The following is a 57,671-nucleotide window of genomic DNA, read 5'->3' as shown; positions in this document are numbered from 1 at the left end:
CCGGCGGCCTGCAACGCCCGAAAGCCGCGCCGCAGCGCCAGCTGCCAACTGCCCAGCCAGTCGTACAACAGGCACACCTTTACCCCTTCGCGCGCTTTTTGCGTCAGGATATCCAGCATGCGTTGGCCGAAGGCATCGTTGGACAAAATGTACATCTCGATGAAGATGCTGTCCGTCGCGCCCGCCAGCGCGGTTTCCCAGGCGGGGAAGTTTTCCGTGCTGTCAAACAGCAGACCCATGTGATTGCCGGCCACCAGCGGCGCGCCGGCGGAACGGGAGAAGGCCTGATCCGCCAGTTGGCGGACAAAATCCATCGGATTGCCGCTATTGCCGGAATGGTTTTTCGAATCGGTCTGCATTTTGTTTGACAATATTCAATAATGGGCCGTATTTATCGTTTTGGATGGGTCTTTTGTGCGCGAAAACGAGTCGTAAATTTGAATCTGCGCGTCACAAAAATAGAAAAAAATGCTGAAACCGCATCGGGTTTTCCCTGATTTTTTACTCGAAAAAATCACGTAATTATTTGATATAAAAGCATTAATGCGACGCACAATATGATGTTGCAAGGTCAAGCATATTGCCCTTAGAATCGAATCATTCGATCGACAATTATAAGCAGGACAGAGAAATGGACAGACAGCAATGGTTGCAGGGCACCCTGTACAACCCGGATTTCGAGCAGGATAGCTGCGGTTTCGGCCTCATCGCCCAGCTTGACGACAAACCTAGCCACTGGCTGGTGGAGACCGCCATCTCCTCGCTGGCCAAACTGACCCACCGCGGCGCGGTGGCCGCCGACGGCAAATCGGGCGACGGCTGTGGCCTGTTGTTCCGCAAGCCGGACGGTTTCCTGCGCGAGGTGGCCGCCGAGGCCAATATTTCGCTCAAGGCAGTGTACGCCGCCGGTCTGGTGTTTCACCACCCCTCGCAAGAGGCTGGTCAGCGCAGCCTGCGCCGCCTGAAGGAGTTCCTTGAGGCGCAAGAGCTGGAAGTGGCCGGTTTCCGCGTGGTGCCCACCAATAACGACGCCTGTGGCGAGGCCGCGCTGGCCAGCCTGCCCGCCATTGTGCAGGTGTTTGTGAATTGTCCGTTTGGCATGGACGAACTGGGCTTCCAGCGCCGTCTGTACATGGGTCGTCGCCAGGCTGAAAAAGCCAACAAGGCGGACGATCCTTACTTCTATATCCCGACGCTGTCGCCGCATACCCTGTCTTACAAGGGGCTGGTGACGCCGGACAATCTGCCGGCCTTTTTCCTCGATCTGCGCGATCCGCGTTTCGAGTCCAGCCTGGCGGTGTTCCACCAGCGCTTCTCCACCAATACCTGGCCGCAGTGGAAGCTGGCCCAGCCTTTCCGTTTCCTGGCGCACAACGGTGAAATCAATACCGTGCAGGGCAACCGCAACTGGGCGCGCGCCCGCGAGCGCATCATGGCCTCGCCGCACCTTGACATGGACGCGGTCCGCCCGATAGTCCAGACCGACGGTTCGGACTCCATGAGCCTGGACAACATGCTGGAAGGCCTGCTGATGGGCGGCATCCCGCTGTTCCGTGCGCTGCGTCTGCTGGTGCCGCCGGCTTGGCAAAACGTGGACTCCACCGACAAGGATCTGCGCGCCTTCTACGAATTCAACTCCATGCACATGGAGCCGTGGGACGGCCCGGCCGGCATCGTGCTGACCGATGGCCGCTACGCCGGCTGCATGCTGGACCGCAACGGCTTGCGTCCGGCGCGCTGGGTGTTGACCCGCGACAACATTCTCACCATCGCTTCGGAAGTGGGCGTGTGGGAATACAAGCCGGAAGACGTGGTGAGAAAAGGCCGCGTGAAGCCGGGCCAGCTGTTTGCCGCCGACCTTGCTACCGGCGAGCTCCTGATGCCGGAAGACATCGACGCCCAGCTCAAGAGCGCCAAGCCGTATCGCCAGTGGATCAAGGACAGCGCCAAGTACCTGGAACTGTCGATTGAAGACGACGCCGGCATCGAAGCCATGCCGCAAGACCAACTGACGCAGATGCAGAAGCTGTTCAACATCAGCTTTGAAGAGCGCGACCAGATCCTGCGGGTGTTGGCCGAAGACGGCCAGGAAGCCGTGGGCTCCATGGGCGACGACACGCCGATGGCCGTGCTGTCGCAAAAAGTGCGTTCGCCTTTCGATTACCTGCGTCAGCAGTTTGCCCAGGTGACCAACCCGCCGATCGACCCCATCCGCGAAGCGGTGGTGATGTCCCTCAACAGCGTGTTCGGCCCCGAGCGCAATATGTTCGAAGAGAGCGCCGAGCACGCCAAGCGGCTGGAAGTGCGCTCTCCGGTGTTGTCGCATGAGAAGTTCGTGCGCGTCACTACGCGCCCCGAGCCCTATCTGAAGGCCACCACGTTTGATCTGTGTTACGACCCGGCCGAATGCACGCTCAAGGACGCCATTGAGAAGCTCGCCCAGTACGTGGTGGAAGCCGTTCGCGAAGGCACCGTCATCGTGGTGCTGTCCGATCGCAACATCACACAGGGGCGCCTGCCGATTCATGCGCTGTTCGCCACCGGCGCGGTGCATCATGCGCTGATCGACTGCGGCTTGCGCTGCAAGACCAACATCCTGCTGGAAACCGGCACAGTGCGCGACGCGCACCAGATGGCCTGTGTGCTGGGTTACGGCGCCACTGCCGTGTACCCCTACCTCGCGTATCAGTCCATCATCGATCTGGTGAACAGCGGCGTGGTCGGCTGCAAGGTCAACGAAGCCTTGCAGCACTACCGCAAGGGCATCAACAAGGGCCTGCTGAAGGTGCTATCCAAGATGGGCATCTCCACCATTGCCTCTTATCGCGGCGCCCAGCTGTTTGAAGCGGTGGGTATCCACGAAGACGTGGTGGCCTTGTGTCTCAAGGGCACTGTCTCGCGCATTTCCGGCGCCGGATTCGAGGATTTCGAAGACGACCAGAAGCAGTTGTCCCGCTTCGCCTTCAATCCCATGCGTCCTATCTCGCAAGGGGGCCTGCTCAAGTACGTGCACGGCGAGGAATACCACGCCTACAACCCGGACGTAGTGCAACTGCTGCAAAAAGCGGTGCAAAACGACGACTACGCCACCTATCTGCAATACGCGGAAACCGTGAACACTCGCCCGGTAGCCATGCTGCGCGACCTGATGCAGCTGAAGTTGGCCGAAAGCCCGATTCCGGTTGATGAGGTTGAGCCGATCGAAGCCATCCTCAAGCGCTTCGACTCCGCCGGCATGTCCTTGGGCGCGCTGTCGCCGGAAGCGCACGAGGCGCTGGCTACCGCCATGAACCGTCTCGGCGGTCGTTCCAACTCGGGCGAAGGCGGCGAAGACGCTTCCCGCTACGGCACCGAGAAGATGTCCAAGATCAAGCAAGTGGCCTCCGGCCGTTTCGGCGTCACACCGCATTATCTGGTCAATGCCGAAGTGCTGCAGATCAAAGTGGCCCAAGGCGCCAAGCCGGGCGAGGGCGGCCAGTTGCCGGGCGACAAGGTGACCGGCCTGATTGCCCGTCTGCGTCACGCCAAGGAAGGCATCAGCCTGATTTCGCCGCCGCCGCATCATGACATCTACTCCATCGAAGACCTGGCCCAGCTGATTTTCGACCTGAAGCAGGTCAATCCGCAGGCGCTGGTGTCGGTGAAACTGGTCGCCGAGCCGGGAGTGGGCACCATCGCCGCGGGTGTGGCCAAGGCCTATGCCGACCTGATCACCATCTCCGGCTATGACGGCGGCACCGGCGCATCGCCGCTCACCTCGGTCAAATACGCCGGTTCGCCGTGGGAGCTGGGTCTGTCCGAAGCGCAGCAGGTGCTGCGCGCCAACGGCCTGCGCGGTCGCGTGCGCGTACAGACCGACGGTGGCCTGAAAACCGGCCTCGACGTGGTGAAAGCCGCTATCCTCGGTGCGGAAAGCTTCGGCTTCGGCACCGGCCCGATGGTGGCGCTGGGCTGCAAATACCTGCGCATCTGCCATCTCAACAATTGCGCCACCGGCGTGGCCACGCAGGAAGTCAAACTGCGCTCCAAGTATTTTGTCGGCCTGCCGGAAATGGTGATGAACTACTTCCTGTTCATCGCCCGCGAAACCCGCGAATGGATGGCGCGCCTGGGCGTGCGTTCCATGGAAGAGCTGATCGGCCGCATGGACCTGATGGACGTGCTGGAAGGGCAGAGCGACAAGCAGAAGAAGCTGGATCTCAGCCCGTTGCTGTCGCAAGGAACCGTGCCGGACGACGTGCCGCGCTATTGCATCAGCGACAGCAACCCGTCTTTCGACAAGGGCGAGTTGGCCGAACAGATTCTGCAGGACGCGCTGCCGGCCATCCACAACAAGCAAATGCTGGAGCTTTCCTACCCGATCGAAAACATTCACCGCTCCATCGGCGCGCGCCTGTCGGGTGAAATCGCCCGCGTGCACGGCGCAGCCGGCCTGCCGTTCCGCTGCCTCAACGTCAAGTTCACCGGCAGCGCGGGTCAGAGCTTCGGCGTGTGGAACGCTGCCGGCCTGCATCTGGAGCTGGAAGGCGATGCCAACGATTACGTTGGCAAGGGCATGAACGGCGGCCGCGTCACCATCTACCCGCCGAAGAACGCCAGTTACAAGCCGAACGAATCCATCATTATCGGCAACACCTGTCTGTACGGTGCTACCGGTGGCCAGTTGTTTGCGGCGGGCGTGGCTGGCGAGCGCTTCGGGGTGCGCAACTCAGGCGCGCTGGCGGTCATTGAGGGCGCAGGCGACCACTGCTGCGAATACATGACCGGTGGCACCGTGATCGTGCTGGGCGAAACCGGTTACAACTTCGGCGCAGGCATGACCGGCGGTTTCGCCTTCGTCTACGACCCGGGCGAGCGTTTTGCTTACCGTTACAACAACGAACTGATCGACATCCACCTGATCAACGGCGAGGCCATGGGCATGTACCGCGCCTTCCTGCTGGAGAAGATCGCCAAGCATGTCGAGCTGACAGGCTCCGCCACCGGCCGCGCCATGCTGGAAAACTTCGACGATTACGTGGATTACTTCTGGCTGGTGAAGCCGAAGGCCGCCACGCTGGACAGCCTGCTGAAGGATTAAGCGGCAATTCAGGGTGCATCAGAATCAGTGGCGGGAGGCAGATCCTCCCGCCGTAACGGAACACACGGCGCGGTTTGCATCCACTCAGACGAGCCGCCGCCTCACAGACAGGAAACGATCATGAGCGACGTATTCCAGTTCATGAAACTCTCGCGCAACCCTGGCGAAAAAGTAGAAGCCAGCGTGCGCAAGATCGAATTCAAGGAAATCTACCAACCCTTGCACAGCGTGGACGCCGCCGATCAGGCTGGCCGCTGCCTGTCATGCGGCAACCCCTATTGCGAATGGGAATGTCCGGTGCACAACTACATTCCCAACTGGCTGAAGCTAGTGAAGGAAGGCAAGTTGTTCGAAGCCGCCGAGATGTCGCACAAGACCAACAGCCTGCCGGAAATCTGTGGCCGCGTCTGTCCGCAAGACCGCCTGTGCGAAGGCTCCTGCACCCTGAATCAGGGTGGTTTTGGCGCAGTTACCATCGGCAGCATCGAAAAGTACATTACCGACGAAGCCTGGAAAGCCGGATGGCGTCCCGACATGTCCAAGGTAGTGTGGAGCAATAAGAAAGTCGCCGTCATCGGCGCCGGCCCAGCAGGTCTTGCCTGTGCCGACGTGCTGGCGCGCAATGGCGTCAAACCGGTGGTGTTCGACCGCTATGAAGAAATCGGTGGCTTGCTCACCTTCGGCATCCCCGAGTTCAAGCTGGAAAAGTCCGTGGTCAAGCGTCGTCGCGAGATCATGGAGGGCATGGGCATCGAATTTGTGCTGAATACCGAAATCGGCAAGGACATCGAAATCGAAGCCCTGCTTGAGCAGTACGACGCCGTGTTCATGGGCATGGGCGCCTACAAGTACATGAAGGGCGGTTTCCCAGGCGAAGACCTTCCCGGCGTACTGGAAGCGCTGCCCTACCTGATCAACAACGTGCGCCAGTGCATGGACACGCTGCCGGCTGACGATGCGCCGGTCAGCATGGCCGGCAAGCGCGTGGTGGTGCTGGGTGGCGGGGACACCGCCATGGACTGTAACCGCACCGCCATTCGTCAAGGCGCCAAGCGCGTTACCTGCGCCTATCGCCGGGATGAGGCCAATATGCCGGGCTCAAAGCGAGAAGTGGCCAACGCTAGGGAAGAAGGCGTGGAGTTCCGTTGGAACAGCCAGCCAGTGGCCATCGAACAACTGCCGAACGGCGCCCTTGCCGTGAAGTTGGCCGAAACCCGCTTGGGCGAACCCGACGGCAAAGGCCGTCGCAACGCCGAAATCGTGCCCGGCAGCGAAGAAAGCATCGAATGCGATCACGTCATCATCGCCTTCGGCTTCCAGGCGGAGGCGGCCAACTGGTTTGACCGCGCTGGCGTTACAACACAAGCAAACGGTCGTACCATTGCCACCGGCAACAGCAAATTCAAGTACCAGACCAGTCACGCCAAAATCTTTGCCGGTGGTGATCAGGTGCGCGGCGCAGACCTCGTTGTGCGGGCCGTTTTCGAAGGACGAGAGGCGGCGGAGGGGATGCTGTCCTATCTTGGGATCTGGTAGTAATTCATGGGTTTTGAAAAGCAAAAAACCTGCCATCTGGCAGGTTTTTTGCTTTTCAAGTCGGGTCGAAGCCAGATACTGTCAATCAGGTAAATTTATTGAATTTGTATTGTTATTGTAATTAACATTTACTATGCTTGAATGTTTGACTTGTCGAGCGGGGACTTCGAGTGGTGTGATACAGAATCAAGCCGAAGTTACTTAATTCTCGGATAGTTGCGTGGTGTAATATTTCAAGAATATGATCTTCACACAGCTCATTACGACTAGTAGGAACTGTCGCGATGTGAAGAGACGCATGGTGCAGGCGCATCTTGGTGGTCCTAAAACCTGAACTCGCGGTTTGTGTGATTGATTTGTCAAGAGAGCGCGGCGAGGCAATTGTCAGATATGATAGCGTCTGGACTAGGGTCTGCGTTTTGCCTTTTGCCTGTAGGTGTCCTTACTTGTATAAGTAATTCCAGTTTTGGAGTCAATAGATGAAAGCAGTGCTGCTGGCGGGTGGTCTGGGCACCCGCATTTCTGAAGAAACACATCTCAAACCGAAGCCGATGATTGAAATCGGCGGGCGCCCCATTCTGTGGCACATCATGAAGATGTATTCCGCGCATGGCATTAATGACTTCGTGGTTTGCTGCGGGTACAAAGGTTATGTCATCAAAGAATATTTCGCCAATTACTTCCTTCATATGTCGGACGTTACGTTTGACATGCGAAGCAACGAAATGCAAGTGCATCAGAATAACGCTGAGTCGTGGCGTGTGACTTTGGTAGATACAGGCGAAAATACGATGACGGGCGGACGACTGAGACGAGTTGCACGCTACCTCGGCGATGAGGATTTTTGTTTTACCTATGGCGATGGAGTGGGCACTGTTGATATTCGGGCTTCAATCGAGTTTCACAAAGCGCACGGAAAGCAAGCAACGGTTACAGCAGTACAACCCCCTGGCCGCTTTGGCGCGCTGGAGATCAATGGCAATACCGTGCATAGTTTCTTGGAAAAACCCAATGGCGATGGCGCTTACATCAATGGCGGTTTCTTCGTCCTCTCTCCTAAGGTCATCAGCCTCATCGAAGACGACAGCACCATCTGGGAACGTCAGCCACTGGAAGCGTTGGCCAGTAGCGGTCAACTGGAAGCCTTCAAGCATGATGGCTTCTGGCAGCCGATGGATACGCTGCGCGACAAGCAGCACTTGGAAGAGTTGTGGAACACCGGCAAGGCCCCTTGGAAGGTATGGGAATGAGGCCTGAGTTCTGGCAAGGCAAACGTGTTTTGCTGACGGGCCATACCGGTTTTAAAGGCAGCTGGATGTCGTTATGGCTGCAATCGTTTGGTGCAGAAGTTCAGGGACTGGCACTGGCCCCTCCGAGCACCCCCTCGTTGTTCGAGGCCGCAAATATTGCCCAAGGCATGCGCTCGGAAATTGGTGATATCCGCGATTTTGAGCATGTATTGCGAGTAGTTCAGGATTTCCAGCCCGAAATAGTCATCCACATGGCTGCCCAGCCTTTGGTGCGTTACTCCTACAAATACCCTGTAGAAACCTATGCAACCAATGTGATGGGTACGGTACATGTGCTTGAGGCGATAAAACAAGTCGGTAGCGCCCGGGTGGTTGTCAATATCACAACGGATAAGTGCTACGAGAATCGCGAGTGGGTATGGGGTTATCGCGAAGATGAAGCGATGGGCGGCCATGATCCGTACAGCAGCAGCAAGGGTTGCGCGGAGCTGGTTAGCTCTGCGTATCGCCGCTCTTTCATGCAGGAGGCCGGTATTGCCCTTGCCACAGTGCGCGCCGGCAATGTCATCGGTGGCGGAGACTGGGCCGAAGATCGGCTGATCCCTGACATGCTCAGGGCTTTCGAGCAAGGCTTGCCTGTGGTGATCCGCAATCCGCTGTCTACCCGCCCTTGGCAGCACGTGCTGGAACCCTTGTCCGGCTATTTGGCGCTGGCCGAGAAACTCTGGGAAGAACCCTCCGCGTATGCCGAGGGGTGGAATTTCGGGCCCAGAGACGAAGATGCAAAGCCGGTTGAATGGATTGTTTCCGAACTGCGTACAAAGTGGGGCGATGGCGCCAACTGGCAACTCGACGATGCTGCCCAGCCTCATGAAGCCGGTTTCCTGAAGCTGGATATTTCCAAGGCGCGTCATCGCCTTGGCTGGGGCCCTCGTTGGTCTCTGGAGCAGGCTCTCGAAAAAATCGTGTCTTGGCATAAGGCTTGGCTTGCCGGCGACGATGTACGCCAGTTGTGCCTGAGGCAAATCCAAGACTATCAAAACACCCCCATCAAGCATTAAGAGTGTGAATAAATGACTGACACCAAAATCCTACGTGAGAAAATCAGCCAATTGGTAGCGGAATACGCCGAGCAGGCCTTGGCAGCTAAGCCGTTTGTCCCGGGCCAGACGGTTGTGCCTCCATCTGGCAAGCTGCTTGGTGCTGAAGAGTTGCAACTGATGGTAGAGGCCTCGCTGGATGGCTGGCTGACAACCGGTCGCTTCAATGACGAATTCGAACGCAAGCTCGCTGAGTTTTATGGGGTGAAATATCTCATCACCGTCAACTCCGGGTCTTCGGCAAACCTGGTTGCATTCAGTACGCTCACGTCTCCCAAGCTTGGTGAAAGAGCAATTCGTCCTGGGGATGAAGTCATCGGCGTTGCCGCAGGCTTTCCCACAACTGTTAATCCGATCATTCAGTTTGGTGCGGTGCCCGTTTTCGTCGATGTGGAGCTCGGCACCTACAACATTGACGCCAGCAAGATCGAAGCCGCCATCAGTCCTAAAACCAAAGCCATCATGCTGGCACACACATTGGGCAATCCTTACAACCTCGAGGCCATTACCGCACTTTGCAAGAAGCATAATCTGTGGCTGATCGAAGACTGCTGCGATGCTTTGGGCTCTACCTATGATGGCAAGATGGTGGGCACCTTCGGCGATATCGGAACGGTAAGTTTCTATCCGGCCCACCACATCACCATGGGTGAGGGCGGCGCGGTATTCACCAATAATGAAGAGCTGAAGAAGATTGCTGAAAGCTTCCGCGATTGGGGGCGAGATTGCTATTGCGCGCCGGGACGCGATAACACCTGCGGCAAACGCTTCTGCCAGAAGCTGGGAAGCCTGCCGGAAGGCTATGACCACAAGTACACCTATAGCCATCTGGGTTACAACCTCAAGATCACGGACATGCAAGCTGCTTGCGGGTTGGCTCAGCTAGCGAAGGCTCCTGACTTCGTACAAAAGCGCAAAGACAACTTCGCCTATCTCAAGAATCGTCTTCGCAGCTGTGAAGAGTTTCTCATTTTGCCCGAGGCTACTGAAAAGTCCGACCCTTCCTGGTTTGGCTTTCCTATCACGCTTCGCGAAAATGCGCCGGTTTCTCGAGTGGAATTGCTTCAGTACCTTGATCAATACCGTATTGGTACCCGCTTGTTGTTTGCGGGCAATCTTACTCGCCAACCCTATATGATCGGTCGCACTTATCGCGTAGTGGGTGAACTCACCAATACTGATATCGTAATGAACAACACCTTCTGGATTGGAGTGCAGCCGGCATTGACAGAGGAAATGTTGGATTGGGCTGTTACCAAGATTGAAGCCTTTTTGGGTGTCAATTTTTGATCAGGGCACTAGCGGCCAGCCTTGACGGGCTGGCCAGAAAGAAAGGGATTTCAACAGCAGAAGTTCTTCGCTATGTGTTGGTAGGCGGAGGAAACACTGTCTTTGCATATGTATTTACAGTAGCAGTATATTATCTTTTTCAGGCAAAGTTTCATTTGGTTCTGATTACTGTTTTCACTAATGTTGTATGCATTACGGTTTCCTTTTTTTCCAATAAATTTCTTGTTTTTAAAAGCAAGTCACACTGGTTTCTTGAATATCTTCGCTGTTACGTTGTGTATGGCGGTAGTACGCTACTTGGGATTGCCGGGCTTTGGTTGTTAGTAAGCCAGTTTGGAGTACCCTTCTGGATTGCGCAAGCTGGCCTTATGGTCATTAGCGTCGTATTTTCTTATGTGGGTCACCGAAAATTTACATTTAAGAGCGCAAGATAATGAGTAAAACCAAGATGGTCAGCATTGTTGCAGGTTGTTATAACGAAGTTGATAATGTTGAAGAACTGACGCGACGTATTGGACTCGCAATGAGTCAGTTTCCTGATTTGGATTATGAAATAATTCTCATCGACAACGATAGTGTCGATGGGACAGATCAGAAAATCAAGCAGCTGTGTGATGCTGATAAAAGAATCAAAGCAATTATTAATGTGCGTAACTTTGGGCATATCCGTTCGCCCTATCATGCCTTGTTGCAAGCACAGGGAGATGCGGTCATCGGTATGGCTTCCGATCTGGAAGATCCCCCGGAGTTGATTGTTGATTTTGTAAAAAATTGGCTAGCGGGAAGCAAGATAGTCATTGGTGTGCGCCGCTCTCATGAAGAAAAGGGCATTACTCCTTATCTTAGAAAGATATATTATTCGCTGATAACTAGAATCTCTGAGGTTGATCAGGTAAGAAATTTCACCGGGTTTGGCCTTTATGACAAAAGGGTCATGGATATCTTGAGGGAAATTAAAGATCCATATCCATATTTCCGGGGGCTGATTTGTGAGATTGGTTATCCGCGGGTTGAGGTTCCATTTGATAAGCCATTACGTAAGTCTGGTCTGTCAAAAGGTAATTTCTTTGTTTACCTTGATAGTGCTCTTCTCGGTGTAGTAAACCATTCCAAGGCGCCTTTGCGCTTGGCTACCATTATTGGCGGGACCATGAGTGGCTTAAGCTTCATGCTGGGGGTTTACTATTTTGTACGAAAAATCATTGCTTGGGATGACTTCCAGGTCGGGTTTGCGCCATTGGCTATCGCCTTGTTTTTCTTTCTTGGCGTTTTGTTCTTCTTGGTTGGGATGTTGGGTGAATACATCGGCCTCCTTGTGACCCATACGGTCAAGCGGCCGATGGTTGTCGAGAGAGAACGCATTAATTTCGATTGAGTAGCCATGAATACAGCAATTCCTGCAGGATTTTCACTCTTTGAGCAAGATTTGCGAGCTATCTGTCAGCAGACTGAAGATGTTCAGCATGATTTTGTGAACGGCAATATTTTCGTTACTGGTGCGAGCGGTTTTTTTGGGATCTGGCTGGTTGAAAGCTTGTTATGGATGTCGCGTGAACAGAAGCTGAACCTTACTGTTACAGTGCTTCTTCGAGACGCAGCCAAATTTTTTGCACGGTATCCGCATTTGCAGGGGAATGATTCCTTGTACTGGGTGGAGGGAGACCTGAATGATTTCGAGTTTCCTAAACGAGCAATCAGCCATATCATCCATGCGGCGTCGGTTCCCAATTTGGGTGGGCGGGATGATTGGGCAAGCGAGCATGTTTGTGCCGGTGTGATTGGCATGAACCGCATACTTCAGCTGGCGATAGAGAAGAAAATTCGCTCCCTGCTTATTACGAGCTCTGGCGGGGTTTATACCTCCGTCCTGGAATGCCGTGGAGAGCGGGGCTTTGTCGAGGAAGTGGACAGCATGTCAGCCTTGATTAGCGAAAAGATTGTTTATGGGCAGACCAAGCGGATGATGGAAATAATGTCTGCCGCTGAGGCAAAAAAACACGGTTTCCGTGTGGCTATTGCCAGATGCTTTGCATTTATCGGACCCTATTTGCCCATGGATGCCAACTATGCCATCGGAAACTTTATCCGTGATGCAAGGGCAAAGAAAGATATCGTCATTGGTGGGGATGGAACGCCATTGCGTTCTTACTTGTATGCGGCTGATCTAGCTACTGCCTTAATAAAGATGCTGGTGAGGGCTCGCTCTGGAGTGCCCTATAACATTGCCGGAGCAGAAGTTTTATCCATAAAGGAGCTTGCCGCTCTTGTAGCCAAATGTCATGGCGTAAGCGCAGATTCAATTAAAATCATGACGCCTGCAGTTCCTGGTGCCGAGGTGAACAAGTACCTGGCAGACATTGAAAAAGCAAGCCAGGAGGGTCTGCTTTCTAACGCGACCAGCCTTGCTGATGCAATTGTTCGAACCAGCCAGTGGCTTGATATTAAGGTATAAGCCTGCGTTCCCATTCTGTATAAATACTGAGCGATTGTAATGAAAAATATCGAGCTCTCCAGAATTTCTGTTACTGCGGAATCCAGAATTTCCGATGTGGTCGCCTGCATTCAAAATAGCGGCTCTGTAGCATGCTGCTTGTATTACGACGATGAAGGTAAGTTTGTAAATATTTTTACTGATGGCGATGTGCGTCGTGCTTTTCTTGCTGGCCGTGGGTTGGCCGATTCTGCGCGTGAGGTGCTCAAGATCAAGCACTCCAGTGCGAGAGCTGAGCCGATCACGGCAAGTGCGGATTCAACTGATGATAAGCGCAGAGCCATTTTTGCCGAGCACAGCTTACGTCAGCTTGTGCTGGTAGATGGGGGTGGTCAGCCTGTAGATGTAATTGGTGCAGACCATCTTTGTCATGAGTATGATTTTCAGAAAAAGAATTTTTCGGCAATTGTCATGGCGGGTGGGTTTGGTACTCGGATGCGGCCATTTACCGATACAACCCCCAAACCGATGCTGAAAGTGAATGGGCGACCTATTCTGGAAATCAGCATCATGAAAATGATTGAGTTCGGTGTGCGTAAATTTTATATCACGACGCACTATCTGCCGGAAAAAATAATAGAGCACTTTGGGGACGGTAGCCGGTTTGGGGTGGAGATTCATTATATCAATGAAGAAATTCCGCTAGGCACTGGTGGGGCGCTGGCATTGGTGGATCAGCCTGATGAGCATATGCTGGTTTTCAATGGTGATATTCTGACCAATTTGAATGTGAGAATGTTTTTTGCTGATCACATGCGTACCAACGCTTGTATGACTATTGCCTCCACTCAGTACCATGTTGAAGTTCCATTCGGGGTTATTGCCGAAGAGGACGGGGTCGTGGCAAAAATAGATGAGAAGCCTGTCTATAAATTCATGGTCAATAGTGGAATGTATTTCGTCTCGCGTGAGGTTTTTGAGCATCTGCCATCAACAGGAAAATTTAATATGACTGATGTGGCTGAGCGGCTAATTGAAAAAGGGAAAAAGGTCTCCTGCTTCCCGATTTATGAGCATTGGCTGGATGTTGGCCGCCCTAGCGACTATGATATTGCGGCCACAATTTTCGAGTGAACCCATTAGGCTAGCTTTCATATCGAACCATCTTGCTGAGTAATTAAATTGCTAACCTTAAAAAGGCTGCCTTTAGTTTTTTTTCTGCTGTTCTTCTCTTGCTACTTTTCATTGAGCAATCCAGGCTATTTTTGGGATGACTGGGTCTGGATATTCAAAGGTAAAGAAGAGGCTGTTCGTATTGGGCGCGAACTCGGTATATGGTGGGGTGGATATGCTACTTATGCAATCAACAGCCTGCCTAATCCTGCGCTGGCAATTCGGTGGTTTGTTTTCATATTCTGGGGTGCCTCTTCCGTATTGGTGGCTAAATTTTTCCGGGAGGAGGGATGGGTCAACTCTCCGACTGCCTTTGTGTTGGCCACGCTGCATGCCATTACGCCAGTTGCCTTGGTTCGGTACCAAACAAGCGTGGCCTTTTATTGTTTGTATATTGCTTGCTTCTGGCTTGGCGCGCTGATCATTTCTAGGAATTTTGATAAACACAGAAGGCTGTTTGCGCTGCCTTTTTTCTTTTTCTCGTTTTACCTTAACTCATTGCTCGTTCTCTATGTCCTGTTGCTGGCGTATTTTTTCTTTCGCTACCGTTTGGGTCCTAGGCTGCAGATTTCTGGTTGCAAGGATCTTTGGGTCATGCTCAGGGGGAAAATTAGTGATGTACAAGCCTCGTTCTGGGTTGAGCTGTCTGTTTTCATAAAATTAAACGCAATTTTTGTTTTGCTGCCGGTTATTTTTTATGTGTTGAAGTGGGTAACGACGCAGCATTCTCAAATGTATGCTGATTATAATGCGATTCAGTTTTCCGATTTAATTTGGAATGCATTCCAAATTTTGCCGGCTTTTTTTAAGGCGGTGCATGATCTACTCGCAGTAGCTTTTTTTGGCAGCTCTACCAAGGGTCTGGTTATTGCTTTTGTCATCAGTTATTTTTTGCTAATTCTTGCTTTTCAGGGGCGGGAGTTGCTACTGCGTGGTATTGGGAAATCAATAGTATTGGCTTGTATGGGTATTGTATTTGGATGTTTTGCCATCCTGCCCTATGTGCTGGTGGGTAAGCCACCCATACTCACAAGTTATTATGAAGGTCGTCATATTTTACCTGGACTGCCAGCAGTTCTGATTTTTTTGCTTGGTTGTATTAGTGCTGGTTTGGCTTTGGTCAGACATGACCGAGTTCGTGTCCAAGCAGGTTATGTCCTTATTTCCTGTCTGTTTGCGTCTTTCTCAATGACATCAATGTTCATCGGCGCTGACGTTTGGCGGGACTGGATCCGTCAAGATGCTATATCGGGCTATGTGAAAAAACATGCCAAAGAGCTCTCTGATGTGGGGACATTCATTATGGTTGATCGTACTTCCGGCTACAGAGTTGGCGATCGTCAAATATGGAACTATGAGTACACGGGTAATCTCATTTACGCACGTGGTGGTCGGGGTACTCTTGGCGTAGATGTGAATGAATATCGCACTTGGGGGAATAACGAGCTGCTGTTTCATGATGGATATTATCGCGAGCGCTATAATATCAGCCAATATGATTTTTCAGCCAGACATGTTTTTCTTGAGATTTCAAATGGAGATTATCATCCAAGCCTTGGCATAGTTTTCGCCATCTCTGCTCATAGTTTATTGGGTAGGGGGTGGGAGCCTGATGCTGGTAAAATATTTGATATCGCTCTTCATCAAGAGTCGCGAATTTATCCGGAGATGATGGAGTCACTTCGTGTGTTGAGTGGCAAGTTGGAAGACTATAAGAAAAATCATGGTTACTATCCACTGTCGAATAGACTTGCACAGCCGGGTAGTGTTTCATTGAGGCCGGATGGATCTATAGCACCAATACCTCTCTCTTATACGGATACCGTCGGGGGTGGGGCAGATAAATTGATTGATATTCCGAACTTTAATCTTAAGCCTGGATTTGTTTATTATTCCAATGGTCAGGATTACAAGCTTATTTATAGGCAGGCTCCTGATTATGATTATGCAAAGATTGCCATATCAAAAAATTCAGACTTGAAAAATAGTGGGTATGGCTTTTGGACGGAGGGGGCGAAGAGGTGGTGACTAATAATGATGGTGGTAATTCAGCGGATTCTGCAATGATTCGCCCTGATGTCCCGTCATTGACTGGGTTGCGTTTTTTTGCCGCTTTTTTCATCCTTCTTAATCATCTTACTTTGGGTTTCGTCTCTCGAGAAACTGCATATTTTGGGCGTTTTTTGGCAAACGGTGCATTTCTCGGGATGGATGTTTTTTTTGTGTTGAGTGGATTTATTATTCATTATAACTACAGCGCAAAAATTAATGGGTCCTTGAAATCATTTCATGCTTTTTTTGTTGCGCGAGTATCTCGGCTGTATCCACTTTTTTTTGCGACTTTTGCGATAGATTTCCTTTTAATTGCGCACAGTGGTGGCATCCCGTGGTCTGATATGATACATGCGGTTCCTTTTTTTGTGACGATGTCGCAGTCATGGTTTTATCAACTGACAAGCGCGGGAACTGCGCTCTATTACATGTTTCCACGTGCTAGCATTGCATGGTCGGTTAGTTCTGAAATGTTGATGTATGCATTTTATCCACTATTTTGGTATTGGCTTCTGAAATCAAGAAATTTTTCTTGGAAGATGCCCGGTGTTGTTGCTGTATTTGCTGTGGCAACGCTGTCGCTTTTATTCAAAGGTTTGTATACAAGCCAGGTGGGTTGGGATAAATTAGGGGTTGCTCTTTTTGGTGAGATGGCTTCTGTATCTAGAAGCCCGGAGTTTTCATTTGCATTCTGGGTTTGGTATGTGTCTCCGTATTCTCGGTTGCTGCAATTTTTATGCGGTATTGTGGTTGCGGATTATTGCCTAAAACATGTTGATAGGCACTGTGATTACTCTGATTCAACATTTTTAAGGGCTGGGCAGGTTCTGACGCCTTTATATGTTGTTGCTAGCTGTCTCCCTTATCAAAATTCGATTCCTGTGGTTGGGGAAATTTATAAAATATTCGGTTATACCCCGGTTGTCTGCTTTTGCATTTATTGTTGCTATGCCAATCGCTCAGGATATTTTTCTAGGTTGCTGTCCACGAATTGGTGTGTAAGGCTGGGGGAGAGAAGTTACTCGGTCTATATCTGGCATATTTATTTTTATGCTGCGGCCTTATCTCTGCCGGGAACGCGATTCCTGCATGTGGTTATGGCTTGGGCTGGTATTTATATTTTTTCAGCGATTTCTTATAAGTGGCTGGAGAAGCCTCTTAGACAGCGCATGCGCAAGCTGTTGTCTTGGGCATGATCTCCTCCCCTTTAGACATGTCATTCGAGGTGGCTATGGCATTTGGCAGTCAAAACAATGTTTTTATTATCGCCGAGGCGGGCGTCAATCATAATGGCGACCGAGAAATGGCTTTTCGCCTTGTCGATGCGGCAGTCTCCGCTGGGGCGGATGCGGTCAAGTTTCAGACATTCAAGACTGAAAAACTAGTTTCTCGGGCGGCGCCGAAGGCGGCATATCAAGCGAAGCAGACCGGTGCAGAGAGCAGTCAGTATGAAATGCTAAAGCAACTGGAGCTCTCGCATGACCTGCATCATGAACTGAAGGCCTATTGTGTCGAACGCGGCATCCAGTTTCTTTCCACGGCTTTTGACGAAGGTAGTTTGGACTTCCTTTGCGAAATGAATATGCCGTTTTTCAAAGTGCCTTCCGGGGAGCTGACTAACCTTCCGTTGCTGTGGAAATTTGCCCATACTGGCAAACCGTTAGTGGTGTCTACTGGAATGGCTACGCTTTCCGAGGTGGAGGCTGCGCTTGCAACCATTTGCCATGCCATTACTCACGAAAGCGAACCCGCCTCTTTGGGTGAGGTTTGGCGCACGTGGTCTTCGCAAGCGGCGAGAGCAACGCTTGCAGAACAAGTTGTCTTGCTCCATTGCACTTCGCAGTATCCGACGCCGATGCATGAAGTTAACCTTCGCTCCATGCAGACGCTGGGCAAGGCTTTCGGACTGCGCATTGGTTATTCCGATCATACGGAAGGCACCCTGATCCCGACTGCCGCGGTAGCGCTTGGCGCTGTGGTGATTGAAAAGCACTTCACGCTGGATCGCAAATTACCAGGGCCTGATCACGCAGCATCCCTTGAACCTGCCGAATTGGCTCAGATGGTGGATGCTATCCGTCGGCTGGAAGTGGCAATGGGAAGTGCTGCGAAGGCCCCCAACGACAGTGAGTGGGATACGCGGGCGGCCGTCAGAAAGCAGGTGGTTGCCGCGCGCCCGATCAAGGCGGGACAGCGATTGGAGCGCGATGATCTGGCTACGGCGCGGACTGGCGAGGGCCTTGGTGCGGAGCAGTTGTGGGATCTTGTGGGCAGCACAGCCAAACTGGATTTGAATGTTGGCGACAATCTGTAGTGATGTTGGCGCAACGGGATTTTGACTGGATTAAATGATTATGCAGAAACAAGTTTGTATTCAGGGTCTTGGTTTTGTCGGCGCGGCCATGGCTGTTGCTTGCGCCCAGGCTGGCATGCGTCAGCAGGGAAAGCCTTTATATCGGGTTGTGGGGCTGGATTTGGACAGCCCGGTGGGCAGGGAGCGCATACGCAAGCTGAATGAAGGCGTCTTTCCCTTCGGCACCACGGATAATGATCTGATACGTCTGACCGCCGATTCGCATGCAACCGGCAACCTGAAAGCTACGTCCGATATCGCACCGTTGCGAACAGCAGACGTGGTTGTGGTGGATGTGCATTTCGATATTGGCGATCTGAGCGGGGACGGCCATCTGAAAACCGGGCCTTTCCTTGAGGCTATCAAGACGCTTGGCCGAAACATTCCGCAAGGATGCCTCGTGATTGTGGAAACGACTGTGCCGCCGGGTACCTGCCGCAACATCGTCAAGCCTGCGCTGGCGCAATGCGCGCTTGAGCGAGGTTTGCCGGAGGATGCGTTTTTACTGGCGCACGCTTATGAGCGGGTGATGCCTGGAGACCAATATCTTGCCTCCATCACGGATTACTGGCGTGTATTTGCCGGGGATACGCCGGCTGCCGCGGATGCCTGCGAAGCCTTCATGTCCACGGTGGTCAACGTGGCGGAGTATCCGCTTACCCGTCTTTCCAATACAACGGCTTCGGAAACTTCCAAAGTTTTGGAAAACAGCTATCGCGCACTGACCATCGCCTTCATGGACGAGTGGGGCAAGTTTGCCGAAAAAGCCGGCGTGGACATGTTCGAAGTCGTGGGCGCCATCCGCAAGCGGCCCACGCATAGCAATATCCGCCAACCGGGCTTCGGCGTGGGGGGCTACTGCCTGACCAAAGACCCCTTGTTCGCCGATCTGGCCGCGAAGGACATATTGGGTCTGGACGGCATCGAGTTCCCCTTGTCCCGGATGGCCGTGCGTATCAACCAGGCCATGCCGCTTCACCCCGTAGACAAGCTGCGGACGCATCTTGGCGGACTGAATGGCGCGAAAGTGCTGCTGGCGGGCGTGTCTTATCGTCAGGATGTAGCGGATACACGTTATTCTCCCTCCCAGACATTCTATGAGATTGCGGTTGGGGAGGGCGCGGTGGTCACGTGCGCCGATCCATTGTTGAACTATTGGGATGACCTGCAGATTCCGGTGGATGATGCCTTGCCATCATGCCCCGATGTGGATGCGGTGGTGTTTGCTGTGCCGCACAAGGAATACAAGAAATTGGATCCGGTTGCATGGCTGGACGGGCGCACGCCTTATATTCTGGACAGCAATGATTGCCTCAGCGCAGCTCAGCGCGAAGCCTTTGTGCAAGCGGGTTGCCGAGTCGAATCTGTCGGCCGCGGCGCTTGAGCCGGATTGCTTTATCAAATTTTGAAATTATTCAGGAGCTGACGTGAAAGTACTCATTACTGGCGGTGTAGGTTTTGTTGGCGGCCATCTGGCCCGTTCCCTGGCTTCCGAGGGGCATGATGTAACCTTGCTGGACAACTTCAAGCGGGGCGTGCAGGACCCGTTCATCGAGTCTTGCATCAATGAGTTGGGCGTCAAGGTGCTGAAAGCGGATTTGCTGGATGAATCCACCCTGCGGGATTTGCCGACCGACTTCACTCATGTGTACCATCTGGCGGCCATCATCGGTGTGACCCATGTACTGCAGCGGCCTTACGAAGTGCTGGCCGACAATACCAAGATGACCGACAACGTTATCCGTCTGTGTCGCCGTCAAGAGAAGCTGCAGCGTTTGCTGTTCAGCTCCACTTCTGAAGTCTACGCTGGCAGTCTGATCCACATGGATATGCCGATTCCGACGCCCGAGAGCACCCCGATTGCCCTGACCGGGCTGGATCAGCCCCGCACTAGCTACATGCTTTCCAAACTGTACGGCGAAGCCATGTGCAATATGAGCGGCCTGCCGGTTACCAATGTCCGCTTGCATAATGTCTATGGCCCGCGCATGGGAATGTCTCATGTGATCCCGGAGTTGTTGTTCAAGGCGTGGAAGGCGAAAGATGGCGATACGCTGGATGTATTCAGCGTGGACCATCGTCGTACCTTCTGCTACGTCAGCGATGCGGTGCGCATGATTCGTGCGCTGACCGAGTCCGAAAGCGCTCTGGGAAAAACTGTCAACATCGGTAATGAATCGCCGGAAATTTCCATCGGCGAGTTGGCCGAAGTGGTGGTGGCCACTGTGGATCGCAAGCTCAATCTTGTGCCGCAACCGGCGACACCGGGCTCCCCGTCGCGCCGTTGCCCCAAGACCGGTCTGTTGCAAGACCTGACCGGCGTCAGCGGGGAAGTATCCTTGCAAGAAGGCGTGCGCCAGACCTTTGACTGGTATCTTGCCAATGTCTTCCAGGGCGGGGTGAGCGCAAAATGATTCCCTTGGCCATTCCGAACCTGGCCGGCAACGAGCGGGCCTATCTTAACGAGTGCATCGACTCCACGTTTGTTTCGACAGTGGGGCCCTTCGTCAACCGGTTTGAACAGATGGTGGGAGAGGCTGCAGGCTACGCATATACCGTTGCCACTTCCGCCGGCACCACGGGACTTCATGCCGCGTTGATCGCGGTGGGTGTCGAACCGGGTGACCTGGTGATCATCCCAGGGCTCAGTTTTATCGCCACGGCAAACGCGGTTGCTCACGCGCACGCCCTGCCGTGGATGCTGGATATCGATAGCGAAAGCTGGACGCTGGATCCGCATCAGCTGGAAAAAGCTTTGCGCGAAGAAACCGCGCGCGATGAGCACGGCGTACTGCGTCACAAGGCAACGGGCAAGCGTGTCGCGGCGATTGTGCCGGTATACACGCTGGGCATGCCGGCCGACATGGACCCCATCGTTGCACTCGCGCGTGAGTTCCGCTTGCCGGTGGTTGCCGATGGGGCTGCTGCGCTGGGAGCGCGCTACAAGGGCCGCAGCCTTGGCGAGCTGGGTGCCGATCTCACCATGTTCTCATTCAATGGCAACAAGACCGTCACTGCTGGCGGCGGCGGCGCCGTTTCGGGCAATGACGAGGCCCTTGTCAAGCGAGTGCGTCATCTGACCACGACTGCCCGCGTCGGTGCTGATTACGATCACGACATGGTTGGCTTCAACTACCGGATGACGAACATCCAGGCTGCCGTCGGTTGCGCCCAAATGGAGTTGTTGTCTCGCTTTGTTGCACGCAAGCGCGAGATCAGCGCTTTTTACGACAAGCGTTTTGCCGCGCTGCCAGGCGTTTTACCCTTTCCCATGCCGGACTTCGCCGAAAGCGCCTGCTGGTTTGCCGGATTTGTGCTTAAGGAGGGCGATTCGGCAGCACTGCGAGCCCGCTTGCGCGAGAAGGGCATCGACGCGCGTCCGTTCTGGAAGCCGCTGCATTTTCAGGCCCCCTTTGCCGCTTGTCCGCGTGGCGACTTGTCAGTCAGCGAGAGCATCTGGCAGCGGATCGTTACCCTGCCGTGCTCCACTGGCATCAGTGATGCGGAACTGGAGCAAGTGGCCGCCATCGTGATGGCGGAGGTGGGGTTGTGAGCGATCAAGCCCCTCGCAGGATTTGCTTTGTCACGGCCACCCGCGCTGATTACGGTCATTTGTACTGGGTAATGAAGGCGGTACAGGCAGATGCCGCATTACAGTTGCAGGTGATTGTTACCGGCGCTCACCTGTGCGAGCAGTGGGGCCGGACAGAGCAGGTGGTAGTGCGGGATGGTTTCCCTGTCGATGCGCGCATCGAAATGCAGATGGCGGGTGATTCGGGCGTTGGCGTCAGCAAGTCCACCGCTTTGGCCACGATGGGGTTTGCCGAAGCCTATGAGCGCTTGTCTCCGGACCTGGTCGTGCTGTTGGGGGACCGTTATGAGGAGCTGGCAGCCGCGCAGGCCGCTTTGTTCATGCGTGTACCTGTAGCGCACATTCATGGCGGAGAAACCAGTGAGGGTGCGATGGACGAGTCCATTCGCCACGCGGTTACCAAAATGTCGCACGTGCACTTTGCCGCCGCAGAGGCCTACCGGCAGCGCATTCTGCAGATGGGTGAAAATCCGGCGATGGTATTCAATTACGGCGCGCCGGGACTGGACCACTTGCAGCGGACGCCGATGATGTCTCTTTCCGAGCTGGAACAGGATCTTGGCGTGGCCCTGGCGGAGAAGCCGGTATTTCTCGTCACTTACCATCCCGCCACGCTGGGCGATATGGAGCCGGGCGCTGCCGCTGACGAACTGATGTCGGCGCTCGAGGCGTACCCGGACGCTGCGGTGATTTTCACCGGAGTCAACGCCGATGCCGGCAATGCAGCCATCAGCTCCCGGATTCAGGCCTATGCGGCGCGTTACCCGGAGCGGGTGCGCTTTTTCAACTCGCTGGGGCAACGGCGCTATCTCAGTCTGATGCAGTGCGCCGACGTGGTGATCGGCAACTCCTCCAGCGGGCTGATTGAAGCGCCGGCCGTACGGGTGCCAACGGTCAATATCGGCGACCGTCAACGGGGCCGATTGAAAGCCTTGTCCGTTATCGATTGTCTCGAGAATGCCGGCGATATCCGACGCGCCATTGATCTTGCCCTGTCGGAGTCGTTTATGGCGGGACTGCCGCAGGATGTTTCGCTCTACGGCAAGGGCGACGCCGCCGTCAGGATTGCGCAAAAGCTGAAAACGGTTGGGCTTGATGGCGTTCTCGCCAAGAAATTCTATGACTACATGCCTTCAGGCAACTGAGGGCGAAGAGCTAATCATGAGTAAACCCATTTATGTGCTGGGCGCGGGCGGTCACGCAAAGGTAATCATCGATGCTTTGCAAAGTCAGGGCCTGACTCCGTCCGGCGTTGTTGATCCCGTCGCGCAACCCGGCGACAAAGTGCTGGGCATTGAGGTGATTGGCGGCGACGATGTATTGCAATCCTTTGCACCAGACTCCGTCTGGTTGGCAAACGGTGTTGGCGCCACGCCCAAGAGCCGAGTCAACGCCAAACTGTTCGCAATCTGGCGCGACAAGGGATACCGCTTTATCAATGTGCGGCATGCCAGCGCCATCGTTTCGGCTCATGCGCAGGCGGATGAAGGGTCGCAAATCATGGCGGGCGCCGTCGTGCAGGCCTCGGCGGTGATCGGCGCCGGCGTGGTCGTCAATACCGGGGCCAGAATCGATCATGATTGCGTTATCGGCCAACACTGCTTCATCGCGCCATCCGTCACGATGTGCGGCGGCGTGCAGGTGGGTGAGCGCACGTTTATCGGGGCCGGCGCAGTGTTGTTGCCGGGGGTCCGTGTCGGCAGCAATGCACTCATCGCCGCGAATGCGGTAGTGGACGCCGATGTCGCGGATGGCGGTTGCGTACTGCGCGCCTGACCGGCTTGTAAAGCCAAATCATTTGAAGAGTTCATCATGAATGTATCTGATGTAGTGATCCGCTTTTTGGAGAAAATCGGTACCCGACATGTATTCCTGTTGTCGGGAGGGGGCATCATGTATCTGCTGGATGCGCTGGGAAAAAGCGAAAAAGTGGATTACGTGTGCAACTATCACGAACAAGCTTGCGCCATTGCCGCCGATGGTTATGCCCGCATGTCCGGCTTCGGCGTTTGTTTCGCTACTTTCGGGCCCGGCGCAGTCAATGCCTTGTCCGGGGTCGTGGGCGCCTGGTATGACTCGGTACCGATGCTGGTGGTATCTGGCCAGGTACGTTCCAATCTGGTGGCGGACTACGACAAGGTAAGACAAGTGGGACCGCAAGAAGGCAACGTACTGGAAATGGTGAAGCCAGTGACGAAATATGCCGTCTCCCTCCGCGATCCGTCCATGATCCAGTACGAACTGGAAAAGGCCTACCACATCGCCAAGAATGGCCGCCCCGGTCCGGTGTGGATCGAGTTGCCGCTGGACATGCAGTCCGCCGAGGTTGATCTGGATGCGCTACCCCATTGGCAACCTGAGGCCCCGGGCGATGATGCTTGGCGGACGCAGCTGGATGAGGTGGCGAAGTCATTGGAGAGCGCGGCAAGGCCCGTGTTGATTCTGGGCAACGGCGTGCGCCTCTCTGGCATGTACGAGCCAGTGAGAGCGCTCGTGGAGCGTCTGCAGATCCCAGTGCTGACGCCCTACACCGGCAAGGACTTGCTGGAATCGGACAACGCCTGCGCCTTCGGCACCTTTGGCACGGCCGGGCAACGGCATGCCAACCTGATCATGCAGAACGCGGACCTGATTCTGGGGTTGGGGGTGGGTTTCTGCGTGGCGAAGACCGGTTTTGAGACTTCCAAGTTTGCGGTGGGCGCCAAGAAAATTTTCGTTGATATTGATCCGGGCCAGCTCCAAGCCCATCCCCTGAAAGCGGACATGCCGTTACTGGCGGATTTGCGCGCTTTCGTGCCAGCTTTGCAAGAAAAGCTGGCTGGCTACGAGGCCCATAACGCGAAGTGGCTGGAACTGTGTCGCTATTGGGAGACCAAGTACCCGCTGGTGACGGACGCACAGCGAGCAGATTGCGGCTTCGTCAACTCTTACGTCTTCATGGAAGCGCTCTCCCGTTTGTCGGCACAGAACGATATCATCGTCACTGGCAATGGTCTTGATTGCGTCAGCTTCTATCAGGGTTACAAGATCAAGGCCGGTCAGCGCGCGGCGCTGAACGGCAATTGGGGATCGATGGGTTGGGATCTACCCACAGCCGTTGGCGCGCATTATGGTACGGGGCAGCGGGTGTTGTGCATTGCAGGTGATGGCGGCGTGATGCTGAACAGTCAGGAGTTGCTCACTATCGGCGCCAACAAGCTGCCGATCAAGGTGTTTATCTTCAACAATGACGGTTATGGTTCCATCAAGGCGACGCAGGACAACTTGTTCAATTCTCGCTATGTGGGCGCCAATCCGCAGTCCAATGTTTTCAATCCGGATTTCGAGGCGCTGGCCGCAGCGTATCGTCTGGGCTACTCCAAGGTGTCCGAGCATTCTTCGCTAGACGAGGTGTTGGGGAAAGTTCTGGCTTCCGATCAGCCCGAGGTATGCGAGGTGATGCTGTCTTCGGAGCAATGGATTTCTCCCAAAGCATCCACCTTCCGCAATGCGGAAGGCAAGCTGGAATCCAAGCCGCTGGACGATATGTTCCCTTTCCTGCCTGATGAAGAAACCCGGCAGAATCGGGAGTTGGCTCGTGCCATTGTCTGATCGCCGTACAATAAAAAACACCCGCCTTGGCGGGTGTTTTTTATTCAGTGATATTTTCTGAATGCTAATATTGGATGGGGCTTTGTCATCATTGGAGATTCTATTTTTTCAATTCTGGAATCAAGAGTTGCTTGTAATTGAAAGCGGTTGGCAACTGGGGAAAGAGCAATGGTGCTTTCGAACAAGAACCTAAGTAAGTTATATTTTTCTCAATATTTTCTGATTTGCTGATGCGAAAGTGGTGCTGTGAAGAGCATTTTGTGTCGTAGTTGTTTAAGTTTGATACAGAGTGCCATTCTATTGTGATGTTCTCGCCCGCGATATTACATATCTTTCCTTGAAAGAGAAATATGGTTGTTTTTTTTCCGCAAATCATGGGGATTTCGTCTGGCGGTGAGTATGTAATAGAAACGGCATTGCCAATATTAAAATAAGGTAAAATATTCTCTAGTGAAAAGGTGCTTATTTCTTCTGCGCTAGCAGCTCCTAATATTTCTGATAGCTTATTGTATGATCTTCTTTTTTTTAGCTTCCGTGCGAGAGCGCTGACTTGTGCTACTTGCAGCATATCATCTCGAACTAATGTCATCGCAAGGCTCTCTGAGTCGTCTGCTATGACTGCTTCAATCGCAGCTGAATGATGTTTATTATTCTGCAGGCTGTAATCTGGTTGGTAGTGAGATAAAAGATCAGATATTTCTCTGTCGTGGGTGCGGATTGCTAAAATCAAAGGCGTGTCGCCGTTTATGTCTTGTGTGTTTTGATTAGCCCCCTTTGTAATCAATAGCCTGATTAGGGGGGGGTAGTGAGTGCTAACGGATTTCGTGAAATCATCATTGTAATCATATTGGGCGAAAGCTAAGGCGGGATAAAGGGCTAGTATTAAGTATAAAGAGGCGATTTTCATGCTGATGTCTCCTTGTAGGATTTAATTATCTTTGCGCCTGCTTTTCTGAAAGGTGTTTCGATCGTGCGAAATGTAATTTCGGCCAGCAAGAGTGCTGTTGAAAGGAAGATTAAAAATTGAATTGCATATCCGATTTGCGTGAGCTTTAAAAATGGTGTGATTTTTTCATAAAAACGAAAATAAATGTCATTGTATATTTCAATAAGTAGTACGTGCCCAAGGTAAAGTGAGTAAGATCGGGATCCAATATATTCGAGTGCTGTGGAGATTATTGGTATTTGTAATATCCACCCCTTTTCTAGGGATGCGAGTACTACGAGAGTGACTGAAATCATGGCATATCCGCAGAATGCGGCACTTGAGAAGAAAAACTGCCCTGATCCGCCTCCCAGAATGTCAGTGTTGATTACTCCGGGAAGAGTTGCTAGCAGCATGCAAAGTATTATGCCTGTGGTATTTTTGAGCAAGGCGCGAATTCTTGAGTTTGCTAGAATGGTAAGTAATTTTGAATTTTCAGCGTGTGATTTTAATTTGTGGTAGTGCCATATGTTGAGGTTTTTATATTTATTTACTAGTAAAGCAATAATTGCACCATAAAACAATTCATCAAAGCGTGTGTGGGAAAGATTGGCAATGCTTCCTGGTGTCAGTGGTCGTGCAATGAATAAAACAATCGCGGCTCCAATGCTAAGTGATAACAGACGCTTGGCTCGAGTGCCAGAAAGTACAAGTAGCATGGGGGCCAGTAAATAGAAATGTTCTTCGATTGAAAGGCTGTAGTAATGTGACATGTTGGTCGGTATTGCACCAGCAACCATGGCATAGTTATAAATTCCACCAGCAAATGCAATGCCCTCTCTGAAAATATCTGCAGGCTTGGCAAGGCCTGCGTTGCTGCCGGTGGCTTGCATGACCACTGCAACTATCCAGTAAAGGCCAATGTAGAAAAATGCTGAAGGTGCAATACGAAATAGGCGCCTAAGGTAGAAGGCAATAATGGCATCCTTGCTGTCAGTGAGTCGAGCAATCGGAGAGGGCGCGCTATTTTGGGGTAGCGTGGGGATGAATGAGAGTGTTACGACGAAGCCTGAAATAACAAAAAATAAATCAACACCTGTAAATGAGGAGTAAAGATATGGATGGAATAGCTGCTTGAACGGGGCGTGAACAATGATGGTCATCAATACGGCAACTGCCCGTAAACGTTCAATCTCAAGATTTTTCTGTTTCATGGTAAGCAAGATTTTTGGCAACAAGTTCCATATTATCAGGAAATGCTTTGCTCCATGCCACCGTGATTCTGTATTCCCTTACATGACCGGCCAGTGCTTCAGACGAAACATAACGTGAGTGGTGCCAGATTTGCGTTCTATGCTGTTTCAGAAACAGAAAAGCCGGATCAATGTCCGGCTCGTTGAACTTGCCAGGTTTGAGCATTGCTGACGCTCACCCTTTCAGCCGATTGATGGCGAAGTGAATGCCGCGTCGCAGATCGCCCGTAAGTACGCGACCAAGGAATACCGTCACCCAGGCCCACAAGATGGCCAGCGGTCTGGGCAGCTTGAGGATAGGCGCGACCCAGATATAGAAAAGCGGCGAGCTGCCAAACCGGTCATGGAAGCGGCGATAGGCGGCTGTGAGATCCCCAGCGCGGGAAAGTCGTTGGCGCAGCAGGTTGAACGGATAGTAAGAAATCAGCATTTTTTTGCCGAAGGCCTTGATGGCGTCTTCGGTCAAGCCTTTGGGCTGGAACGAGTCTAGGATGCGGAAAATACGTTCAACAAAGACTTCAGAGAAGTCGTACCCGCCAGAGTTGTTGCGTTTGCAGGCCAGCATGTAACGAGCAACAAAGGCATTGCGGGGCTTGGAGATAATGGCCTGAATCACCAGGTTCACTTGTACCAGGTTGGTGCCGCAAAACTGGTTGGCGTCAGTAGAAGCCTGTACCTCTTTGTTGATGATGCAAGCGGAGATAAAGCTGATCAGCGCACCGATTTTGTACAGAAAACTGCCGGCATCGCTGTAGTCGATCACTTCGCCGCCCCCACCCGGAAATTCCTGCACATAGTCTTTTTCGTAACCATAAGACTTCATGCATACCACGCCGTAGTCGTTGGCTTGCAGTATGTCGAGCAGGTCCGCCAGTTTCCCTTCCAGATATAGATCGTCATCCCCCATGATCTGAACATACTTGCCTTTTGCTTCATTGAAGCATTGCGCAATGTTGGCGTCCGAGCCGATGTCCTGAGGGTTGCGGATATAGCGTACCGGGAGCCCGTCCTGAATGGCGGCTTCGACTACCTGGGGAGTGTGGTCGTTGGAGCCATTGTCTGACACGATGATTTCCACGCGATCCGGAGCAATCCCGCGCATCTCTTTGACGAGATGATCAAGGTTGATTTTAAGAAAGTCTGCGCGGTTGTAAGTGGGAATGGCGATGCTCAGTAGATATTGGCTGGTATTGGACATGGCGGGCAATCTTTTCTGGATATGATTCAAGGTCGATCGCGTTGCAGGGTGCGGCGGTCAGACTCTCCAGTCGCGGTTGTATCTTCTCCACAGGAAGAGCGCGACCGGAATGTTGATGAAAATATAGATGCTGTCGAGCACGGCAATCATGCCGCTTACCGAGTAGCGCGGCACCACAATCAGGGTGCCTATCACTGCCACAACGGTAGTGGCAACGATGAGCAACAGAAACGGCTCCCGCTTGAAGCTTCTCAATTGCACAGTGAGGCCGCCAATGAACTGATTGGCCAGCGTGTAGGCGAGCAGGCCCGCGAAGTCCGGCAGGTCGAGCAGGCGCTGAACAAACCGTACTTGGGGAAACAGACTGACCAGCAACAGCGCGACAGAAGCCATGCCGATGAACATTGACAGCGAACGCATGAAGTTGCGCCGGAAGGTCGTATCCAGCAAGTGCCAGTCCTTGTTTGCGGCAGCCAAGGCCATGGCGGGCACCCGCCGTGTAAGCCAGGATTGTGAGAGCAGACTAATGGTGTTGACAATGGCGAGGGATAAGCCGAGCTTGCCGGCCACGACAGCCCCTTGCATATGAAACAGCAAGGGGATGTTGATCTGGGTGAGCAGGTAGCCGCATAGCCAGTTGAGAGCCAGCCGCCATTGCAGGGGCCAGATTTCTTGTCGCCAGGCGAATGGGGCTTTGCGATTGCGTACGGCGGTGAGCAGCAGATTTTTGCGTTTCAGCAGCAGCCAGCCGGCGGGAAGCAGCATGGCGATGGCTGGCGCCATGACGGTGGCCCATAGCCCTCCTTGCAGTAAGAAGGCGGCCCAGCACAACATCGAGCCGCACATGATTTGCAGGAGGCGGACAACATAGACGCGAGTGATTTGCCCGCTGCCTTCCAGGATGGCCAGGAAGGGGATGGACAGCAGGCTCAGCGCAGTGAAGCTGCAGATGGCGACCCAGGGTTGCAACCAGTTCACCGTCTGGCCGGCGTGCTGCGAGCTGAAGAACAGATAGCCCCCTGGCAGCATCAGCAGCCAGAAGGCCGCAGCCATCATGCCGTACCAATGAAAAGCCCGCCCCGTCAGTGCCGAGCAGTAGGCGGCGTTGCCGCCTTCTATGCGGTAGTCCGCGCTCCAGCCGGCCTTGCTGAAACTGTGTGCGGATACTTGGATAAGTACGCTGGAGAGACCCAGTTCGAATAGCGTGTAGAAAGCGGCCATGCTGGTGAAACTGTAGTACCAGCCTTGTTCTTCCGCCGTAAGAAAGTGGACGGCAAGCAGAGTGGTTACCAAGCCTGCACCGGCTTGCCACAGCCGGAACAGGAGAATGACGATCAGATCGAAGCTGGGTTTCATGATGGGCCGGGCTCAGCAACCGGCCTTGGGCGGCAGGCTTTTGGCGTGGCGAGCGCGCTGATTGATACGGCTACGCTCCTTGTCGAGCATCCAGCCCCATTTGTTGAAGTAACGTACGGCGGACTGGATGTGGATCCACATCAGTTTGCGATTGCGATACGAGGCCTTGCCGAACTCGTGCACGACGACGGCTTCGGGGATGAAGGCCACGCGGCCAAGACGAGCCAGCCTGCGGACAAGGTCGGTGTCTTCCATGTACATGAAGAAGCGCTCGTCAAAGCCGCCCAGCTGTTGCAGCGCGGCCGTGCGCACGGCCAGGAAGCAGCCGGACGCGTTGGGCAAGTCGATGCGACGGTCATAGCCGAACCATTGCATTTCGTAATCGTAGTCGAGCCGCTTGGCCAGAAAGGGCAGAAAGCGGCGGGCGAAAAGGTTGGCCGGCGTGGGCAGCAGTTTGTTCAGCCGCTGCAGGCTGCCGTCCGGGTAGCGCACCAAGGGCGAGCAGGCGACGATGTCAGCTTCGTCCTCCAGCGGGGCAATGAGTGTTGCCACCGTGTCGGCGCCGAATTCGATATCCGGATTCAGGATAAGGTGTACATCGCTGCGCAGGCCGGCAATGACCCGATTGTGCGCAGCGCCGAAGCCAAGGTTGGCGCCGCTGTGGCGATAATCATGTTGGCCGAAGAGCGCCGCCAGCGCCGTGGTGGGCGAGTTGTCCTGCACCACGAGGCGAATAGGAGTGCTGCTGGCGGCGATGCTGTCCAGCAGCCGCTGCAGCTGGGCGGGCGGGTTGTTGAACAGAACCAGTGAGGCGCTGACTTGCATGGCGGCCTTGTGGTTGGAGTCAGTCGGACAGCTCGGCCTGCGCGAAGCGCTCGCCGGCGGCATCCTTGCCGGACAAGACGGGCTCAATGCCATTCAGCGGCCAGGCGATGTCCAGTTGCGGATCGTTCCACAGGATGGAGCGTTCCGCGTTGACGTTCCAGTAGGCGCTGGCCTTGTATTGCACTTCGGCCTTCTCGCTGAGGGTAAGGAAGCCGTGGGCGAAGCCGGGTGGAATCCACAATTGGCGTTTGTTGTCAGCACTCAGCGCTACAGCCACATGTTGGCCGAAGGTGGGCGAGCCGCGGCGGATATCTACCGCCACATCGAATATTTCACCTGCGGAGCAGCGCACCAGCTTGCCTTGCGCATGAGGCGCCAGCTGATAGTGCAGGCCGCGCAGTACGCCGCGGACGGAGCTGCTGTGATTGTCTTGCAGGAAAGTGATGCTTTCACCCAGCGCGCTGTCAAAGCGGGCCTGGTTGAAGCTTTCGAAAAAGAAGCCGCGTTCGTCGCCGAATACAGCTGGTTCGATGATCTTGACGGCCGGAATGGCGGTGTCGATGACGTTCATGGGTACAGTGGCTTTCAGCGATTGATCAGGCGCAGCAGATACTGGCCGTAGCTGTTCTTTTTCAGCGGTTGAGCCAGTTGTTCCAGCTGTTGAGCGTTGATCCAGCCTTTCTGGAAGGCGATTTCTTCCAGGCAGGCCACTTTCAGGCCTTGGCGGTTTTCAACGGTGGCGATGAACTGACTGGCTTCCAGCATGGACTCGTGGGTGCCGGTATCCAGCCAGGCGTAACCGCGGCCCATGGTTTCCACATCCAGCTGTTCTTGTTGCAGGTAAACGTTGTTGACGTCGGTGATTTCGAGTTCGCCGCGGGCGGAGGGCTTGATGCTCTTGGCGATGTCCACCACTTGCGCATCGTAGAAGTACAGGCCGGTCACCGCGTAATTGGATTTGGGCTGGGTGGGCTTTTCCTCGATGGACAGCGCCTTGCCCTTGTCGTCGAAGGCCACCACGCCGTAGCGTTCCGGGTCGTTGACGTGGTAGGCGAACACACTGGCGCCTTCGGCCTTGTGGTTGGCCGAACGCAGCAGGCGTGGAAAGTCGTGGCCGTAGAAAATGTTGTCGCCCAGCACCAGCGCGCTGGGCGCGCCGTCCAGAAAACGCTCGCCGATGATGAAGGCCTGCGCCAGGCCATCCGGGCTGGGTTGCACCGCGTATTGCAGGCTGATGCCCCACTGGCTGCCATCGCCCAGCAATTGCTCGAAGCGCGGCGTGTCCTGCGGGGTGGAAATGACCAGGATGTCGCGGATGCCCGACAGCATCAGGGTGCTGAGCGGGTAATAGATCATCGGCTTGTCGTAAATGGGCAGCAGTTGTTTGCTGACGGCCAGGGTGGCCGGGTAGAGGCGGGTGCCGCTGCCGCCTGCCAGGATGATGCCTTTGCGATTCATGGACAAAGCCTCGCTTGTCAACGCTGGCATAGTTGGGCGAATACGTGGCGTACGCCGTCTTGCCAGTCCGGTAAGTGGATGTCGAAGGTTGCGCGGATTTTACTGCAATCCAGCCGTGAGTTGTGAGGACGCTTGGCCGGCGTGGGATAGGCGCTGGAGGGGATGGGCTGGATGTTGGCCGAAGACAGCTTCAGCGGCAGCCCCTGCTCTTCGGCCAACATTGCGACCGAGCGAGCGTACTCGAACCAACTGGTTTCGCCAGCGGCGCTCAGATGATAAACGCCGCTGGGAAACGCTTGCGGCGATTGGCGATAGCGCTGGATGACGTGGGCGGTGACATCGGCCAGCAGCGCGGCGGAAGTTGGCGCGCCGATCTGATCGGCAACGATATTGAGCGATTCGCGCTCGCCAGCCAGACGCAAGATGGTTTTCAGGAAGTTGGCGCCGTGCGCGCCGAATACCCAGCTGGTGCGGAAAATGACATGGCTTGCGCCGGCGGCGACGATGGCTTGTTCGCCCGCCAGCTTGCTGGCGCCGTAGACCGACTGAGGGTTGGCGGCATCCGTTTCCACGTAGGCGCCGTCTTTTTCGCCGTCGTACACATAATCCGTGGAGTAGTGAATCAGCAGTGCGCCATGTTCCGCAGCCCAGGCCGCCAGCTCGGCGGGCGCTTCGGCATTTACCTTGCAAGCCGTGTCGGCATCGCTCTCGGCCTTGTCTACCGCGGTGTAAGCCGCCGGGTTGACGATGATGTCTGGCTGATGGCGATCCAGCGTTTGGCGGATGGCGTCTGGCTGGGTTAGGTCAAGGCCAGCGCGATCAAGGCTGACAATGTCGCCCAGCACCGCCAGGGCGCGTTGCAATTCGAAGCCCACCTGGCCGTTGGCGCCGGTAATCAGGATGCGGCTCATGCGCCGGCTCCGTAATGCTTGTCCATCCATTGGCGGTAGGTGCCGCTGGTGACGGCGTCGGTCCAGTCGCGGTTCGCCAGGTACCAGGCTACGGTTTTGCGGATGCCGCTGTCGAAGGTTTCCGCCGGTTTCCAGCCGAGTTCTTTTTCCAGCTTGCGCGCGTCGATGGCATAGCGGCGGTCATGGCCGGGCCTGTCGGCGACATAGGTGATCTGCTCGGCGTAAGGCTTGCCGTCTGCGCGCGGTTGCAGTTCATCCAGGATGGCGCAGATGGTGCGCACCACGTCCAGATTGGCTTTTTCGTTCCAGCCGCCCACATTGTAGGTTTCACCGGTTTTGCCTGCCTCCAGCACGCGGCGGATGGCCGAGCAGTGGTCCTTCACGTACAGCCAGTCGCGGATTTGCTGACCGTCGCCATAGATGGGCAGCGGCTTGCCGGCCAGGGCATTGAGGATGACCAGAGGGATCAGCTTCTCCGGGAAATGGTACGGGCCGTAATTGTTGCTGCAGTTGGTAGTGAGCACCGGCAGGCCGTAGGTGTGGTGCCAGGCGCGAACCAGATGGTCGGAAGCGGCCTTGCTGGCGGAGTAGGGACTGTTGGGCTCGTAGCGATTGGTTTCGCAGAATGGCGCGTCCTCGGCGGTCAACGTGCCGTAGACTTCATCCGTTGATACGTGCAGAAAGCGGAAGTCTTGTTTTTCGCCTTCGGCCAACGTACTCCAGTAGTCGCGCACGGCTTCCAGTAGATTGAAGGTGCCGACCACATTGGTCTGGATGAAGTCGCCGGGGCCGTGAATCGAGCGATCAACATGCGATTCAGCGGCAAAGTTGATGACTGCGCGCGGGCGGTGCTCGGTCAGCAAGCGGCTGACCAGCTCGCGGTCGCCGATGTCGCCGCGCACGAAACGGTGGCGGGGGTCCTGTTCCAGCGAGCCAAGCGTCTGCAGATTGCCGGCGTAGGTGAGCTTGTCGAGGTTCACAACCGGTTCGCCGTTGCAGGCCAGCCAGTCAAGGACGAAATTGGCGCCGATGAAGCCGGCGCCGCCGGTGACGAGAATCATGGAATGAGGCCTCCGAGGCTTGCGGATCGAAGCGAAGGTATGGGCCAGGCGGCCCCGGAAAAGGCCGCCTGCGCGAAAGCCCCGAGTATATCGCAAATCTGTTATTCTCTTGACCCGGCCCGCTTTAAACTGAGTTCAACAGCGCCCTCGGCCACACTCGCCATTAACCCCGGACCCGCCTCTCGATGCTGCAAATCTTATTGACGGCCCTGTTGGTTTCCATTCTGACCGGTTTGGGTCTGCTGCGATATTCTCATCTGCATTCGCGTTTTACTGCGGATTCCGATACCTCCGGCGTTCAGAAATTTCATGCGGTGCCAGTGCCGCGTATTGGTGGCGTGCCTATCATGCTGGGGCTGGTAATGGGCTGTGCGCTGTCGGGCTACCTCAATACCTCGGTCTGGGTGCTGCTGCTCTTGCTCTCCACTTTGCCGGCTTTCGGCTTTGGGCTGCTGGAAGATGTCACCAAGAAAATCGGACCGCTGGCGCGCTTGCTGGCGACTTTTGTGTCTGCTTGTCTGGGCTTCTTCCTTATCGATGCCGGGCTGAATCGCCTGGGCATTCCTTATCTTGATGCCGCCCTCACAAACTACCTATGGCTCTCCTTGCTGATCACCATGGTGGCGGTGGGCGGCGTGGCCCACGCTTTCAATCTTATCGATGGTTACAACGGCTTGTCCGGCATGGTGTCGGTATTCATTTTCACCGCCATGGCTTATGTCTGCCTGAAGGTGCACGATATTCTGTTGATGAGCGTGTGCATGGCCATGATCGGCGCCATTCTGGGCTTTTTGTTCTGGAATTTTCCCCGCGGACTGATTTTTGCCGGTGATGGCGGCGCCTATCTGGTGGGCTTCATGATCGCCGAGGTGTCTGTGCTACTGGTGGCGCGCAATGCGGAAGTCTCCCCGTGGTTTCCCATGTTGTGCGTCATTTATCCGGTTTTCGAAACCCTGTTTACCATCTACCGCCGCAAGTTCCTGCAAGGCAGGGCAGTGGGACGTCCGGATGCCTTGCATCTGCATCAGATGATTTATCGGCGCGTGGTGCGCTGGATGGTGGGTTCGCGCGAAGCGCGCCACCTGACCCAGCGCAACAGTCTGACCTCGCCCTACCTGTGGGTTCTGTGCTCCTTGTCCGTGCTGCCGGCCATGTTGTTCTGGAACAAAACCTGGGTGCTGCTGCTGTTTGTGGCGCTGTTTGTCGCCGGCTACCTCTATCTGTACCGGCAGATTGTGCGCTTCCGCACCCCGCGCTGGCTCACTTTGCGTCGCGACTGACGATTCGGTAGCGGGATGCGGCCTTTTCTCGCATCCCCCCTCTTGAAAGCCCGCTTGCCCGTCCCTATTATTAGCACTCGTCAAGGCCGAGTGCTAAAGCCTCGGTCTCCACTGCTCAAATGGCAGTTCTTTTGTCTCAACGCCACTTGTACTTTTTAGGAGAGATCAATGGCAATCCGTCCCCTGCATGATCGTGTAGTCATCAAGCGCCTCGAGGCTGAAGAGAAGACCGCCTCCGGCATCGTTCTGCCTGGCGCCGCTGCTGAAAAGCCCGACATGGGCGAAGTGCTGGCCGTAGGCAATGGCAAGATCCTGGAAAACGGCGAACGCCGTCCGCTGGAACTGAAAGTGGGCGACAAGGTGATTTTCGGCAAGTACTCCGGCCAGACCGTCAAGGTTGATGGCGACGAAGTCCTCGTGATGCGCGAGGAAGACGTGATGGGCATCGTCGAGTAAATCCGACCCTCGCGGCATTGAGTACCTACCCGTTTAACTGAAGAATTCTGGAGATTTCGAGAATGGCTGCAAAAGACGTAAAGTTCGGTGATTCCGCTCGCGCCAAGATGGTGACCGGTGTCAATATTCTGGCTGATGCCGTTAAAGTGACCCTGGGCCCGAAAGGCCGCAATGTGGTGCTGGATCGCTCCTTCGGCGCGCCGACCATCACCAAGGATGGTGTATCCGTTGCCAAGGAAATCGAACTGAAAGACAAGTTCGAAAACATGGGCGCGCAAATGGTGAAGGAAGTGGCTTCCAAGACTTCCGACGTGGCCGGCGACGGCACCACCACCGCCACCGTGCTGGCTCAGGCTGTTGTGCAGGAAGGCATGAAGTACGTTGCCGCCGGCATGAACCCGATGGACCTGAAGCGCGGCATCGACAAGGCTGTCGTGGCGCTGGTGGCTGAAATCGCCAAGATCGCCAAGCCGTGCGCCACCACCAAGGAAATCGCTCAGGTTGGCTCCATCTCCGCCAACTCCGATTCCGATATCGGTGAAATCATCGCCAACGCCATGGAAAAAGTGGGCAAGGAAGGCGTGATCACCGTTGAAGACGGCAAGTCCTTGAACAACGAGCTGGACGTTGTCGAAGGTATGCAGTTCGACCGCGGCTACCTGTCCCCGTACTTCATCAACAATCAGGACAAGCAGATCGCTGCGCTGGACAACCCGTTCATCCTGCTGTTCGACAAGAAGATCTCCAACATCCGCGACCTGCTGCCGGTGCTGGAACAAGTGGCCAAGTCTGGTCGCCCGCTGCTGATCATCGCCGAAGACGTTGAAGGCGAAGCGCTGGCTACCCTGGTGGTGAACACCATCCGCGGCATCCTGAAGGTTGTCGCCGTCAAGGCTCCGGGCTTCGGCGACCGCCGCAAGGCCATGCTGCAAGACATCGCCATCCTGACTGGCGGCACCGTGATCGCCGAAGAACTGGGCCTGACCCTGGAAAAAGCCTCCCTGGACATGCTGGGTCAAGCCAAGCGCGTTGAAGTGGGCAAGGAAAACACCACCATCATCGATGGCGCCGGCCAGGCTGCAGACATCCAGGCTCGCGTGGGCGAAATCCGCAAGCAGATCGAAGAAGCCACTTCCGATTACGACCGTGAAAAACTGCAAGAGCGCGTGGCCAAGCTGGCCGGCGGCGTTGCCGTGATCAAGGTTGGCGCTGCCACCGAAGTGGAAATGAAAGAGAAGAAGGCCCGCGTTGAAGACGCCCTGCACGCTACCCGCGCCGCAGTGGAAGAAGGCGTTGTTGCCGGCGGCGGCGTAGCCCTGCTGCGCGCGCGCGCCACGCTGGACGCCGTCAAGACCGACAACGCCGATCAGGACGCAGGTGTGAAGATCGTGCTGAAGGCTGTTGAAGCTCCGCTGCGCCAGATCGTCAAGAACGCTGGCGAAGAGCCGTCCGTCGTGGTGAACAAGGTGCTGGAAGGCAAGGGCAACTTCGGTTACAACGCCGCTACCGGCGAATACGGCGACATGCTCGAAATGGGCGTGCTGGACCCGGCCAAGGTTACCCGCTCCGCGCTGCAACACGCGGCTTCCGTTGCCGGCCTGATGCTCACTACCGACTGCATGATCGCTGAGCTGCCGGAAGACAAGCCGGCTGCTGGCATGCCGGACATGGGCGGCATGGGCGGCATGGGCGGCATGATGTAAGCCGACATTGACGCTTGTCAGTCTCAAAGCCCGCCGCAAGGCGGGCTTTTTCATTGTGTCGCGCTTTGCATTCGGAATCCTTCGGCCAACCTTGTGGGCCGAAGGTCGGGGGCAACTCTGGCACAATGGGTTTTTTGATGGCGCGGGCTGCATTTCGGGGGCGCCAACCCTCCGTCGCCTGCGCATGCTTTTGACCTGGAGTCGCGCATGCAACTGAATGAACTTGTCGCCAGCCTGGATCAGCTGCTGGAGCCTTGGCGGTTCAAGGACTACGCCCCGAATGGCCTGCAAGTGGAGGGGCGATCAGAGGTACGCAAAGTGGTGACCGGCGTCACCGCCTCGATGGCGCTGATCGATGAAGCCATCGCTCGCGGCGCGGATGCGTTGCTGGTGCATCACGGTTATTTCTGGAAGGGCGAGGATGCCCGGCTCACCGGTATGAAGCGGCGACGTGTTGCCAAATTGTTGCAGCACGACATCAGCTTGCTTGCCTACCACTTGCCGCTGGACGCGCATCCCGACCTGGGCAACAACGCCACGCTGGCGGCGGAGCTGGGCTTGCAGCCGCAAGGACAGACTGGCGAACAGGGCCTGTTATGGCATGGGCTTTGGCCGCAGTCTGGCACTGCCCGCAGTTTTGCCGACCATGTCGGGGCGATGCTGGGTCGTCCCGCCCAACTGTTGGGCGATGAAAATCAAAGGGTAAGCCGGGTGGCCTGGTGCACCGGCGGCGCTCAGGGTTTCTTCGAGGAGGCGATCAGTCTGGGGGTGGATGCCTTCATTACAGGCGAAGTCTCCGAGCAAAATTTTCACCTTGCCCGAGAGTGCGGCGTAGCCTTCATCGCTGCCGGACATCACGCCACCGAGCGTTTCGGCGTGCGTGCTCTGGGCGAGAAAGTTTCTCATTTGCACGGCATAAGTGTTGATTTTGTCGACGTTTTCAACCCGGTTTAGCGTAAAGCGGCGGTTCCGGGTCAATTTATTTGCATAGGCGCTTCATGTCCCTACAGTTAATCGGGTAAAATCTGGAGGTTTTAAGTTTGAGCTCGGTTTCCACGATTGAGGATGACTGTAATGAGTGAACAACAAGTCGATAAGGGGCGCCGTCGTTTCCTGACGGTTGCAACCAGCGCTGTTGGGGGTGTGGCGGCAGCCGGGGTGGCGACGCCGTTTCTGATGAGCTTCTTCCCGTCTGAGCGGGCAAAAGCCGCTGGTGCGCCTGTCGAGGTGGACATCAGCAAGCTGGAGCCGGGTCAGAAGATCAACGTTGAGTGGCGCGGCAAGCCGGTGTGGGTGTTGTCCCGCACCAAGGAGCAGATTGCCAACCTGCCCAAGAACGACCCGAAGCTGGTAGACCCGAAGTCCGAGGTCGAGCAGCAACCCAAGTACTGCCAGAACGAAGGCCGCTCCATCAAGCCCGAGCTCCTGGTGGCCGTGGGTATCTGTACCCACCTGGGCTGTTCTCCGACTTTCCGTCCCGATCTGGCTCCCGCCGATCTGGGGCCGGAATGGCTGGGCGGTTTCTACTGCCCGTGCCACGGTTCCAAGTTCGATCTGGCCGCTCGCGTGTTCAAGGGCGTTCCGGCTCCGAAGAACCTGGAAATTCCGCCGCACAAGTATCTGTCCGATACCCGCCTGCTGATTGGCGACGACAAATAAGCTGAGGGGGAAAAATGAGCAAAGGACAAAAGCTGCTGAACTGGATCGACGACCGCTTCCCGCTGTCTTCGATGCTGAAAGAGCACGTTACCGAGTATTACGCGCCGAAGAACTTCAACTTCTGGTACTTCTTTGGTTCGCTGGCCATGCTGGTTCTGGTCATCCAGATTGTCACCGGCATCTTCCTCACCATGAACTACAAGCCGGACGGCACGCTGAACGCCGCCGGCATTCCGGTGGCCTTCGCCTCCGTCGAATACATCATGCGCGATGTGGCCGGCGGCTGGATCATTCGCTACATGCACTCCACCGGCGCTTCCATGTTCTTCGTGGTGGTGTATCTGCACATGTTCCGCGGCCTGATCTACGGTTCTTACAAACAACCGCGCGAACTGGTGTGGGTATTCGGTACCCTGATCTTCCTGTGCCTGATGGCGGAAGCCTTCATGGGCTATCTGCTGCCTTGGGGCCAGATGTCCTTCTGGGGCGCGCAGGTGATCGTTAACCTGTTCGGTTCGCTGCCGGTGATCGGCCCTGATCTGTCGGTGTGGATTCGCGGCGACTACGTGGTGTCCGACGCCACGCTGAACCGCTTCTTCGCCCTGCACGTGATCGCCGTGCCGCTGGTGCTGCTGGCGCTGGTGGTGGCTCACCTGATAGCACTGCACGAAGTGGGTTCCAACAACCCGGACGGCGTCGAGATCAAGAAGCTGAAGGACGACAAGGGCATCCCGCTGGACGGCATCCCGTTCCACCCGTACTACACCGTCAAGGATATCTTCGGCGTTGCCGTGTTCCTGATCGTGTTCTCGGTGATCGTGTTCTTCCTGCCGGAAATGGGCGGATACTTCCTTGAGCATCCGAACTTCGACCAGGCCGACCCGCTTAAGACCCCGCCGCACATCGCGCCGGTATGGTACTTCACCCCGTTCTACGCGATTCTGCGCGCGATTCCGTCCTTCCTGGGCACCCAGGTATGGGGCGTGATCGGCATGGGCGCGGCGGTGGTGCTGATTGCCTTCCTGCCTTGGCTTGACCGTTCGCCGATCAAGTCCATCCGCTATCGCGGTCCGAAGTTCAAGTTCATGCTGACCCTGTTCATCATGGCCTTCATCGGTCTGGGCATCCTGGGCGCCATGCCGTCCACCAATACCCGCACCCTGATCGCGCAGATCTTCTCGTTCATCTACTTCGCCTTCTTCCTGGGCATGCCGTTCTATACCAAGAACGACGTTGGCACCGTTCCGGTGCCGACCCGCGTGACCGACACCAACGGCAAGCGTCAGCTGCAGTTTGTGGTGCTGGTGGCGGTAACGGTGATCGCAGCCTATCTGTTCGCCACCAACGTGTAAGCAAGGGGAAAGGACTCATGAAAAGCAAAATCCGTCACCTGATCGCTGCGATGGCGCTGGCCCTGCCGGTGAGTTCCACCGTGCTGGCCAATGAAGGTCCGGCGCTGGAAAAGGCTCCGATCAACATTCAGGACACTGAAAGCCTGCAACGCGGCGCGCAGATCTTCAGCAACTACTGTCTATCCTGCCATTCCGCCAGCGCCATGCGCTACAACCGTCTGACCGATATCGGCCTGTCCGAAGACCAGATCAAGGACCAGCTGCTGCCCAAGGACGGCGGCCTGACCAAGATTGGCGATCAGATGAACGTCACCATGGACAAGAAAGACGCCAAGGTATGGCTGGGTGCTGCTCCGCCGGACTTGTCCGTGATTGCCCGCTCGCGCGGCGCCGATTATCTGTATGCCTATCTGCGCGGTTTCTACCGCGATCCTACCCGCCCGACCGGCTGGAACAATCTGGTGTTCGACAAGGTTGGCATGCCGCACGTGCTGTGGGAGATGCAGGGCGAGCAGATCATGAAGACCGAGAAGAACGCCGAAGGCCATGAAGAGCACAAGCTCGAACTGGTCAAGGCGGGCACGTTGACCAAGCTGGAAAACGGCAAGGCCAATACGGTTGAATTCGACAAGCGCATGGCAGACCTGACCAACTTCCTGGTGTATGTCGGCGAGCCGGCCCAGGTGAAGCGTCATCAGGTAGGCTACATCGTGCTGATGTTCCTGGGCCTGCTGCTGCTGCCGTTGACCTACTTCCTGAAGAAGGAATACTGGAAAGACGTTCACTAAGCGCAATTTTTTTTGCAGCTGATCAAAAAGGCGGGGAATCCCGCCTTTTTCTTTGTAATCAGGCACTTGGCCGCTAGTGCTGGAAATTGCCCTGTTGAAAGTGGTAAACTGCCGCATTCAATATGTCGCAAGACCGTCCAAGGATTGACTCAAGCCATGATGACCCTCTACTCCGGAATTACCTGCCCCTTCAGCCAACGTTGTCGCATCGTGCTGTATGAAAAGGGCATGGATTTCGAAATCATCGATGTGGACATCCACAACAAGCCGGAAGATCTGGCGGTAATGAATCCGTACAACGAAGTACCGGTTCTGGTGGAGCGCGATCTGATCCTGCACGAATCCAACATCATCAACGAATACATCGACGAACGCTTCCCGCACCCGCAACTGATGCCCGCCGACCCGGTGATGCGCGCCCGCGCACGCTTGTTCCTGCACCGTTTCGAGAGCGAGCTGTTCAACCACGTCAAGGCGATGGAAGCCGGCGCTAGCGGCAAGGAAGCCACCAAGGCGCGCGAGGCCATCCGCGACGGTCTGACTACCATTGCGCCGGTATTCGCCAAGCAAAAGTTCATGCTGGGCGACGAGTTCTCCATGATCGATGTGGCCATCGCGCCGCTGATGTGGCGTCTGGAGCACTACAATATTGATCTGGGCAAGGCTTCCGCGCCCATCCTGAAGTACGCAGAACGCATCTTCCAGCGCCAGTCTTTCATCGACTCGCTGACGCCGTCCGAAAAGGCAATGCGCAAGTAAGAGGCTGCCATGAGCACCAGCACCAAGCCTTACATGATCCGCGCCCTTTATGAGTGGTGCACGGACAATGGCCACACCCCCTTTCTGGTGGTGTGGGTGGATGAGCACACCGATGTGCCGCTCGAGTTCGTGAAGAACAATGAAATTGTGCTGAACATCGCCGCGGGCGCGACACACAATTTGCGCATCGACCACGAGTGGGTGTCGTTTTCCGCCCGCTTTGGCGGCGTATCGCGCGATTTGTGGATTCCGGTGGGCAATGTGCTGTCCATCTTCGCGCGTGAAACCGGTGAAGGCATGGGGTTTGAAGTGGAGCCCGCCGCAAGCCGGTCGCAAGGGCCTGTCCTGGCTGCCGTCGAGGATGCCTCTGGGGAGGAGGGCGATGCATCGTCCGGGCACTCTCCTGAGGAGCCTCCTCCGCAGCGGCCGGGTGGGCGTCCCAGCCTGCGCATCGTCAAGTAAGCGGGGAATGTGGATAAAAAGCCGGGATGTTATCCCGGCTTTTTTGCATCTATCCGTCTCCCATGGCCGACTGCAGCGGGCAGTCATTCCTTCGGCCAACGTTCCCGGGGGGGGCGCCATCCCCGTAGGAGGCGCGCAGCCTTGATGGCGCAGCAGGCTGCGCTGGCTATAAAACATGAATGCCGACAGGGTTTTGCCGCTAAGGCATAATCATGTCCGGATCATGATTCGTGATGCGCAAAGCTGGCGGTGATCGGCGAGCGCAAGAACAGCGCAGGCGGGAGAGGGCATAGTGAAGGCAATGCGCAAAGCACTGGGGGCGACGCTGGGCGCCATCGGCATCGTATACGGCGATATTGGCACCTCGCCGCTCTATGCGTTGGACCAGATATTTTTCGGACACGGCAATACGCCGCAGGGTGTTGAGCATGTACTGGGCGGCATCTCCCTGGTGATCTGGGCACTGGCCATCATTGTGGCGTTCAAGTACGCGGCGCTGGTGTTGAGGGCCGACAATGATGGCGAGGGCGGCCTGTTTGCCCTTTATGGCCTGCTGCACGACGGAGCGCTGCGGCATGGCGGACGCTGGTTGTTGTGGGGGCTGATCCTCGGGGCGGGCTTGCTGTTCGGCGATGGCATCATTACACCGGCCATCAGCGTGCTGTCGGCGGTGGAGGGGGTGTCTGTCGCCACGCCGGAGCTGTCTCATACTGTGATTCCCATTACCTTGCTGTTGCTGACCATCCTGTTTGCCATTCAGTCGCGCGGCACGCACGAGGTGGGCAAGGTGTTCAGCCCTGTTCTCATTCTCTGGTTCATGGTCATCGCCGCGCTGGGCGCGCGTCAGATCCTGCTCGCGCCGCAAATACTCGCAGCTTTCAACCCGGTGCATGGTTTGCGTTTTCTCCTGGAGAGCGATTTTCGCGACGCCCTGCTGGCGCTGGGTGCGGTGATGCTGTGCGTGACCGGCGGCGAAGCGATGTACGCCGACATGGGGCATTTCGGCGCTTTGCCCATCCGTTTGGGCTGGTTTCTGCTGGTGTTTCCATCATTGCTGCTCAATTACTTGGGGCAGGGTGCGTATTTGCTGGCGCATGCGGGCATCAAGGGCGGGGGTAGCCTGTTTTACAGCCTGGTGCCGCATGCGGCCTTGTTTCCCATGGTAATACTGGCCACGCTGGCTACCATCATCGCTTCGCAAGCTTTGATTTCCGGCGCTTTCTCGCTGGTATCACAGGCGGTGCGTCTTGGCCTGTTTCCCCGTATTCGCATCCATCACACCCATGAGGAGCATACAGGCCAGATCTACGTCGGCTTCATCAACTGGTTGCTCTATGCCGGCTGCGTGGGGTTGGTGTTGGCTTTCGGCTCTAGCGGCGCATTGGCCTCTGCCTATGGTTTGTCCGTGTCCGGCGTGATGGTGATTACCTCGATAGCCATGGTGCCGGTGTCGCGGCTGCTGTGGCGGTGGAGTATGGGCAAGGTGGCGCTGGTGTGGGGAGGCTTGACGGTAGTGAACGCTTTGTTCCTGCTGGCCAGCACGCTCAAGTTTCTTGAGGGCGGCTATGTGCCGTTCACCATTGGCGTGCTGGTTTTTCTGGTGATGATTACCTGGCAGTGGGGGCGCAAGGCCACGTTCGACGCCTACTCCCGCAAACACACCATGAACATGCAGGAATTGGCGGAGTTGCATCGCGCCAGTGGGCATTTTGTCGATCGCAACGCCATCCTGATGATCCCCAAGCATCTGCGCCATCTGACGGACCATGCGCCAGCGCTGATGCAGCTGATTTGGGATCGTTATGGCGTGTTGCCGCGCAATCTGTTGTTTGTCACCGTCAATCATCCCGAGGTGCCGTACATTCATGGCAGCCGTTACAGGGTGACTGTTTTCGAGCAAGACAAAGAGCGCGGCAGCATTCTCAGCGTGGAGCTGAGCTTCGGTTTCATGGAGGAGCCGAATGTGGAGGCTGTGCTGGAGGAAATGGCGCAGCAGCAAGAGATTGATCTGCCGACCGACCGTCGCAAGTGGATCGTGCATGTTTCACAGGAAAACCTGCTGGCCTCGCGCAAGCTGGGCTTGCTGAAACGCCAGGGTTTCCGCTTGTTCGTCTGGCTGCGTCAGCAGTCGCAGCCTGCCTACTATTATTACGGACTGGGGGTGGGGGTGCAGCTATCCGCGGAGATCATGCCGGTAACAGTGCGTTGAGTCGCCTGCGGCCATGGATTGCCGGCCGGGCAGTGTTCAGCGGCTGAGGGTATGCGCGGTGTGATCCATCGGGTAAAGCGCCACCTGGTTCTTGCCGTTGGCTTTGGCGTAATACAGCGCCTGATCCGCCAGCTGGTACAACTGGGCGAAGTTGGCGCCGTCCTTGGGAAAACTGGCGATGCCGCAAGAAAAAGTGGTCTGAAAGTTGCCGGTCTCGGTCATCTGCAAGGTATTGGCGAAATCCGCCCGCAGGCTTTCCAGCCGCACATAGCCCTGATGGCTGTTGGCCGAAGGCAGTACCACGATGAATTCTTCGCCGCCCAGTCGGCAGACGATGTCTCCCTGCCGGCACTGATGCCGCAGCAAGGTGGCCAGCGCGCACAGCACTTTGTCGCCCACGATGTGGCCATAGCGGTCGTTAATGTGCTTGAAGTTGTCCAGGTCGATCAGCGCGAAACTCAGCGCGGTGTTTTCGCGTTGGGCGCGGCTGATCTCCCGGCGCAGCGTTTCTTCCAGATAGCGGCGGTTGTAGAGCCCGGTCAGCGGGTCGCGCAGCGCCTGTTCGCGCAGCGACTCCTGCAGCGATTCGATTTCATCGATACGGTTTTTCAGTTGCTGGTAGGCCTGATGCAGCGCCTCTTCGGCCAACCTCTGTCTGGAGATGTCGCGCAGTACCAGCATGCGCCCGCCCAGCGTCACGCCGCATTCGCGCACCGGGAACGACCGTACCTCCAGAATGGCGCGGGAACCGCGGCCGTTCAGCTCCACTTGATGTTCGCCATCCTTGTCGGCCACTTCCACCAGCGCCGGAATCGGCAGCTTCTGCCCGGTCATCACCGAGGCCGGTTTGCCGAACAGGCTGGCCGCCGCCGGGTTGATGTCCAGAATCACCTTTTGCGTATCAATGACGACAATGCCGTCCCCCATGGCATTGAAGGCATTGGCGCGGGCTATTGGCACGACATAGAGAAGGCGCAGATACAGCAGGTCGAAGGCGAACACCATCCCGGTAAGGGCAAAGCAGTGCGGCGTGGGGTCCAGCCCTTGTAGCGGGCTGTAGCCAGTCAGATAGAGGACATTGCCCACCCAGGGGATAACCGCGCCGGCCATCAGCAGCAGCGACTGTCCCCGGTAGTGGGCCGGATACAGGTGCAAGGTGCGCACCAGCAGCATCGATCCCATCACCATCATCAGATAGGAGTAGCCGGCCACCAGCACCCAGAACAAGGCGCCGTGCTCATAGACCAGCAGGTTGTAGCCGGCGGGGCTGGAATGGAAGCCGGACCAGATCAGGCTGTGGTGTTCGTTGCTGAGCGCCAGCGAGAGCGCGATGAGGGGAATGGCGAACAGCAACAGCACTGCCCGTGGCTTGAGCACCGAGTCCAGCTGGTTGTAATCCGCCGCCAGCAGCATGAACAGCACAGGCGCGCTGAGCGTGCCAAAGTATTCCGCTTTGGACCAGAACAGTTTGTCCGCCAGCAGGGTGACCGATAGCTCCATCGTGGCCGCGCCGGCCCAGACCGCCACGGCCAGCATCAGCAGCGCCAGCCAGCGCGCACCTGTCATGCGCCGGCGTTCCCAGGCCAGCATGCCTATGACGGCGGCGCAGACGGCGGCGAATCCGGAGATGGCGGCCAGCGGTGTGAAAACAAAGGGCATCGGGGTCGGGCTTGTGCGGGAATGGCTGTGATGACTATAACTTTATAGTTTAACCGCACCGGCAAGATTCACCCATCTTTTTCAGTCGATAGGTATAATGCAGTTATTCCCGAGGAGCGCTGCGAGGCTTGTCCCCAGGCTCGGGTCTTTTACAACGGCGCTCACCTGACCATATCCCGGCCTGGCCGGGAGGGCGGGTGATCCCATCCTCCCTGGCCGGCCACGCGCAAAGGAAACGCACGATGGCTGACTTCAACGACTACCACGTAGCCGACATCACTCTGGCCGATTGGGGCCGCAAGGAACTGGCGATCGCCGAAACCGAAATGCCGGGCCTGATGGCCTTGCGTGAAGAGTACGGCCATCAGAAACCTTTGCGCGGCGCGCGCATCGCCGGCTCTTTGCACATGACCATCCAGACCGGCGTGCTGATTGAAACGCTGGTGGCGCTGGGCGCCGACGTGCGCTGGGCTTCCTGCAATATCTTCTCCACCCAGGATCACGCCGCGTCCGCCATCGCTGCCGCCAACATTCCGGTGTTTGCCTTCAAGGGCGAGTCGCTGGATGAGTATTGGGAATTCTCCCACCGTATCTTTGAATGGCCGGAAGACCAACCCGCCAACATGATTCTGGACGATGGCGGCGACGCCACTTTGCTGCTGATGCTGGGTAGCAAGGCGGAGTCCGACCGCAGCGTGATCGGCCACCCGGCCAATGACGAGGAAAGCTCGCTGTTCGCCTCCATCGCGCGTCATCTGGACATCGACCCGCACTGGTATTCCAAGCGCCTGCAGCACATCAAGGGCGTGACGGAAGAAACCACCACTGGCGTGCATCGCCTGTACCAGATGCAGAAGGAAGGCCGCCTGCCGTTCCCGGCGTTCAACGTGAACGATTCGGTAACCAAATCCAAGTTCGACAACCTTTACGGTTGCCGCGAATCGCTGGTGGACGGCATCAAGCGCGCCACCGACGTGATGATCGCCGGCAAAGTGGCCGTGGTGCTGGGTTACGGCGATGTGGGCAAGGGCTGCGCGCAAAGCTTGCGTGGTCTGGGCGCTACGGTGTGGGTGACTGAAGTGGACCCGATTTGCGCCTTGCAGGCGGCCATGGAAGGCTATCGCGTGGTGCGCATGGATGATGTGGCCGATCAGGGCGACATCTTCGTCACCACCACCGGCAACGTGTCCGTGATCACCCACGACCACATGAAGAAGATGCGCAACAACGCCATCGTCTGCAACATCGGCCACTTCGACAGCGAAATCGAAGTCGCCAGCTTGCGCCAGTACCAGTGGGACAATATCAAGCCGCAGGTGGATCACATCATCTTCCCGGACGGCAAGCGCATCATCCTGCTGGCCGAAGGCCGTCTGGTGAATCTGGGTTGCGCCACCGGCCATCCCAGCTTCGTGATGTCCAACTCCTTCACCAACCAGGTGCTGGCGCAAATGGAAATCTTCCAGCACGCCGATCGCTACGGCAAGGAAGTGTACGTGCTGCCGAAGCACTTGGACGAGAAGGTAGCCCGCCTGCATCTGAAGCGCATCGGCGCCAATCTCACCGAGCTCAGCGATGAGCAAGCCGCCTATATCGGTGTGGCCAAGGCGGGTCCTTATAAGCCGGAACACTATCGTTATTGATTTTGATAACGAAATGGAAGGGCGGCCGCCTGTAGAATGGGCTGTTCTTCCGCCGGGCCCGCCCGGGACAGGCGGGCCATCACGGCGACACCTAACAAGGCGCGACAGACCGCCGGGACAAAGACCAGATGAACGATCAGAAAAAAACCTTCAGTTTCGAGTTCTTTCCGACCAAGACGGCGGAAGGCGCCGCCAAGTTGCGCACCACGCGGCAGCAGCTGGCCCAATTCAAGCCGCAGTTCTTCTCGGTGACTTTCGGCGCAGGCGGCACCACCCGCGACGGCACACTGTCCACGGTGCTGGAAATCCGCGGCGAAGGCCTCGCCGCCGCGCCGCATCTGTCCTGTATCGGCTCTACTCAGGACAATATCCGCGCCATCCTCAATGAATACCGCAATCACGGCATCCGCCACATTGTCGCCTTGCGCGGCGACATGCCGTCCGGCATGGTGGCGGCTGGTGAATTCCGCTACGCCAACGAGCTGGTGGAGTTCATCCGCAGCGAGCACGGCGATCATTTCCATATCGAAGTGGCGGCCTACCCGGAGTTCCACCCGCAGTCAAAGTCGGCCGAAGACGACATGAACAATTTCGTGCGCAAGGTGCAGTCCGGCGCCGATTCGGCCATTACGCAGTATTTCTTCAACGCCGACGCCTACTTCCGTTTCGTGGACGAGGTACAGGCGCGCGGCGTTGCCATTCCGGTGGTGCCGGGCATCATGCCCATCGCCAACTTTGGTCAGCTGTGCCGCTTCTCCGACATGTGCGGCGCGGAAGTGCCGCGCTGGCTGCGTCAACGCATGCAGGCCTATTACGACGACACGGCGTCCATCCGCGCGCTGGGTCTGGATGTGGTGACCGAGTTGTGCGACCGCTTGCTGAGCAACGGCGCGCCTGGCCTGCACTTCTATACGCTGAATCAGGCCGGTTTGGTGTCTACCATCTGTCAGCGCCTGGGCATGTAAGCCCCGCAAGTCCTGTCCTTGGCTCGGCGAGCTTGGACGAACGCCAAAGGCCGCCCCAGAGGGCGGCCTTTGGTTTTGTATGGCGTTGCGCTTTTCCCGGCTTATTGCGCGGTGATCACCCGGTTGCGGCCGGCGCTCTTGGCTTCGTACAGCGCGCGGTCGGCGTCGCTCATCAGCTGGTGCGTGGTCTGTACCGCTTTGAGCATGGCCACGCCGATGCTGATGGTGACGTAGCGGGTGCCGGTGGCTTTCTCGTGAGGAATCGCCAGATGGCGGATGGCGGCCTGTAGCCGTTCCGCAACCTGGCCGGCATGTTCGGCATCCTGGCCGGGCAGCAGCACGGCAAATTCCTCTCCGCCCACTCGCGCGGCCAGATCGCGCTCGCCGGTCAGCGTCTGATCGATGGCTTGCGCTACTTTGCGCAGGCATTCGTCGCCCGCCAGATGACCATAGGTGTCGTTGTACAGCTTGAAGTGATCGATATCGATCTGCATGACACTGAGCGGCTGGCCGCTGTGCATGGCTTCCGCATGGGCGTCGCCCAACCGCTCATCGAACAGGCGGCGATTGGCGATGCCCGTGAGGCCGTCGCTGAAGGCCATGCGCGCCAGATCGTCATTGGCGGTTTTCAGCTTTTGCTGGGTGAGGTTGAGCTCTTGCAGCTGCTGGCGGCGGATGATGGCGTTGGCCAGCATTTCACCCAGCAGACGCGCTTGTTGTTGTTCCTTCGCTTGCCAGTGCCGCTCGCGGCTCACCATATCGCAGCCGAACAGGCCCACCGGCTTTCCCATGTAGTCGATGCGCAGCATGAACAGGCTCTGCACCCGGTGTTCCTGCAATTCCTGCTGTTCCAGCCAGGCTTCTTCGGGCAACTCGTCCAGCCGATCCAGCGACAGCAGGCCATAGCGCTTGAGTTGGCCGAAGGCCCACTGACGAGCCATGAAGTTTTCGCCCAGCATGGTGGCGGTGGTGGGGATGACGCCGTGGGTGCACCACTCATGCACGGCGTTGACGCGCCAGGACTGATCAAAGCCGATCAGATAACAGCGCTCCACCTGCATGAAGTGGCCCACTTCCTCCAGCGCCATGTCGGTGGCCTGATCAATGCCGGCCAGCGGGATATTGATGAAGCGGGTGGAGGTGGCCGCCACCAGTTGCTGGAAACGCAGCAGCTGGTTGAGTTCATCGGTGCGGTTGTCCACCAGTCGCGCCAGTTGATCGCGGTGGCTGGCCAGTTCCTTTTCCACCCGCTCCTTGTCCTGCAGGTAGCGGTTGATGCTGTCGCTCATGTCGACGAAGGCGGTTTGCAGCTGGGTCAGCTCATTGCCTTGCGCTTGCTCATCCAGCGTTGGCGCGGGCAGCGGCGTGGGGCTGCCCGGCTTGAAGCGTTGCAGTGCCTCGGCCAGGCGTTTTAGCGGCGTCACCACGTACCGGCTGAAGAGCAGCCAGATCAGCGCGGCCAGGCCCAGCAGGGCCAGCAGGTATTCACCCATCGACAGCAGTACTTCGCGGCGAATGGTCTGATAGGTTTCCAGATTGGAGACATCCAGCGTCAGCGTGCCGATGTCGCCACTGGCGCTGGGCGACTGCACGTGCAGCTGAAAGTGGCGATCCACGCCGTCCTCCCTGCGTTCCGGATTGTCGTAGCGCAAGGTCTGGCCCAGTTCGGTAGAGAGCGCCACGCTTTTGACGCCCGGCAGCTGGCCGATTTGCTTGAGCTGCAATTGCATGGCTGGAATCTCCACATCCCAGGCGCTTTGCGCCAGCAAGGGCAGGTAGAGCTGGGCCACCGTGTCAGGGATGGCTTCCATGCGGTCCTGGCCGTTCTGAAAGATGACCAGCGCCTTGAGGGCGGACACGGCCATGCCGAACAGCAGGGTATAAAGCAGCAGCTGTCGCAGCAACTGGCGCGTCAGCGAGCGGAAAGCCATGTGGATTCCTGGTTGAGTAGGGGGCCAAAAGCAAAAGAATAACGATTCAGCGCGGGATTGGCGGCCTTGCTGAAGTGTTTGAAGTCGATGCCGCTGAAGTCTCCGGCAGCGAAACGCTGCAGGTAGCGCTGCGCCATGTCCGGGCTGATCAGGCTGAAAGCGGGCGCATTTTGCCGCAGGCCCTCGCCGGCGAAATCCTTGCCGTGGCGGTAATCGTACAGCATCACCAGCGACCACGCTCCCACCATGAAGTGGCCGGCCGCCAGCGCGGCGAACTTGCCGTCGCGGCGTTGCTGCATGGCGCTGGGCGAATTGTTGATGCTGCTGATCAGCACCTGCTTGCCGGCATCCTTGCCGTTGCGTTTTAGCGCGTCTTCCAGGCCGAAGGCCATCTCATCGTTGGCGGTCCAGATCAGATTGATTTCCGGATAGCGGCGCAACAGCCATTGGCCCTGTTCGAAGGCGCGCTGTTTTTCCCATTCGCCGTATACCAGTTGGGTAAGCTCAACTTGATCCCCCGCTTTTGCCAGCGCCTTGCGCGCGCCGCGTATGCGGTCGGTGGAGGCGGGGGTGGAGCTGTCGCCGGCCATCATCAGCAAATGCTTGCTGGCGCCGGGGAAGCGCCGTTGCGCTTCGTTCAGCAGCGCTTGCATGGTGAGCTCGCCGGCGCGTTCGTTGTCCGCGGCCAGCGATCCCAGCCAGAGCTTGTAGCGGGTGCGGGGCGGACCGGTTTCCGCCAGTTGGTTGGCAGTGAGATCGTTGAAGCTGATAAAAACGGGAATGCCGGCCTTGTCGGCCAATTGCAGCATGGCAGGCGCGGCCTGTTTTTCATTCACTACCATCAGGAAGTCCGGCTTGCGGCCGCGCTGGCCGATGTCGCGGGCCAATTGCACCATGCGCAAGGGGTTGCGCTCGGCGTAGAGGACTTCAAGCTGGATATCGAGGCTGGTGGCGGCGGCTTGCATGGCGCGGGTCGCGCTGAGCCAGTACGCCTCGTCGTGGCGGCCGGGAGAAATGAAAGCGACGGAAAAGGCCCAGCTGCAGGTGTGCAGCATTACTGCAACACCCGCCAGCAGAAACTGGACTGCCTGTCTGGTTTTCATGCCCTGCCCCGAGAAAACGCCCGGCCGGAGCCGGGCGGCGCTGTCGTGTTGCGTACTGCCGACTCAGATGCCCCTGAGCTGGCTGAGCGGCAGCGAGGTGGTGCGCTTGATCTCTTTCAGCACGAAGCTGGATTTCACGTCTTCCACACCTTGCTGTTGTAGCAGTTCATCCATCACAAAGCGGGAAAAGTGTTCCAGATCCTCGAAATACACTTGCAGCAGGTAGTCCATTTCACCCGTCATGGCGAAGCAGTTGATTACCTCCGGCCAGCGCTGCACGGCGTCGATGAAACTCTGCACATGCGTATTGCCGCGTTTTTCCAGCACCACGCGCACGTAGGCCTGCAGTCCCAGGCCTATCTTGGCCGGATCGAGCAGGGCCACGTACTGGCGAATGACGCCGGATTCCTCCAGTTGTTTCAGACGACGAAGACAGGGCGAGGGGGATAGCGCCACGCGTTCGGCCAACTCCACATTGGTCAGCCTGCCGTTGAGCTGTAGCTCCGACAGGATGCGCAAGTCTGTCTTATCTAGTGTAAGACTTGGCATGTTTTCTCCTCTGGTTACAGGATTTTGGGGTTTTATTTCTAGTTATTCTATTTCCGGGGAAGGTTTGCAAGATAATTGCCGGGCGATTTCCCTAGAATAAATTGCCTAGCCCGGACATTTTACACGGTGACGCCAGATCGCTGGATAATGTCGGCAAAGAAGACAAGAGGAGATGCCTGATAGCCTGTCCGGCTACCGGGCCGCAATATCCTGTCGGCCGCCAGGTCGCCAGACAAACCGGACAACCCACCGGCATGCGGACGCCCGCTGACTTGCAACTTACGGTTAGCTTACAACTGTTGTTGCGGCAAGTGTAGAGCGTGAGGCAGCAGTGCGTCCGGCGAGCGTCCCGCCGCTTCCTCAAGATTTTCTTTTTGCCAGCATCATCCGCTTTCGCACACCGTTCCGGCCCTTGCCACGACAAGGCGGCCGATCACGAGCCGCCCGCGCATCCCAAGAGGAGAAACGGATGAAAATGGAAACCCCGCTGCACAACCCGCTGTCCACCGACGGCTTTGAATTTGTCGAATACACCGCGCCCACCCAGGAAGGCATCGACAATTTGCGTCAGCTGTTCGTATCGCTTGGTTTTGTCGAGGTGGCCCGTCACCGCAGCAAGAACGTCAGCCTTTACCGTCAGGGCGATATCAATTTCATCCTTAACGGCGAACCCACCCAACCCGCCAGCGAGTTCGGCAAGACGCACGGCCCGTCCGCCTGCGCCATGGCTTGGCGCGTGAAGGATGCCGCCAAGGCCTATCAGTATGCGCTGGCGCACGGGGCCAAACCCTATGTGCGACCGATCGGCATGATGGAGTTGAATATCCCGGCGGTGGAAGGCATTGGCGGCTCGGCGCTCTATTTTGTCGATCGCTACGGCAAGGATCACAACATCTACGACGTGGATTTCCTGCCGTTGCCCGGCGTGGAGCAGTTTCCGGTGGGTGTGGGCCTGTTTGAGATAGACCACCTCACCCATAACGTCTTCCGCGGCAATATGGGCAAGTGGGCGGATTTCTACACCGGCATCGGCAACTTCCGTGAAATCCGTTACTTCGATATCGAAGGCAAGCTCACCGGCCTGGTGTCCAAGGCCATGACCAGCCCCTGCGGCAAGATCCGCATTCCCATCAACGAGTCGTCCGACGACAAGAGTCAGATTGAAGAATTCCTGCGCGAATACCATGGCGAGGGCATCCAGCACATCGCCCTGACCACGCGTGACATCTACGCCACGGTAGAAACGCTGAAGGCCGCGGGCACCCGCTTCCTCGATACGCCCGACACCTATTACGACAAGGTGGACAGCCGCGTGCAAGGCCATGGCGAAGACCTGTCCCGCCTGCGCAAGAACAGTATCCTGATCGACGGCGCGCCGGTGGAAGGCGCGGGCATCCTGCTGCAGATTTTCACTGAAACCGTGATCGGGCCGATTTTCTTCGAAATCATCCAGCGCAAGGGAAACGAAGGCTTCGGCGAGGGTAATTTCCGCGCGCTGTTCGAATCCATCGAGGAAGACCAGATCCGTCGCGGCGTTTTGAAAGCCGACTGAGCCACCATCACTGCGCGGCCGGCCAAGGCCGGTCGCCACAAGGACAAGCCATGCGCAAATGGATCAGTTTCCCGCATCGCGAAGGCACCTTCTCCCGTCAGGCTCATGCAGATCTGCCGGCCGAGGGGATATATGAACGCGAGGTGGGCCGAAGCGGTTTCTTCGGCCCGGCCACCCACCTGCATCACAAGCATCCGCCCACCGGCTGGAGCCAGTGGGAAGGCCCGCTCAAGCCGCGCGCTTTTGATCTGAACGCGTTGCCCAACGCCGGCGAGGCGCCCTGGGCCGCGCCGGTGGTGCTGCACAACAGCCAGTGCCAGTTCCGTATCTGGACTTGCGCCAAGGCCATGAGCAGCCTGTTTCGCAATGCCGACGGCGACGATGTGCTGTTCATCCACGCCGGCAGCGGCGAGCTGTTTTGCGATTACGGCCACCTGAGTTATCGCGACGGCGACTACATTCTGGTGCCGCGTTCCACGAGCTGGCGCATCGAGCCGGCCGAACCCACCACCATGCTGTTGATCGAGGCCAGCAACGGCGCTTACCAATTGCCGGACAAGGGTATCGTCGGCCCGCACGCCATTTTTGACGAGGCCATGCTGGACGTGCCGGCCATCGACGACGCCTTCCGTGCCCAGCAAACCGAAGACGAGTGGCAAGTGGTGATCAAGCGCCACAACCAGCTCAGCACGGTGACGTATCCGTTCAATCCGCTGGACGCCATCGGCTGGCACGGCAATATCGCCGTGGCGCGCATCAACTGGCGCGACATCCGTCCGCTGATGAGCCATCGCTACCACCTGCCGCCCTCGGCGCACAGCACCTTCGTGGCGGACGGCTTCGTGATCTGCACCTTTGTGCCGCGCCCGATCGAGTCCGACCCCGGCGCGTTGAAAGTGCCGTTCTATCACAGCAACGACGACTACGATGAAGTGATCTTCTACCACGCCGGGGATTTCTTCAGCCGCGACAACATCAAGCCGGGCATGATCACCTTCCATCCGGCCGGATTCCCGCACGGGCCGCACCCCAAAGCTTTCGCCAAGGCCATGAGCGACCCGAAAACCTTCACTGAAGAAGTGGCGGTGATGATAGACACCCGCTCCGCGCTGGAGCAGGGCCCGGGGCTGGCCGCAGTGGAGTGGACCGGCTATGTGGATAGCTGGAAGCCGAAAGTCTGAACAAGCCGTGCGCAGGTTGGCCGAAGGGCGGCCTGCTCAGGTCCGCGCCCGCGCCTTGACGCGGGTTGTCGGGCAAACCGGCGATGACCGGTCAATAAGGAGAACACGCACATGAAACTTGCTACCTATCGCCAGGGCGGCCGCGACGGCCAATTGATGGTGGTCAGCCGCGATCTGAGCCGCGCGGTTGCCGTCCCGCAGATCGCTCCTACCTTGCAGGCCGCGCTGGATCAATGGCGTCTTGCCGCGCCCAAGCTGGCTGAAGTCTACGCCGCGCTCAATGCCGGCCCCATGCCGGACGAAGTGGCGTTTGACCAGGCCGCCTGCCATAGCCCGCTGCCGCGCGCCTACCAGTGGGCCGATGGCAGCGCCTATCTCAATCATGTGGAGCTGGTGCGCAAGGCGCGCGGCGCGGAAGTGCCCGCCAGCTTCTACCAGGACCCGCTGATGTACCAGGGCGGTTCGGATGCCTTTCTGCCGCCGCGCGCGCCGATTCCCTTGCGCGACGAAGCCTGGGGCCTGGATTTTGAAGGCGAAGTGGCCGTCATCACCGACGACGTGCCCTTGGGGGCGGACGCCGCCGCCTGCGCCCACCATATTCGCTTGCTGATGCTGGTGAACGACGTCACCTTGCGCAACCTGATTCCGCCGGAACTGGCCAAGGGCTTCGGTTTTTTCCAGAGCAAGCCCGCTACCGCGTTTTCCCCGGTGGCGGTAACACCGGATGAGCTGGGCGACGCCTGGCGCGACGGCAAACTGCACTTGCCGCTGCGGGTGGAGTACAACGGTGAACGCTACGGCGAGCCGGATTGCGGCGTGGAAATGCAGTTCAGCTTCCCGCAACTGGTGGCGCATGTGGCCAAGACCCGCGAGCTAGCGGCCGGCTCCATCGTCGGCTCGGGCACCATTTCCAATCACGACCGCGCTACCGGTTCCTGCTGCCTGGCCGAGCAGCGCATGATCGAGATCATCGAGCAGGGCCAACCGGCCACGCCGTTCATGAAGGTGGGCGACAGCGTGGCCATCGAGATGTTCGACGCGGCGGGCCGTTCCATCTTCGGCCGCATCGAGCAACAGGTGGCCGCGCATGGCTGAGGCAGACCGGGTACTGTACGGCTACTACCGTTCCAGCGCCGCCTGGCGCGTGCGCATCGCGCTGGCTCTCAAGGGGCTGGCGTATCGGCAGCTGCCGGTCAGCCTGATCAAGGGCGAGCAGCGCTCAGGCGGCTATCTGGCGCTCAACCCGCAAGGGCTGGTGCCGGCGCTGCAAGATAAAGGACGGGTGCTGACTCAGTCGCTGGCCATTTGCGAATATCTTGATGAGGCCTATCCGGGCGGCGCGCCGCTGTTGCCGCCCGATCCGGCCGATCGCGCGCGGGCAAGGGCCATGGCCATGCTGATCGCTGCCGACGTGCATCCGCTCAACAACTTGCGTGTGCTGCAATTTCTGACCGCGGAATTGGGCGTGGGGGAAGAGGGCAAGCAGGCTTGGTACGCGCACTGGCTGCGCGAAGGGTTTGCCGCGCTGGAGCGGATGTTGGCCGAAGGCGCGGGGCGTTGCTGCCTGGGCGACGAAGTAACGCTGGCGGACATCTGCCTGGTGCCGCAGGTGTACAACGCGCGCCGCTTCAAGGTGCCGCTGGAGGATTTTCCCCTGCTGACGCGCGTCAGCGCCTGGCTGGAAAGCCTGCCGGCTTTTGCCGATACCCACCCGGACCGGCAACCGGACGCGCCGCCCGCAGACTGAGTGCCGACAAACCGCCCGCCAGAAAACGGGCGGTTTTTTCTTGGCTGGGCGGGCGGTAATTTTGGCTCGGGAGCTGATTCGGAATAATCCGGCCGCTTTTGCCGGTTTCCGAAAAATATCTTGACTCAGAGAACCTGCTCTGATTTAATGCGTGGCTCTGATGACGCGAAAGCGCAGCAGTGAGGCCAGTTAGCTCAGTTGGTAGAGCAGCGGATTGAAAATCCGCGTGTCCGTGGTT

The 57,671-nt window shown here is 56.8% G+C and carries 49 protein-coding genes and 1 riboswitch (1 of these 50 running past the window's edge); of the genes, 34 read left to right on the top strand and 15 right to left on the bottom strand.

Annotated features, from left to right (window positions below; all coding sequences use genetic code 11):
* On the bottom strand, positions 1-359 hold the beginning of the coding sequence (locus tag Q0P52_RS15780) for a phosphatidylserine/phosphatidylglycerophosphate/cardiolipin synthase family protein (RefSeq protein WP_293764900.1). 1,159 nt of this gene lie to the left of the window's left edge; only the first 359 of its 1,518 coding nucleotides appear in the window; its start codon is at positions 357-359; the stop codon falls past the left edge of the window.
* A gap of 272 nt (positions 360-631) precedes the next feature.
* On the opposite strand from Q0P52_RS15780, the gene gltB reads away from it, so the two are divergent.
* The 18 genes from gltB to Q0P52_RS15695 all read left to right on the top strand — a co-directional run bounded on the left by gltB (position 632) and on the right by Q0P52_RS15695 (position 25,448).
* Positions 632-5,080, top strand: coding sequence for a glutamate synthase large subunit (gene gltB, locus Q0P52_RS15775; RefSeq protein ID WP_293764899.1), 4,449 nt, complete (start codon positions 632-634; stop codon positions 5,078-5,080).
* Positions 5,081-5,200: 120 nt separating this feature from the next.
* Positions 5,201-6,616, top strand: a complete 1,416-nt coding sequence (locus Q0P52_RS15770) for an FAD-dependent oxidoreductase (protein ID WP_293764898.1) — start codon at positions 5,201-5,203, stop codon at positions 6,614-6,616.
* Positions 6,617-7,095: 479 nt separating this feature from the next.
* Positions 7,096-7,866 carry a glucose-1-phosphate cytidylyltransferase gene (gene rfbF, locus Q0P52_RS15765; protein ID WP_293764897.1) on the top strand — a complete coding sequence of 257 codons (771 nt, stop codon included), beginning with the start codon at positions 7,096-7,098 and terminating at the stop codon, positions 7,864-7,866.
* Positions 7,863-8,927: a CDP-glucose 4,6-dehydratase gene (gene rfbG / locus Q0P52_RS15760; RefSeq protein WP_293764896.1), complete on the top strand. Its 1,065-nt coding sequence runs from the start codon at positions 7,863-7,865 to the stop codon at positions 8,925-8,927. The genes rfbF and rfbG overlap by 4 nt, the downstream gene beginning before the upstream one ends.
* A 12-nt stretch (positions 8,928-8,939) precedes the next feature.
* Complete coding sequence (rfbH, locus tag Q0P52_RS15755; protein WP_293764895.1) at positions 8,940-10,256, top strand: lipopolysaccharide biosynthesis protein RfbH; 1,317 nt, start codon at positions 8,940-8,942, stop codon at positions 10,254-10,256.
* Between the two features lie 74 nt (positions 10,257-10,330).
* Entirely contained in the window at positions 10,331-10,690 is a 360-nt protein-coding gene (locus tag Q0P52_RS19355) for a GtrA family protein (RefSeq protein WP_366062555.1), read from the top strand.
* Positions 10,690-11,631 carry a glycosyltransferase family 2 protein gene (locus Q0P52_RS15750; protein ID WP_293764894.1) on the top strand — a complete coding sequence of 314 codons (942 nt, stop codon included), beginning with the start codon at positions 10,690-10,692 and terminating at the stop codon, positions 11,629-11,631. Before Q0P52_RS19355 ends, Q0P52_RS15750 begins: the two co-directional genes overlap by 1 nt.
* Before the next feature lie 6 nt (positions 11,632-11,637).
* A complete protein-coding gene (locus Q0P52_RS15745; protein ID WP_293764893.1) occupies positions 11,638-12,708 on the top strand; it encodes an NAD(P)-dependent oxidoreductase in 1,071 nt (356 codons plus the stop codon).
* 39 nt (positions 12,709-12,747) lie between these two features.
* Entirely contained in the window at positions 12,748-13,821 is a 1,074-nt protein-coding gene (locus Q0P52_RS15740) for a nucleotidyltransferase family protein (protein ID WP_293764892.1), read from the top strand.
* Positions 13,822-13,869: 48 nt separating this feature from the next.
* Positions 13,870-15,888, top strand: a complete 2,019-nt coding sequence (locus Q0P52_RS15735; RefSeq protein ID WP_293813772.1) for a hypothetical protein — start codon at positions 13,870-13,872, stop codon at positions 15,886-15,888.
* Complete coding sequence (locus Q0P52_RS15730; RefSeq protein WP_293764890.1) at positions 15,885-17,108, top strand: acyltransferase; 1,224 nt, start codon at positions 15,885-15,887, stop codon at positions 17,106-17,108. Before Q0P52_RS15735 ends, Q0P52_RS15730 begins: the two co-directional genes overlap by 4 nt.
* Positions 17,105-18,226 carry an N-acetylneuraminate synthase gene (gene neuB / locus Q0P52_RS15725; protein ID WP_293764889.1) on the top strand — a complete coding sequence of 374 codons (1,122 nt, stop codon included), beginning with the start codon at positions 17,105-17,107 and terminating at the stop codon, positions 18,224-18,226. The genes Q0P52_RS15730 and neuB overlap by 4 nt, the downstream gene beginning before the upstream one ends.
* A 40-nt stretch (positions 18,227-18,266) precedes the next feature.
* Positions 18,267-19,649 (top strand): nucleotide sugar dehydrogenase, encoded by a 1,383-nt coding sequence (locus Q0P52_RS15720; RefSeq protein WP_293764888.1) that lies wholly within the window; start codon positions 18,267-18,269, stop codon positions 19,647-19,649.
* A gap of 43 nt (positions 19,650-19,692) precedes the next feature.
* Entirely contained in the window at positions 19,693-20,679 is a 987-nt protein-coding gene (locus tag Q0P52_RS15715; protein WP_293764887.1) for an NAD(P)-dependent oxidoreductase, read from the top strand.
* Positions 20,676-21,818 carry an aminotransferase class I/II-fold pyridoxal phosphate-dependent enzyme gene (locus tag Q0P52_RS15710; protein WP_293764886.1) on the top strand — a complete coding sequence of 381 codons (1,143 nt, stop codon included), beginning with the start codon at positions 20,676-20,678 and terminating at the stop codon, positions 21,816-21,818. Before Q0P52_RS15715 ends, Q0P52_RS15710 begins: the two co-directional genes overlap by 4 nt.
* Positions 21,815-23,002 carry a UDP-N-acetylglucosamine 2-epimerase gene (gene neuC, locus Q0P52_RS15705; protein WP_293764885.1) on the top strand — a complete coding sequence of 396 codons (1,188 nt, stop codon included), beginning with the start codon at positions 21,815-21,817 and terminating at the stop codon, positions 23,000-23,002. Before Q0P52_RS15710 ends, neuC begins: the two co-directional genes overlap by 4 nt.
* Before the next feature lie 16 nt (positions 23,003-23,018).
* A complete protein-coding gene (locus Q0P52_RS15700; RefSeq protein WP_293813771.1) occupies positions 23,019-23,633 on the top strand; it encodes an acetyltransferase in 615 nt (204 codons plus the stop codon).
* A gap of 36 nt (positions 23,634-23,669) precedes the next feature.
* Positions 23,670-25,448, top strand: a complete 1,779-nt coding sequence (locus tag Q0P52_RS15695; protein ID WP_293764883.1) for a thiamine pyrophosphate-binding protein — start codon at positions 23,670-23,672, stop codon at positions 25,446-25,448.
* Positions 25,449-25,548: 100 nt separating this feature from the next.
* Here Q0P52_RS15695 and Q0P52_RS15690 read toward each other — a convergent pair whose 3' ends face one another.
* Genes Q0P52_RS15690 through rfbB form a run of 10 tightly spaced genes read right to left on the bottom strand, consistent with a single transcriptional unit; the run spans position 25,549 to position 34,435 of the window.
* Entirely contained in the window at positions 25,549-26,355 is an 807-nt protein-coding gene (locus Q0P52_RS15690; RefSeq protein ID WP_293764882.1) for a hypothetical protein, read from the bottom strand.
* Positions 26,352-27,587, bottom strand: a complete 1,236-nt coding sequence (locus tag Q0P52_RS15685; protein WP_293764881.1) for an acyltransferase — start codon at positions 27,585-27,587, stop codon at positions 26,352-26,354. The genes Q0P52_RS15690 and Q0P52_RS15685 overlap by 4 nt, the downstream gene beginning before the upstream one ends.
* Positions 27,568-27,792: a hypothetical protein gene (locus Q0P52_RS15680; RefSeq protein WP_293764880.1), complete on the bottom strand. Its 225-nt coding sequence runs from the start codon at positions 27,790-27,792 to the stop codon at positions 27,568-27,570. The genes Q0P52_RS15685 and Q0P52_RS15680 overlap by 20 nt, the downstream gene beginning before the upstream one ends.
* Positions 27,793-27,801: 9 nt before the next feature.
* Complete coding sequence (locus tag Q0P52_RS15675) at positions 27,802-28,824, bottom strand: glycosyltransferase family 2 protein (protein WP_293764879.1); 1,023 nt, start codon at positions 28,822-28,824, stop codon at positions 27,802-27,804.
* Positions 28,825-28,881: 57 nt separating this feature from the next.
* Positions 28,882-30,180, bottom strand: a complete 1,299-nt coding sequence (locus Q0P52_RS15670) for a hypothetical protein (RefSeq protein WP_293764878.1) — start codon at positions 30,178-30,180, stop codon at positions 28,882-28,884.
* A 12-nt stretch (positions 30,181-30,192) separates the two neighbouring features.
* Positions 30,193-31,005: a glycosyltransferase family 2 protein gene (locus Q0P52_RS15665; RefSeq protein ID WP_293764877.1), complete on the bottom strand. Its 813-nt coding sequence runs from the start codon at positions 31,003-31,005 to the stop codon at positions 30,193-30,195.
* A gap of 19 nt (positions 31,006-31,024) precedes the next feature.
* The gene (rfbC, locus tag Q0P52_RS15660; protein WP_293764876.1) at positions 31,025-31,576 is read right to left on the bottom strand and encodes a dTDP-4-dehydrorhamnose 3,5-epimerase; all 552 of its coding nucleotides are present in this window, start codon (positions 31,574-31,576) and stop codon (positions 31,025-31,027) included.
* Positions 31,577-31,590: 14 nt separating this feature from the next.
* Complete coding sequence (gene rfbA, locus Q0P52_RS15655; protein ID WP_293764875.1) at positions 31,591-32,463, bottom strand: glucose-1-phosphate thymidylyltransferase RfbA; 873 nt, start codon at positions 32,461-32,463, stop codon at positions 31,591-31,593.
* Between the two features lie 17 nt (positions 32,464-32,480).
* Positions 32,481-33,374 (bottom strand): dTDP-4-dehydrorhamnose reductase, encoded by an 894-nt coding sequence (rfbD, locus tag Q0P52_RS15650; RefSeq protein WP_293764874.1) that lies wholly within the window; start codon positions 33,372-33,374, stop codon positions 32,481-32,483.
* Positions 33,371-34,435: a dTDP-glucose 4,6-dehydratase gene (rfbB, locus tag Q0P52_RS15645; RefSeq protein WP_293764873.1), complete on the bottom strand. Its 1,065-nt coding sequence runs from the start codon at positions 34,433-34,435 to the stop codon at positions 33,371-33,373. The genes rfbD and rfbB overlap by 4 nt, the downstream gene beginning before the upstream one ends.
* Before the next feature lie 185 nt (positions 34,436-34,620).
* On the opposite strand from rfbB, the gene Q0P52_RS15640 reads away from it, so the two are divergent.
* The 10 genes from Q0P52_RS15640 to Q0P52_RS15595 all read left to right on the top strand — a co-directional run bounded on the left by Q0P52_RS15640 (position 34,621) and on the right by Q0P52_RS15595 (position 45,103).
* Positions 34,621-35,715: a glycosyltransferase gene (locus tag Q0P52_RS15640; protein WP_293764872.1), complete on the top strand. Its 1,095-nt coding sequence runs from the start codon at positions 34,621-34,623 to the stop codon at positions 35,713-35,715.
* Positions 35,716-35,883: 168 nt separating this feature from the next.
* Positions 35,884-36,171 carry a co-chaperone GroES gene (groES, locus tag Q0P52_RS15635; RefSeq protein ID WP_088739744.1) on the top strand — a complete coding sequence of 96 codons (288 nt, stop codon included), beginning with the start codon at positions 35,884-35,886 and terminating at the stop codon, positions 36,169-36,171.
* A 62-nt stretch (positions 36,172-36,233) separates the two neighbouring features.
* Positions 36,234-37,874 carry a chaperonin GroEL gene (groL, locus tag Q0P52_RS15630; RefSeq protein WP_293764871.1) on the top strand — a complete coding sequence of 547 codons (1,641 nt, stop codon included), beginning with the start codon at positions 36,234-36,236 and terminating at the stop codon, positions 37,872-37,874.
* Between the two features lie 207 nt (positions 37,875-38,081).
* Positions 38,082-38,828 carry a Nif3-like dinuclear metal center hexameric protein gene (locus Q0P52_RS15625; RefSeq protein WP_293764870.1) on the top strand — a complete coding sequence of 249 codons (747 nt, stop codon included), beginning with the start codon at positions 38,082-38,084 and terminating at the stop codon, positions 38,826-38,828.
* Between the two features lie 120 nt (positions 38,829-38,948).
* Positions 38,949-39,533 (top strand): ubiquinol-cytochrome c reductase iron-sulfur subunit, encoded by a 585-nt coding sequence (gene petA / locus Q0P52_RS15620; RefSeq protein ID WP_293764869.1) that lies wholly within the window; start codon positions 38,949-38,951, stop codon positions 39,531-39,533.
* Positions 39,534-39,547: 14 nt separating this feature from the next.
* Entirely contained in the window at positions 39,548-40,885 is a 1,338-nt protein-coding gene (locus tag Q0P52_RS15615; RefSeq protein WP_293764868.1) for a cytochrome bc complex cytochrome b subunit, read from the top strand.
* Between the two features lie 17 nt (positions 40,886-40,902).
* Positions 40,903-41,673 carry a cytochrome c1 gene (locus Q0P52_RS15610; protein ID WP_293764867.1) on the top strand — a complete coding sequence of 257 codons (771 nt, stop codon included), beginning with the start codon at positions 40,903-40,905 and terminating at the stop codon, positions 41,671-41,673.
* A gap of 156 nt (positions 41,674-41,829) precedes the next feature.
* Positions 41,830-42,432, top strand: a complete 603-nt coding sequence (locus Q0P52_RS15605) for a glutathione S-transferase N-terminal domain-containing protein (RefSeq protein WP_293764866.1) — start codon at positions 41,830-41,832, stop codon at positions 42,430-42,432.
* Positions 42,433-42,441: 9 nt separating this feature from the next.
* Positions 42,442-42,894 carry a ClpXP protease specificity-enhancing factor gene (locus Q0P52_RS15600; RefSeq protein ID WP_293764865.1) on the top strand — a complete coding sequence of 151 codons (453 nt, stop codon included), beginning with the start codon at positions 42,442-42,444 and terminating at the stop codon, positions 42,892-42,894.
* 301 nt (positions 42,895-43,195) lie between these two features.
* Complete coding sequence (locus tag Q0P52_RS15595) at positions 43,196-45,103, top strand: KUP/HAK/KT family potassium transporter (protein ID WP_293764864.1); 1,908 nt, start codon at positions 43,196-43,198, stop codon at positions 45,101-45,103.
* A 36-nt stretch (positions 45,104-45,139) separates the two neighbouring features.
* Here Q0P52_RS15595 and Q0P52_RS15590 read toward each other — a convergent pair whose 3' ends face one another.
* Complete coding sequence (locus tag Q0P52_RS15590) at positions 45,140-46,762, bottom strand: histidine kinase N-terminal 7TM domain-containing protein (protein WP_293764863.1); 1,623 nt, start codon at positions 46,760-46,762, stop codon at positions 45,140-45,142.
* Between the two features lie 105 nt (positions 46,763-46,867).
* A riboswitch (S-adenosyl-L-homocysteine riboswitch) is annotated at positions 46,868-46,932 on the top strand.
* 72 nt (positions 46,933-47,004) lie between these two features.
* Here Q0P52_RS15590 and ahcY point away from each other — a divergent pair.
* Both ahcY and metF read left to right on the top strand, forming a co-directional pair.
* Positions 47,005-48,405: an adenosylhomocysteinase gene (gene ahcY, locus Q0P52_RS15585; RefSeq protein ID WP_293764862.1), complete on the top strand. Its 1,401-nt coding sequence runs from the start codon at positions 47,005-47,007 to the stop codon at positions 48,403-48,405.
* Positions 48,406-48,533: 128 nt separating this feature from the next.
* A complete protein-coding gene (gene metF, locus Q0P52_RS15580) occupies positions 48,534-49,370 on the top strand; it encodes a methylenetetrahydrofolate reductase [NAD(P)H] (RefSeq protein WP_293764861.1) in 837 nt (278 codons plus the stop codon).
* Between the two features lie 101 nt (positions 49,371-49,471).
* Here metF and Q0P52_RS15575 read toward each other — a convergent pair whose 3' ends face one another.
* The 3 genes from Q0P52_RS15575 to Q0P52_RS15565 all read right to left on the bottom strand — a co-directional run bounded on the left by Q0P52_RS15575 (position 49,472) and on the right by Q0P52_RS15565 (position 52,953).
* Positions 49,472-51,301, bottom strand: a complete 1,830-nt coding sequence (locus Q0P52_RS15575; protein WP_293764860.1) for a diguanylate cyclase — start codon at positions 51,299-51,301, stop codon at positions 49,472-49,474.
* A complete protein-coding gene (locus Q0P52_RS15570) occupies positions 51,283-52,404 on the bottom strand; it encodes an ABC transporter substrate-binding protein (RefSeq protein WP_293764859.1) in 1,122 nt (373 codons plus the stop codon). Before Q0P52_RS15570 ends, Q0P52_RS15575 begins: the two co-directional genes overlap by 19 nt.
* A gap of 63 nt (positions 52,405-52,467) precedes the next feature.
* A complete protein-coding gene (locus tag Q0P52_RS15565; RefSeq protein ID WP_293764858.1) occupies positions 52,468-52,953 on the bottom strand; it encodes an Lrp/AsnC family transcriptional regulator in 486 nt (161 codons plus the stop codon).
* A gap of 469 nt (positions 52,954-53,422) precedes the next feature.
* Here Q0P52_RS15565 and hppD point away from each other — a divergent pair, with 469 nt between their 5' ends.
* The 4 genes from hppD to maiA all read left to right on the top strand — a co-directional run bounded on the left by hppD (position 53,423) and on the right by maiA (position 57,433).
* Positions 53,423-54,505: a 4-hydroxyphenylpyruvate dioxygenase gene (hppD, locus tag Q0P52_RS15560; RefSeq protein ID WP_293764857.1), complete on the top strand. Its 1,083-nt coding sequence runs from the start codon at positions 53,423-53,425 to the stop codon at positions 54,503-54,505.
* A gap of 50 nt (positions 54,506-54,555) precedes the next feature.
* On the top strand, positions 54,556-55,686 hold the full coding sequence (locus Q0P52_RS15555) for a homogentisate 1,2-dioxygenase (RefSeq protein WP_293764856.1): 1,131 nt from the start codon (positions 54,556-54,558) through the stop codon (positions 55,684-55,686).
* 111 nt (positions 55,687-55,797) lie between these two features.
* Positions 55,798-56,781: a fumarylacetoacetate hydrolase family protein gene (locus Q0P52_RS15550; RefSeq protein WP_293764855.1), complete on the top strand. Its 984-nt coding sequence runs from the start codon at positions 55,798-55,800 to the stop codon at positions 56,779-56,781.
* Positions 56,774-57,433 (top strand): maleylacetoacetate isomerase, encoded by a 660-nt coding sequence (maiA, locus tag Q0P52_RS15545; RefSeq protein ID WP_293764854.1) that lies wholly within the window; start codon positions 56,774-56,776, stop codon positions 57,431-57,433. Before Q0P52_RS15550 ends, maiA begins: the two co-directional genes overlap by 8 nt.
* Positions 57,434-57,671 lie beyond the last annotated feature (238 nt).

Source organism: uncultured Aquitalea sp. (genome assembly GCF_945957525.1).
Classification (GTDB): Bacteria; Pseudomonadota; Gammaproteobacteria; order Burkholderiales; family Chromobacteriaceae; genus Aquitalea.
This window is presented reverse-complemented; position numbering and strand designations above follow the sequence as displayed.

Coding starts and splice junctions, on each gene's coding strand:
- Q0P52_RS15555 (WP_293764856.1), top strand. CDS start 54,556: ATGCGCAAATGGATCAGTTTCCCGCATCGCGAAGGCACCTTCTCCCGT.
- Q0P52_RS15770 (WP_293764898.1), top strand. CDS start 5,201: ATGAGCGACGTATTCCAGTTCATGAAACTCTCGCGCAACCCTGGCGAA.
- Q0P52_RS15605 (WP_293764866.1), top strand. CDS start 41,830: ATGATGACCCTCTACTCCGGAATTACCTGCCCCTTCAGCCAACGTTGT.
- groL (WP_293764871.1), top strand. CDS start 36,234: ATGGCTGCAAAAGACGTAAAGTTCGGTGATTCCGCTCGCGCCAAGATG.
- Q0P52_RS15550 (WP_293764855.1), top strand. CDS start 55,798: ATGAAACTTGCTACCTATCGCCAGGGCGGCCGCGACGGCCAATTGATG.
- Q0P52_RS15750 (WP_293764894.1), top strand. CDS start 10,690: ATGAGTAAAACCAAGATGGTCAGCATTGTTGCAGGTTGTTATAACGAA.
- Q0P52_RS15680 (WP_293764880.1), bottom strand. CDS start 27,792: ATGCTCAAACCTGGCAAGTTCAACGAGCCGGACATTGATCCGGCTTTT.
- rfbD (WP_293764874.1), bottom strand. CDS start 33,374: ATGAGCCGCATCCTGATTACCGGCGCCAACGGCCAGGTGGGCTTCGAA.
- rfbG (WP_293764896.1), top strand. CDS start 7,863: ATGAGGCCTGAGTTCTGGCAAGGCAAACGTGTTTTGCTGACGGGCCAT.
- maiA (WP_293764854.1), top strand. CDS start 56,774: ATGGCTGAGGCAGACCGGGTACTGTACGGCTACTACCGTTCCAGCGCC.
- groES (WP_088739744.1), top strand. CDS start 35,884: ATGGCAATCCGTCCCCTGCATGATCGTGTAGTCATCAAGCGCCTCGAG.
- hppD (WP_293764857.1), top strand. CDS start 53,423: ATGAAAATGGAAACCCCGCTGCACAACCCGCTGTCCACCGACGGCTTT.
- Q0P52_RS15665 (WP_293764877.1), bottom strand. CDS start 31,005: ATGCAAGTCAGCGCCTCACTGGTTCTGTTCAACAACCCGCCCGCCCAG.
- rfbC (WP_293764876.1), bottom strand. CDS start 31,576: ATGAACGTCATCGACACCGCCATTCCGGCCGTCAAGATCATCGAACCA.
- ahcY (WP_293764862.1), top strand. CDS start 47,005: ATGGCTGACTTCAACGACTACCACGTAGCCGACATCACTCTGGCCGAT.
- Q0P52_RS15610 (WP_293764867.1), top strand. CDS start 40,903: ATGAAAAGCAAAATCCGTCACCTGATCGCTGCGATGGCGCTGGCCCTG.
- Q0P52_RS15625 (WP_293764870.1), top strand. CDS start 38,082: ATGCAACTGAATGAACTTGTCGCCAGCCTGGATCAGCTGCTGGAGCCT.
- Q0P52_RS15690 (WP_293764882.1), bottom strand. CDS start 26,355: ATGAAAATCGCCTCTTTATACTTAATACTAGCCCTTTATCCCGCCTTA.
- Q0P52_RS15600 (WP_293764865.1), top strand. CDS start 42,442: ATGAGCACCAGCACCAAGCCTTACATGATCCGCGCCCTTTATGAGTGG.
- Q0P52_RS15685 (WP_293764881.1), bottom strand. CDS start 27,587: ATGAAACAGAAAAATCTTGAGATTGAACGTTTACGGGCAGTTGCCGTA.
- rfbB (WP_293764873.1), bottom strand. CDS start 34,435: ATGATTCTCGTCACCGGCGGCGCCGGCTTCATCGGCGCCAATTTCGTC.
- neuB (WP_293764889.1), top strand. CDS start 17,105: ATGATCTCCTCCCCTTTAGACATGTCATTCGAGGTGGCTATGGCATTT.
- petA (WP_293764869.1), top strand. CDS start 38,949: ATGAGTGAACAACAAGTCGATAAGGGGCGCCGTCGTTTCCTGACGGTT.
- Q0P52_RS15700 (WP_293813771.1), top strand. CDS start 23,019: ATGAGTAAACCCATTTATGTGCTGGGCGCGGGCGGTCACGCAAAGGTA.
- rfbF (WP_293764897.1), top strand. CDS start 7,096: ATGAAAGCAGTGCTGCTGGCGGGTGGTCTGGGCACCCGCATTTCTGAA.
- rfbA (WP_293764875.1), bottom strand. CDS start 32,463: ATGAATCGCAAAGGCATCATCCTGGCAGGCGGCAGCGGCACCCGCCTC.
- Q0P52_RS15675 (WP_293764879.1), bottom strand. CDS start 28,824: ATGTCCAATACCAGCCAATATCTACTGAGCATCGCCATTCCCACTTAC.
- Q0P52_RS15565 (WP_293764858.1), bottom strand. CDS start 52,953: ATGCCAAGTCTTACACTAGATAAGACAGACTTGCGCATCCTGTCGGAG.
- Q0P52_RS15740 (WP_293764892.1), top strand. CDS start 12,748: ATGAAAAATATCGAGCTCTCCAGAATTTCTGTTACTGCGGAATCCAGA.
- gltB (WP_293764899.1), top strand. CDS start 632: ATGGACAGACAGCAATGGTTGCAGGGCACCCTGTACAACCCGGATTTC.
- Q0P52_RS15615 (WP_293764868.1), top strand. CDS start 39,548: ATGAGCAAAGGACAAAAGCTGCTGAACTGGATCGACGACCGCTTCCCG.
- Q0P52_RS15745 (WP_293764893.1), top strand. CDS start 11,638: ATGAATACAGCAATTCCTGCAGGATTTTCACTCTTTGAGCAAGATTTG.
- Q0P52_RS15710 (WP_293764886.1), top strand. CDS start 20,676: ATGATTCCCTTGGCCATTCCGAACCTGGCCGGCAACGAGCGGGCCTAT.
- Q0P52_RS15570 (WP_293764859.1), bottom strand. CDS start 52,404: ATGAAAACCAGACAGGCAGTCCAGTTTCTGCTGGCGGGTGTTGCAGTA.
- Q0P52_RS15595 (WP_293764864.1), top strand. CDS start 43,196: ATGCGCAAAGCACTGGGGGCGACGCTGGGCGCCATCGGCATCGTATAC.
- Q0P52_RS15590 (WP_293764863.1), bottom strand. CDS start 46,762: ATGCCCTTTGTTTTCACACCGCTGGCCGCCATCTCCGGATTCGCCGCC.
- Q0P52_RS15640 (WP_293764872.1), top strand. CDS start 34,621: ATGCTGCAAATCTTATTGACGGCCCTGTTGGTTTCCATTCTGACCGGT.
- Q0P52_RS15720 (WP_293764888.1), top strand. CDS start 18,267: ATGCAGAAACAAGTTTGTATTCAGGGTCTTGGTTTTGTCGGCGCGGCC.
- Q0P52_RS15670 (WP_293764878.1), bottom strand. CDS start 30,180: ATGAAACCCAGCTTCGATCTGATCGTCATTCTCCTGTTCCGGCTGTGG.
- metF (WP_293764861.1), top strand. CDS start 48,534: ATGAACGATCAGAAAAAAACCTTCAGTTTCGAGTTCTTTCCGACCAAG.
- Q0P52_RS15695 (WP_293764883.1), top strand. CDS start 23,670: ATGAATGTATCTGATGTAGTGATCCGCTTTTTGGAGAAAATCGGTACC.
- rfbH (WP_293764895.1), top strand. CDS start 8,940: ATGACTGACACCAAAATCCTACGTGAGAAAATCAGCCAATTGGTAGCG.
- Q0P52_RS15575 (WP_293764860.1), bottom strand. CDS start 51,301: ATGGCTTTCCGCTCGCTGACGCGCCAGTTGCTGCGACAGCTGCTGCTT.